45 protein-coding genes, 1 tRNA gene and 1 other RNA gene (2 of these 47 cut by a window edge) are annotated in these 57671 nt (G+C 73.4%); 37 read left to right on the forward strand and 10 right to left on the reverse strand.

Annotated features, from left to right (window positions below):
* A protein-coding gene (locus tag ACFYOV_RS14450) for an FHA domain-containing protein (RefSeq protein WP_389087908.1) crosses the window boundary here: on the reverse strand, positions 1-2609 show its 5' portion. 1048 nt of this gene lie to the left of the window's left edge; only the first 2609 of its 3657 coding nucleotides appear in the window; it begins with the start codon at positions 2607-2609; its stop codon lies beyond the left edge, outside the window.
* Between the two features lie 491 nt (positions 2610-3100).
* Between ACFYOV_RS14450 and ACFYOV_RS14455 the strand changes: the two genes are divergently transcribed.
* From ACFYOV_RS14455 to ACFYOV_RS14470, 4 genes are all read left to right on the forward strand, one after another.
* Positions 3101-4792 (forward strand): serine/threonine-protein kinase, encoded by a 1692-nt coding sequence (locus ACFYOV_RS14455; RefSeq protein WP_389087207.1) that lies wholly within the window; start codon positions 3101-3103, stop codon positions 4790-4792.
* A 129-nt stretch (positions 4793-4921) separates the two neighbouring features.
* Positions 4922-6160 carry a serine/threonine-protein kinase gene (locus ACFYOV_RS14460; protein WP_389087211.1) on the forward strand — a complete coding sequence of 413 codons (1239 nt, stop codon included), beginning with the start codon at positions 4922-4924 and terminating at the stop codon, positions 6158-6160.
* Positions 6161-6238: 78 nt separating this feature from the next.
* Complete coding sequence (gene prfB / locus ACFYOV_RS14465) at positions 6239-7345, forward strand: peptide chain release factor 2 (RefSeq protein ID WP_389087213.1); 1107 nt, start codon at positions 6239-6241, stop codon at positions 7343-7345.
* 307 nt (positions 7346-7652) lie between these two features.
* A complete protein-coding gene (locus tag ACFYOV_RS14470; RefSeq protein ID WP_389087216.1) occupies positions 7653-8303 on the forward strand; it encodes a hypothetical protein in 651 nt (216 codons plus the stop codon).
* A gap of 124 nt (positions 8304-8427) precedes the next feature.
* Here ACFYOV_RS14470 and ACFYOV_RS14475 read toward each other — a convergent pair whose 3' ends face one another.
* Positions 8428-8619 (reverse strand): hypothetical protein, encoded by a 192-nt coding sequence (locus tag ACFYOV_RS14475; RefSeq protein ID WP_389087218.1) that lies wholly within the window; start codon positions 8617-8619, stop codon positions 8428-8430.
* A 274-nt stretch (positions 8620-8893) separates the two neighbouring features.
* Here ACFYOV_RS14475 and ftsE point away from each other — a divergent pair, with 274 nt between their 5' ends.
* From ftsE to ssrA, 5 genes are all read left to right on the forward strand, one after another.
* A complete protein-coding gene (gene ftsE / locus ACFYOV_RS14480; protein WP_389087221.1) occupies positions 8894-9583 on the forward strand; it encodes a cell division ATP-binding protein FtsE in 690 nt (229 codons plus the stop codon).
* 29 nt (positions 9584-9612) lie between these two features.
* Positions 9613-10530: a permease-like cell division protein FtsX gene (ftsX, locus tag ACFYOV_RS14485; RefSeq protein WP_389087223.1), complete on the forward strand. Its 918-nt coding sequence runs from the start codon at positions 9613-9615 to the stop codon at positions 10528-10530.
* Between the two features lie 67 nt (positions 10531-10597).
* Positions 10598-11758 (forward strand): S41 family peptidase, encoded by a 1161-nt coding sequence (locus tag ACFYOV_RS14490; protein WP_389087226.1) that lies wholly within the window; start codon positions 10598-10600, stop codon positions 11756-11758.
* Positions 11759-11828: 70 nt separating this feature from the next.
* On the forward strand, positions 11829-12308 hold the full coding sequence (smpB, locus tag ACFYOV_RS14495; protein WP_389087228.1) for an SsrA-binding protein SmpB: 480 nt from the start codon (positions 11829-11831) through the stop codon (positions 12306-12308).
* Positions 12309-12483: 175 nt separating this feature from the next.
* Positions 12484-12887: a transfer-messenger RNA gene (ssrA, locus tag ACFYOV_RS14500) on the forward strand.
* A gap of 115 nt (positions 12888-13002) precedes the next feature.
* On the opposite strand, the gene ACFYOV_RS14505 is transcribed toward ssrA, so the two are convergent.
* The 3 genes from ACFYOV_RS14505 to ACFYOV_RS14515 all read right to left on the reverse strand — a co-directional run bounded on the left by ACFYOV_RS14505 (position 13003) and on the right by ACFYOV_RS14515 (position 15037).
* Entirely contained in the window at positions 13003-13386 is a 384-nt protein-coding gene (locus ACFYOV_RS14505) for a hypothetical protein (protein WP_389087231.1), read from the reverse strand.
* Positions 13377-13598 (reverse strand): LacI family DNA-binding transcriptional regulator, encoded by a 222-nt coding sequence (locus ACFYOV_RS14510; RefSeq protein ID WP_389087232.1) that lies wholly within the window; start codon positions 13596-13598, stop codon positions 13377-13379. Before ACFYOV_RS14510 ends, ACFYOV_RS14505 begins: the two co-directional genes overlap by 10 nt.
* 131 nt (positions 13599-13729) lie before the next feature.
* Positions 13730-15037 (reverse strand): MFS transporter, encoded by a 1308-nt coding sequence (locus ACFYOV_RS14515; protein WP_389087235.1) that lies wholly within the window; start codon positions 15035-15037, stop codon positions 13730-13732.
* 83 nt (positions 15038-15120) lie between these two features.
* On the opposite strand from ACFYOV_RS14515, the gene ACFYOV_RS14520 reads away from it, so the two are divergent.
* From ACFYOV_RS14520 to ACFYOV_RS14575, 12 genes are all read left to right on the forward strand, one after another.
* Positions 15121-16089 (forward strand): LysR family transcriptional regulator, encoded by a 969-nt coding sequence (locus ACFYOV_RS14520; protein WP_389087237.1) that lies wholly within the window; start codon positions 15121-15123, stop codon positions 16087-16089.
* A gap of 261 nt (positions 16090-16350) precedes the next feature.
* Complete coding sequence (locus tag ACFYOV_RS14525; protein ID WP_389087240.1) at positions 16351-18045, forward strand: hypothetical protein; 1695 nt, start codon at positions 16351-16353, stop codon at positions 18043-18045.
* Positions 18045-20222: a polysaccharide deacetylase family protein gene (locus tag ACFYOV_RS14530; RefSeq protein ID WP_389087242.1), complete on the forward strand. Its 2178-nt coding sequence runs from the start codon at positions 18045-18047 to the stop codon at positions 20220-20222. Before ACFYOV_RS14525 ends, ACFYOV_RS14530 begins: the two co-directional genes overlap by 1 nt.
* A gap of 614 nt (positions 20223-20836) precedes the next feature.
* Entirely contained in the window at positions 20837-22732 is a 1896-nt protein-coding gene (locus ACFYOV_RS14535; protein WP_389087245.1) for an ABC transporter ATP-binding protein, read from the forward strand.
* A gap of 245 nt (positions 22733-22977) precedes the next feature.
* Complete coding sequence (locus ACFYOV_RS14540; RefSeq protein WP_389087248.1) at positions 22978-24363, forward strand: nitrate/nitrite transporter; 1386 nt, start codon at positions 22978-22980, stop codon at positions 24361-24363.
* A 121-nt stretch (positions 24364-24484) separates the two neighbouring features.
* On the forward strand, positions 24485-25636 hold the full coding sequence (locus tag ACFYOV_RS14545) for a uroporphyrinogen-III synthase (RefSeq protein WP_389087250.1): 1152 nt from the start codon (positions 24485-24487) through the stop codon (positions 25634-25636).
* A gap of 354 nt (positions 25637-25990) precedes the next feature.
* Positions 25991-26584, forward strand: a complete 594-nt coding sequence (locus tag ACFYOV_RS14550; RefSeq protein ID WP_389087253.1) for a CGNR zinc finger domain-containing protein — start codon at positions 25991-25993, stop codon at positions 26582-26584.
* Positions 26585-26933: 349 nt separating this feature from the next.
* Positions 26934-27455, forward strand: a complete 522-nt coding sequence (locus ACFYOV_RS14555; protein WP_010039908.1) for a sigma-70 family RNA polymerase sigma factor — start codon at positions 26934-26936, stop codon at positions 27453-27455.
* A gap of 74 nt (positions 27456-27529) precedes the next feature.
* Positions 27530-28291 carry a zf-HC2 domain-containing protein gene (locus ACFYOV_RS14560; protein ID WP_389087257.1) on the forward strand — a complete coding sequence of 254 codons (762 nt, stop codon included), beginning with the start codon at positions 27530-27532 and terminating at the stop codon, positions 28289-28291.
* 82 nt (positions 28292-28373) lie between these two features.
* Positions 28374-30671 (forward strand): HelD family protein, encoded by a 2298-nt coding sequence (locus ACFYOV_RS14565; RefSeq protein WP_389087259.1) that lies wholly within the window; start codon positions 28374-28376, stop codon positions 30669-30671.
* A gap of 419 nt (positions 30672-31090) precedes the next feature.
* The gene (locus ACFYOV_RS14570; protein WP_389087262.1) at positions 31091-32512 is read left to right on the forward strand and encodes an NAD-dependent malic enzyme; all 1422 of its coding nucleotides are present in this window, start codon (positions 31091-31093) and stop codon (positions 32510-32512) included.
* Positions 32513-33696: 1184 nt separating this feature from the next.
* Positions 33697-33978 (forward strand): HU family DNA-binding protein, encoded by a 282-nt coding sequence (locus ACFYOV_RS14575; protein WP_003990598.1) that lies wholly within the window; start codon positions 33697-33699, stop codon positions 33976-33978.
* 96 nt (positions 33979-34074) lie between these two features.
* On the opposite strand, the gene murA is transcribed toward ACFYOV_RS14575, so the two are convergent.
* On the reverse strand, positions 34075-35421 hold the full coding sequence (murA, locus tag ACFYOV_RS14580) for a UDP-N-acetylglucosamine 1-carboxyvinyltransferase (RefSeq protein ID WP_389087264.1): 1347 nt from the start codon (positions 35419-35421) through the stop codon (positions 34075-34077).
* Positions 35422-35674: 253 nt separating this feature from the next.
* Between murA and ACFYOV_RS14585 the strand changes: the two genes are divergently transcribed.
* The 10 genes from ACFYOV_RS14585 to ACFYOV_RS14630 all read left to right on the forward strand — a co-directional run bounded on the left by ACFYOV_RS14585 (position 35675) and on the right by ACFYOV_RS14630 (position 48829).
* Complete coding sequence (locus ACFYOV_RS14585; RefSeq protein ID WP_389087267.1) at positions 35675-36247, forward strand: YqgE/AlgH family protein; 573 nt, start codon at positions 35675-35677, stop codon at positions 36245-36247.
* Positions 36248-36277: 30 nt separating this feature from the next.
* The gene (locus ACFYOV_RS14590) at positions 36278-36559 is read left to right on the forward strand and encodes a DUF3039 domain-containing protein (RefSeq protein ID WP_389087269.1); all 282 of its coding nucleotides are present in this window, start codon (positions 36278-36280) and stop codon (positions 36557-36559) included.
* Positions 36560-36760: 201 nt separating this feature from the next.
* Positions 36761-38053 (forward strand): extracellular solute-binding protein, encoded by a 1293-nt coding sequence (locus ACFYOV_RS14595; protein ID WP_389087272.1) that lies wholly within the window; start codon positions 36761-36763, stop codon positions 38051-38053.
* Positions 38050-39039: a carbohydrate ABC transporter permease gene (locus ACFYOV_RS14600; RefSeq protein WP_389087275.1), complete on the forward strand. Its 990-nt coding sequence runs from the start codon at positions 38050-38052 to the stop codon at positions 39037-39039. Before ACFYOV_RS14595 ends, ACFYOV_RS14600 begins: the two co-directional genes overlap by 4 nt.
* Before the next feature lie 29 nt (positions 39040-39068).
* Positions 39069-39914, forward strand: coding sequence for a carbohydrate ABC transporter permease (locus ACFYOV_RS14605; protein ID WP_389087278.1), 846 nt, complete (start codon positions 39069-39071; stop codon positions 39912-39914).
* A 60-nt stretch (positions 39915-39974) separates the two neighbouring features.
* A complete protein-coding gene (locus ACFYOV_RS14610; RefSeq protein WP_389087280.1) occupies positions 39975-41663 on the forward strand; it encodes a beta-N-acetylhexosaminidase in 1689 nt (562 codons plus the stop codon).
* 286 nt (positions 41664-41949) lie between these two features.
* Positions 41950-42843 carry an FAD binding domain-containing protein gene (locus ACFYOV_RS14615; protein WP_389087283.1) on the forward strand — a complete coding sequence of 298 codons (894 nt, stop codon included), beginning with the start codon at positions 41950-41952 and terminating at the stop codon, positions 42841-42843.
* A complete protein-coding gene (locus ACFYOV_RS14620; protein WP_389087286.1) occupies positions 42840-45380 on the forward strand; it encodes a 2Fe-2S iron-sulfur cluster-binding protein in 2541 nt (846 codons plus the stop codon). Before ACFYOV_RS14615 ends, ACFYOV_RS14620 begins: the two co-directional genes overlap by 4 nt.
* Positions 45377-47692, forward strand: coding sequence for a xanthine dehydrogenase family protein molybdopterin-binding subunit (locus ACFYOV_RS14625; protein WP_389087288.1), 2316 nt, complete (start codon positions 45377-45379; stop codon positions 47690-47692). The genes ACFYOV_RS14620 and ACFYOV_RS14625 overlap by 4 nt, the downstream gene beginning before the upstream one ends.
* A 207-nt stretch (positions 47693-47899) precedes the next feature.
* On the forward strand, positions 47900-48829 hold the full coding sequence (locus ACFYOV_RS14630; protein ID WP_389087290.1) for an SUKH-4 family immunity protein: 930 nt from the start codon (positions 47900-47902) through the stop codon (positions 48827-48829).
* A 19-nt stretch (positions 48830-48848) separates the two neighbouring features.
* On the opposite strand, the gene ACFYOV_RS14635 is transcribed toward ACFYOV_RS14630, so the two are convergent.
* A tRNA-Cys gene (locus tag ACFYOV_RS14635) sits at positions 48849-48920 on the reverse strand.
* 217 nt (positions 48921-49137) lie between these two features.
* Here ACFYOV_RS14635 and ACFYOV_RS14640 point away from each other — a divergent pair.
* The 6 genes from ACFYOV_RS14640 to ACFYOV_RS14665 all read left to right on the forward strand — a co-directional run bounded on the left by ACFYOV_RS14640 (position 49138) and on the right by ACFYOV_RS14665 (position 55072).
* A complete protein-coding gene (locus ACFYOV_RS14640; RefSeq protein WP_389087293.1) occupies positions 49138-50589 on the forward strand; it encodes an MFS transporter in 1452 nt (483 codons plus the stop codon).
* A 55-nt stretch (positions 50590-50644) separates the two neighbouring features.
* Positions 50645-50845, forward strand: a complete 201-nt coding sequence (locus ACFYOV_RS14645; protein ID WP_389087295.1) for a hypothetical protein — start codon at positions 50645-50647, stop codon at positions 50843-50845.
* Positions 50842-51219 carry a type II toxin-antitoxin system death-on-curing family toxin gene (locus ACFYOV_RS14650; protein WP_389087298.1) on the forward strand — a complete coding sequence of 126 codons (378 nt, stop codon included), beginning with the start codon at positions 50842-50844 and terminating at the stop codon, positions 51217-51219. Before ACFYOV_RS14645 ends, ACFYOV_RS14650 begins: the two co-directional genes overlap by 4 nt.
* Positions 51220-51328: 109 nt before the next feature.
* Positions 51329-53134 carry a DEAD/DEAH box helicase gene (locus tag ACFYOV_RS14655; protein ID WP_389087300.1) on the forward strand — a complete coding sequence of 602 codons (1806 nt, stop codon included), beginning with the start codon at positions 51329-51331 and terminating at the stop codon, positions 53132-53134.
* Between the two features lie 365 nt (positions 53135-53499).
* On the forward strand, positions 53500-54141 hold the full coding sequence (locus ACFYOV_RS14660) for an IclR family transcriptional regulator (RefSeq protein ID WP_389087303.1): 642 nt from the start codon (positions 53500-53502) through the stop codon (positions 54139-54141).
* A 139-nt stretch (positions 54142-54280) separates the two neighbouring features.
* The gene (locus ACFYOV_RS14665) at positions 54281-55072 is read left to right on the forward strand and encodes a S16 family serine protease (RefSeq protein ID WP_389087305.1); all 792 of its coding nucleotides are present in this window, start codon (positions 54281-54283) and stop codon (positions 55070-55072) included.
* Between the two features lie 114 nt (positions 55073-55186).
* Here the strand turns inward: ACFYOV_RS14665 and ACFYOV_RS14670 are convergent, their stop codons facing one another.
* The 3 genes in view from ACFYOV_RS14670 to ACFYOV_RS14680 are tightly spaced (each overlapping or abutting the next) and all read right to left on the reverse strand, a layout consistent with a single transcriptional unit that may run on beyond the window.
* The gene (locus tag ACFYOV_RS14670; protein ID WP_389087308.1) at positions 55187-56155 is read right to left on the reverse strand and encodes a glycine betaine ABC transporter substrate-binding protein; all 969 of its coding nucleotides are present in this window, start codon (positions 56153-56155) and stop codon (positions 55187-55189) included.
* A complete protein-coding gene (locus ACFYOV_RS14675) occupies positions 56152-57015 on the reverse strand; it encodes an ABC transporter permease (RefSeq protein WP_389087310.1) in 864 nt (287 codons plus the stop codon). Before ACFYOV_RS14675 ends, ACFYOV_RS14670 begins: the two co-directional genes overlap by 4 nt.
* Positions 57012-57671, reverse strand: the 3' portion of a protein-coding gene (locus ACFYOV_RS14680) for a betaine/proline/choline family ABC transporter ATP-binding protein (RefSeq protein ID WP_389087312.1). Its footprint extends 609 nt past the window's final position; only the last 660 of its 1269 coding nucleotides appear in the window; its start codon lies off the right edge, out of view; it ends in the stop codon at positions 57012-57014. Before ACFYOV_RS14680 ends, ACFYOV_RS14675 begins: the two co-directional genes overlap by 4 nt.

Raw genomic sequence — 57671 nt, forward strand, 5'->3', positions numbered from 1 at the left:
CCCAGCGCCTCCGTGTCGTCGGCCGCGTCCGCCCAGCGGGCCATCAGCGAGGCCGGGGTGGCGCGGGCCAGGCCCAGCTCGTCCAGCAGCCGCGCCGACTGCGGCAGCGGTGCCGACACGCGCGCGTGCCGCTCACCGGCGGGGCCGTCGGTGCGCAGCGGCGCCAGGGCGCGGGCGAACCGCTCGGCCCAGGCGCGGGAGACGGCGTCGACGGTGGCGACCGTGCCGTGGCCCACGGGGCCGGGAGCGGTCCCGGAGCCCGCCGGGGCGACGCGCACCAGCCGCAGGGCGGTCGCCACGTCCCCGCTGAGCAGGGCGACGGCACCGCACGCGCGGAACGGCGGCGCCACGGCGCAGGCCGCCTCGTAGGTCTCGGTCACGGGGGACGCGGGGGAGGCGGCGGCCGTCTCGGCGAGACACACCACGTGGATCCCGGCCCGCGGCCCCTCCACGGCCAGCCGCGCCACGGCCTCCCGCAGATCGGTGCCCCCGGGATCGCCGTCCACGACGACGACGGCGTACGGACCCGTGAACCCGTCCGCCCCATCGGGTCCGTCGTCGTCCGCGCGGGCCCAGGAGGGGCGGCGGGCGGGTGACCCGGGGTCGGGGGCCCGCCGGGGGACGGACCCGGACGGCGCCCGACCGGCGGCGTCCCCGGGGACCGGGCCGCCCACCTCGCGCGGGGCGGCACCGGCCGTGCCGCCCGCGGCCCGGCCGGTCGGCTGCCGGGTGACGAGGCCGTTCGCCCGGCCCAGTACGGTGCCGGTCGCCTGCTGCGGGAAGCCGCCGGCCGGGGACGTCCGCGGGTGCCGAGTCCCGTGCTCGTGGTCGTCCAGGCGGCGCAGGAGTTCGTCGACGCGGGCCGTGGCCTGTTCGCGGTCGTGGGCCAGGAGGAGACGGCAGTCCTGCCCGTGCCCCGGGCGCACATGCGGCAGCCAGCCGAGCCATGACCATTCGGCGGAACGCTCCTCCAGCGGGCGGGAACGGTCCGCGGCGATCAGGACGATCTCCAGGGAGTCGGGGGAGTGCAGCGCGGCGAGCTGGGCGAGCACCGCGCGGGTCAGCCCGGCGAGCCGCTCGCGCGGACCGGCCAGGCCCAGCGCGCCGACCTCGCGCAGCCCCGACGTCACCGGTACGGCGGGCAGCAGACCCGAGCCGTCCGGCGCCGCCCGGTCTGCCGTGCCGAGCCGCACCGCCAGCGCCTCCGGGTGCCCCGGTCCGCGCTCCCACAGCCGGGGGCCCGGGCCCAGTGCCGTCAGCAGCAGCGCGGCGGGGTCCGGCCAGGTCTCGGGCAGGCCCGGCGCGAGCACCGGCGGTTCGGGTGCGGCACCGGCCGCCGGTTCGCCGGTGCCGTCCGGTCGGACCGCCTCCGGCTCCTGACGTCCGCCCGCCAGCCGCCGCGCCCAGGCGGTGAGCCCGCCCCGCCTGCGTCCGCCGGGCGGCTGCGGGAGGTCGGTCCCCCGCAGCGGGGTGCCCCTGCGGGTGGTGGCCGAGGTGCCCTCGGCCGGTTCAGCAAGGAAGGCCGGGAAGTGTGCCGTGCCCTCGGTGTGGGGCAGCCCGTCCGGCGGGGCCTCCGCGGCACCCGCCGGGAGCGGGGCGTCCCCGGTGTGCGCCGGGTGCGGGTCCGCGCCGGCCGGCCCCGGCCGCGAGACACGGCGTCCCCCGGGCATGCGCGGCTCGTCCGCCCGGGCGGACGAGCGCGCCGAGGGTCCGTCCGCGCCCGGTGGTACGCCGTCCGGCCCGCGGGTTCCGACACCGGGTGCCCCGCCCTGCCTCGGCACCGTCGGGGGTTCGCCCGGTCCGGCTCCGTTCGGTGACGTGCCACGGGTGGCCCAGCCCGCCGAACCGTGCCCGTGGTGGGTGGCGCCGTCCGGAACCGCGTCCGGCGTCGCCGTGGCGCGCGGGTGCGCCGGACCGTCGGTGTCCTCCCCGCGCTGCGGCGCGGGCACACGGACGTGACCCTCGCCGTCCGGGGTCGTCCGCGCCCGCGCCCCCGGACCCTCTGCGGGGGTGAGCCGGAGCGCCGACTCCCCGATCCGCAGGAGCGCCCCCGGTGCGAAACGGACCGGGCCGGGGCCGACCGGACGGCCGTCCAGGGTCGTGCCGTTGGTGGAGCCGAGGTCGGCGACCGCGACGCGGCCGTCGGGTCCGACCGTGACCGCGCAGTGGATCCGGGAGACGTCCGGGTCGTCGAGCGGCACGTCCGCGTCGGCGGAGCGGCCGATGCGGATCTCGCCGCCGTGCAGCAGGTGGACCCCGCCCGCGTCGGGACCGGCGACCACGTGCAGCCGGGTCGGGGCCTCGTCCAGCTCGGGATGCGGCTCGGGCTCGCCCGGGGCGCCCACGTACAGCACGGAGCCGTCGATCAGGGGCGGCTCGCCGAGGGTGCAGCGCTGGGCGTCCAGCCGCTGGTCACCGGCGTACAGCACCGGGGTGCCGGAGGTGCCGGACGCGCCGTCGGCGCCGGAGACCGCCGAGGCCAGTGCGGAGGCGACCGCGGCCAGGGCGGTGCCGGCGGGCGCCGTGACCAGCACGTCGCAGCTCGCGGCCCGGTCCCGCGCGGGGGAGGACGGGCCCAGCGGGTCCACGACGGTCAGCCGGATCTGCATCGCCGTCAGCTGTCCCTTCTGCGCGGGCGCCCGCGACACGGGGGGACGAAGCCGTCCCGCGGTCCCCCACCGCGGACTTCCCCCACCGCCACACGCGCACGTACGGCCAGTTCTGCACGCATCCTCGCACCTGCCACCGACAGCGCGCCCGCCGCCCGCCATCGAATGATCTTGATTGGTCGGCTCTGCCCATAAAAATGCCTGACCAGGGCCCTGTGAATGATCGTTTCGGGTCGACTTGAGATCGGTCACGTCCGCCGTGCGGCAACCAAACGGAACGAGTCGAGCGTCTTTCCTTCGAACACGGACGGGAACCGGTACGTAAGACCCACGGAAAGACGACGCCGAGGCAGCGAAGTGAAGACGGCCGTCATCAGCTGTACGTCGGCAGGCCGGTGTCCCGCGCGGCGGCACTACAGTGGGTCGGAACACTCCGCAGCACGGTGGACCACGGTGTACGCCAGCCAAGCAAGCAGCAGGGAGCGCATGACGTGCGGCCGGTAGGCAGCAAGTACCTGCTCGAGGAGCCGCTCGGACGCGGCGCCACGGGCACCGTCTGGCGAGCCCGCCAGCGGGAGACCGCGGGCGCCGAGGCGGCCGTGCCCGGACAGCCCGGCGAAACCGTCGCGATCAAGGTCCTCAAGGAGGAGCTCGCGAACGACGCCGACGTGGTGATGCGCTTCCTCAGGGAGCGCTCCGTCCTGCTCCGGCTGACCCACCCGAACATCGTCCGGGTCCGCGACCTGGTCGTCGAGGGCGATCTGCTGGCCCTGGTCATGGACCTCGTCGAGGGCCCCGACCTGCACCGCCACCTGCGCGAGAACGGCCCCTTCACCCCGGTGGCCGCCTCGCTGCTGACCGCGCAGATCGCCGACGCGCTCGCCGTCAGCCACACCGACGGCGTGGTGCACCGCGACCTGAAGCCGGCCAACGTCCTGCTGAAGCAGACCGGCGGCGAGCTGCACCCGATGCTGACCGACTTCGGCATCGCCCGGCTCGCCGACTCCCCGGGCCTGACCCGCACCCACGAGTTCGTCGGCACGCCCGCGTACGTCGCGCCCGAGTCCGCCGAGGGCCGCCCGCAGACCTCGGCCGTCGACATCTACGGCGCCGGCATCCTGCTGTACGAGCTGGTCACCGGCCGCCCGCCGTTCTCCGGCGGTTCCGCCCTGGAGGTGCTGCACCAGCACCTCAGCGCCGAACCGCGCCGCCCCTCCACGGTCCCCGACCCGCTGTGGACGGTCATCGAACGCTGCCTGCGCAAGAACCCGGACGAGCGGCCCAGCGCCGAGAACCTCGGCCGCGGCCTGCGCGTCGTCGCCGACGGCATCGGCGTGCACGCGAACTCCGCACAGATCGCCGCCGCCGAGAGCGTCGGCGCGCTCCTGGCGCCCGACCCGGCGCCCGCGCCGGTGCCCGGCGCGCCCGGTGACGCCGACCCGACGCAGGTGCTGCCGCACGGCGCGGGCGCCTACGACCCCAACGGCGCGACCAGTGTGCTGCCGCAGACCGGTGGTCCGGCCGGTGCCGCCGACCCCACCGCCGTCCTGCCGCACCGCGGCGTGGCCGATCCGACGGCCGTCATGCCGCCGGTGCCGCCCGGGCAGCAGGGCGGCCCGGGGCAGCCCGGCCCCGAGGAGCCGCACCCCTGGCAGAACCAGCTCCGCGCGGCACGCGACCGCAACGAGCAGACCCAGGTCCAGTACCTCGACCCGAGCCAGGACCCGCTGCGCCGCCGCCCCCAGCGGCAGGTCGCCCGTCCGCAGCAGCAGCCGCAGCGCCCGCAGCAGCCCCGTCGGCAGCCCCCGCCCGGCCCCGGCTACGGCCAGCCGCAGCAGCACCAGCCGCAGCCCTACGCGCCTCCGCATCCCCAGCGCCCGCAGCCGCAGCCGCAGCGCTACGCCCCGCCGCCGCAGCCCGAGCCCCGGCGCCCGGCCCGCGAGCCCCGGCAGCGCAGCGCCAACCCGATGCGGATCCCCGGGCTGGGCTGCCTCAAGGGGTGTCTGTTCACGATCGTCATCCTGTTCGTCGCCGGCTGGCTGATCTGGGAGCTGAGCCCGCTCCAGGAATGGATCGGCACGGGCAAGGGCTACTGGGAGCAGCTGACCGACTGGTTCGGCACGGCGACGGACTGGCTGGAGCAGTTGGGCGGGGGCTCCGGCGGCGGCTCGGGCACCGGCTGACGGCCGAGCTCCGGAAGCCGCCGGGTTTGCTGATTTGTCGACATCCAGCGGGTGATTTCCGTATCCGCTGTGAAGGCCGGCTCCCCGGACGCGTAGTTTTGGCGACAACACGCGTCGGTAGGAGCAGTCTTGGCACGGAAGATCGGCAGCCGGTACACCGCCCACCAGATCCTCGGTCGGGGCAGCGCCGGCACGGTGTGGCTGGGGGAGGGGCCCGAGGGCCCCGTGGCCATCAAGCTCCTGCGCGAGGACCTGTCGTCCGACCAGGAACTCGTCGGGCGCTTCGTGCAGGAGCGGACGGCGCTGCTCGGCCTGGAGCACCCGCACATCGTCTCCGTGCGCGACCTGGTGGTGGACGGCAACGACCTCGCGCTCGTCATGGACCTGGTCCGCGGCACGGACCTGCGGACCCGTCTGGACCGGGAGCGGCGGCTCGCGCCCGAGGCCGCGGTGGCGATCGTGGCCGACGTCGCGGACGCCCTGGCCGCCGCGCACGCGGCGGGGGTCGTGCACCGGGACGTCAAGCCGGAGAACGTGCTGCTGGACATGCAGGGCCCGCTCGGGCCGGGCGGCTCGCACCGGGCGCTGCTGACGGACTTCGGGGTGGCGAAGCTCATCGACACCCCGCGGCGGACCCGTGCCACGAAGATCATCGGGACGCCGGACTACCTGGCGCCGGAGATCGTGGAGGGCCTGCCGCCGCGCGCGTCGGTGGACATCTACGCGCTGGCCACCGTCCTGTACGAGCTGCTCGCCGGTTTCACGCCGTTCGGCGGTGGACACCCCGGCGCGGTCCTGCGCCGTCACGTCACGGAGACGGTGGTGCCGCTCCCCGGCATCCCGGACGAGCTGTGGCTGCTGCTCGTGCAGTGCCTGGCCAAGGCCCCGGCGTCGCGGCTGCGGGCCTCGGAGCTGGGGGCGCGGCTGCGGGAACTGCTGCCGATGCTGGCGGGCATGCCCCCGCTGGACGTCGACGAGCCGGACACCGAGCCGGTGGAGGAGGCGCGGGAGGACGCGGCGATCCCGGCCGCCGGGCAGCCGGTGCGGCGCCGCGGCGCGGTCCCGCTGGTGCCGGGCGCGAAGCCGGCCGACTCCAACCGCGACACGCACACCTCGATGCGGGTCCCGGGCCCCGACGAGCTGGCCGGCGGTGCCCGGGGCACCGCCCGCGCCCCCCGGGCGGCGGGCGCCCCCCGGCCCGGCTCCGCCCGCAACCGTGCCCTCGCCCGCCGGCGCCGCCTGACCCTGGCCGCGGCGGCGGTGGCCCTGGCCGCGGCCCTGGGCATCGGCGTCTGGCTGGCCGCCACGGACGACGAGACGTCCCCCACCCCCGACACCACCCACCACTCCGCCCCGGCCTCCCCCTGACGCCACGGTCACCGCCCCCACCGGCCCGCCCGCACGCACCCGGCGTGGCTCGCCCGGTGGAGCCGTTACGCTGGAGGCGTGGCAGTCGTCGATGTATCCGAAGAGCTCAAGTCCCTCTCCTCGACCATGGAGTCGATCGAGGCCGTTCTGGACCTCGACAGGATGAGGGCAGACATCGCCGTGCTCGAGGAGCAGGCGGCCGCGCCGTCCCTCTGGGACAACCCGGACGAGGCGCAGAAGATCACCAGCAAGCTCTCCCACCTCCAGGCCGAGGTCAGGAAGGCCGAGGGGCTGCGCGGCCGGATCGACGATCTCGCCGTGCTGTTCGAGATGGCCGAGGAGGAGGACGACCCGGACACCCGCGCGGAGGCCGAGTCCGAGCTCACCGCCGTCCGCAAGGCGCTGGACGAGATGGAGGTCCGTACCCTGCTCAGCGGCGAGTACGACTCCCGCGAGGCGCTCGTCAACATCCGCGCCGAGGCCGGCGGCGTCGACGCCGCCGACTTCGCCGAGAAGCTCCAGCGCATGTACCTGCGCTGGGCCGAGCAGCGCGGCTACAAGACCGAGCTGATCGAGACGTCGTACGCCGAAGAGGCCGGCATCAAGTCGACCACCTTCTCCGTGCAGGCGCCCTACGCCTACGGCACCCTCTCCGTCGAGCAGGGCACGCACCGCCTGGTGCGCATCTCGCCCTTCGACAACCAGGGACGCCGCCAGACCTCCTTCGCCGGCGTCGAGGTGCTCCCCGTCGTCGAGCAGTCCGACCACGTCGACATCGACGAGAGCGATCTGCGCATCGACGTCTACCGGTCCTCCGGCCCCGGCGGCCAGGGCGTGAACACCACCGACTCCGCGGTGCGCATCACGCACCTCCCCACCGGCATCGTGGTCTCCTGCCAGAACGAGCGCTCCCAGATCCAGAACAAGGCCACGGCGATGAACGTGCTGCAGGCCAAGCTGCTGGAGCGCCGCCGCCAGGAGGAGCAGGCCAAGATGGACGCGCTCAAGGGCGACGGCGGCAACTCCTGGGGCAACCAGATGCGGTCGTACGTGCTGCACCCCTACCAGATGGTCAAGGACCTGCGCACGGAGCACGAGGTGGGCAACCCCGAGGCCGTGTTCAACGGCGAGATCGACGGCTTCCTCGAGGCCGGGATTCGCTGGCGCAAGCAGCAGGAGAAGTAACCCCCCGCGCAGACAGCGCTTTGTCGACAAGGCAACTGCCGCCCCGGAGGCGGCAGTTGCCTTTTCCGTACCCGGTTGTCTGGGTTCTACATCACACTCACACCCTTCAACCGGCGGCAAAGCGCGCGTAGTTGGACATCGCGGAAGCAACGGCCTTGACGCTGCCTTGAAAAATGGGAAGGGTGAAGCGTGGCATGCGTATCTCTGGGGCGCATGTGAACCGGGGGCTCGTCACCGCAACTGCCTCCGTTGATCACGGCCCCGGGCGCCGCCTCACTGACGATGAGCTACTGGGGGTAGCAACCACATGACCAAGAAGACGCGGATCCGTGTCGCACGGATCGCGGCCGGCGCCGTGATCGCGGCCGGCGCCTCGCTCACCGCGGCCGGCGCGGCCTCCGCCCTGGACATCGGTGTGAATGCCGGGGTCAACGAGGACGGCGCCGACCTCGGCCTCGGCGTGGGCCTCGACGAAGAGGACGACCCGACGGACCCGCCGACCACGCCGGACGACCCGCCCACCACGCCGGACGACCCGCCGACCAGCATCCCCGAGGACCCGAGCTCCCCGCCGGTCACGGACGTGCCCACCGACCCCACGGAGGAGCCGACCGAGCCGGAGGAGCCCGCCGAGCCGGAGAAGCCGACCAGTGACCCGTCCGACCCGGGCGACGACAACGGCGAGGGCAACGGGAACGGCGGCGGCAACGGCGGTGGCGGCAACGCCGCCGACCCCGACGGTGGCGCCTCCACCCAGGAGCAGGGCTCCTCGGCCCTGACCGACACCGGCGAGGAGGCCCCGGCCACCTCCGCCCAGGGCAGCGGCGACGAGCTCGCCGAGACCGGTGCCGCCGAGACCACCTTCCTGGTGATCGGTGCCGCCACGATGATCGCCGGCGGTATCGGCTTCCGCGTGCTGCCGCGCCTCATGACCGGCCGGGGCGGCGCCGCCGCCTGACGGTGAGCGCCCGCGTACGGACCGCACGGTTCGTGATGTGAGGGATGCCACTCACGGCGAAGGGCCCGGAGCGCCATGGCGCTCCGGGCCCTCGCTGCGTCCGTGCGGTGTCCGGGCCGGCGGGTCAGGCCGTCTGGTGGGCGAGCAGGGCCACCGCCGCGACCAGCATCACGAGCAGCGCGATCAGCGTCGTCGGGTTCAGGCCCGCGAAGAAGTTCTCCTGCTGCATCCGCTCGCGGTTCGCACGGCACACCGGGCACCGGCCCTCGCTCACGGGCGCGGCGCAGTTCGCGCACACCAGCCGGTCGTACGTCATGCGCTCGCCCTCCTTGCACCGGTTCCCTCTGCAGAACGCCCGCGGCCCCGCGAACGTTCCCCCTCCACTGTGCCAGGTTCGGCGGAAATCGGCGCGGCCCCCCGTATCCTGCCCCCGGCGGCGGGGCCCGACGCGCCCGGAGCGGGGCGGCGGGCCGCTCGTACATCACTCACAATTCGCGCAAGTGCCGCGCAACCCCTGCCGGTGACTGCAGTCGCCCTTCCGCTTCGCGTATGGTCACGCACATCTACCCCCGGCGACCCGTGGTGCATCCGTGATCCGATTCGACAATGTCTCCAAGGTCTACCCCAAGCAGAACCGCCCCGCCCTCAGGGATGTCTCCCTGGAGGTCGAGAAGGGCGAGTTCGTCTTCCTCGTGGGGTCCTCCGGCTCCGGAAAGTCCACCTTCCTGCGGCTGATCCTCCGCGAGGAGCGGGCCAGCCACGGTCAGGTGCACGTCCTGGGCAAGGACCTCGCGCGCGTCTCCAACTGGAAGGTGCCGCAGATCCGGCGCCAGCTGGGGACGGTCTTCCAGGACTTCCGGCTGCTGCCGAACAAGACGGTCGCCGAGAACGTCGCCTTCGCGCAGGAGGTCATCGGCAAGTCGCGCGGCGAGATCCGCAAGTCCGTGCCGCAGGTGCTCGACCTCGTCGGGCTCGGCGGCAAGGAGGAGCGGATGCCGGGCGAGCTCTCCGGCGGCGAGCAGCAGCGCGTGGCCATCGCGCGGGCCTTCGTCAACCGGCCCAAGCTGCTCATCTGCGACGAACCCACCGGCAACCTCGACCCGCAGACCTCCGTCGGCATCATGAAGCTGCTCGACCGCATCAACCGGACGGGCACCACCGTGGTGATGGCGACGCACGACCAGAACATCGTGGACCAGATGCGCAAGCGCGTCATCGAGCTGGAGAAGGGCCGCCTCGTCCGCGACCAGGCACGCGGCGTCTACGGCTACCAGCACTGACGCTCCACGGAAAGGCATAACCAGACGCCATGCGCGCCCAGTTCGTCCTGTCGGAGATCGGCGTCGGTCTCCGCCGCAACCTGACGATGACCTTCGCCGTCGTTGTCTCCGTCGCCCTGTCGCTCGCCCTGTTCGGCGGGTCGCTCCTGATGAGCGACCAGGTCAGCACCATGAAGGGCTACTGGTACGACAAGGTCAACGTCTCCGTCTTCCTGTGCAACAAGAGCGACGCCGAGTCGGACCCCAACTGCGCCAAGGGCGCGGTGACCGCGGACCAGAAGAGCCAGATCAAGGCCGACCTGGAGAAGATGTCGGTCGTCGACACGGTCAGCTACGAGTCGCAGGACCAGGCGTACAAGCACTACAAGGAGCAGTTCGGCGACTCCCCGCTGGCCAGCTCCCTCACGCCGGACCAGATGCAGGAGTCGTACCGCATCAAGCTGAAGGACCCGGAGAAGTACCAGGTCATCGCGACCGCCTTCGACGGGCGCGACGGCGTGCAGTCCGTGCAGGACCAGAAGGGCATCCTGGACAACCTCTTCGGCCTGCTCTACGGCATGAACTGGGCCGCCCGCGCGGTGATGGCCCTGATGCTGGTCGTCGCCCTGATGCTGATCGTCAACACGGTGCGCGTGTCGGCGTTCAGCCGGCGGCGCGAGACCGGGATCATGCGCCTGGTCGGCGCCTCGGGCTTCTACATCCAGGCGCCGTTCATCATGGAGGCCGCGGTCGCCGGTCTCATCGGCGGCACCCTCGCGTGCGCGTTCCTGCTCGTCGGGCGGTACTTCATCATCGACCACGGTCTGGCCCTGTCCGAGAAGCTGAACCTGATCAACTTCATCGGCTGGGACGCCGTCCTGACGAAGCTGCCGCTCATCCTCGCGACAAGTGTGCTGATGCCGGCGTTGGCGGCGTTCTTCGCGTTGCGCAAGTACCTGAAGGTGTGACTCTTGCCAAGAGGGGCGTGCGGCCAAGGGACCGTGCGCCCCTTTGTGTTGTCCTAGACTCACCGGCATGTCAGGTCGTGACCTGTTCTGTCAGCCCCGTCGCTACCGCCGCGGGGCCGCCCTGACCTTGGTGTTCGCGAGTGTGCTCGTCGCCGGTGCCGCCACCGGCGGCCTTCCCGCGGACGACCGGAAGTCCGCGGCGAAGGGCGCCCGTTCGGCCGAGCCCGCCGGTCACCACGCGGACGTCGCCAGGGCGGCCGAGGAGGCCGTGACCGACGGAACCTCGCCCATGGAGGCCGCCCAGCGCGCCGTCAGCCGCAGCGGCGACCGGTGGGCCGCCGTCTACTCACCGGGCGAGTACGAGGAGTTCGAGGACTCCCTCGAGGGCCACTACACGGGCGTCGGGCTGTGGGCCCGCGAGCGCCGCGGCCGGATCGAGGTCACCAGGGTCGGCCGGGGCACGCCGGCCGCCCGGGCGGGCATCCGCGCGGGGGACCGGCTGCGCAGCGTCGACGGCGCGTCGGTGGACGGGCGCCCCGTGACCGAGGTCGTGTCCCTGTTGCGCGGCGACGGCGCCGACCGGGCGGCCGGCAGCACCGTCCGCCTCGGACTGGAGCGCGGCCCGCGCGCGTGGACCGAGACGCTGCGCCGGGCCAGGCTCTCCCAGGACCCGGTCACCGTCCGCGAGATCGCCCGCGGTGTCACCGTCGTCGCGGTGGACGCCTTCACCAAGGGCTCCGGTGAGGAGGTCCGCGCCGCCGTGCGCAGGGCCCCGGCCGACACCGGCATCGTCCTCGACCTGCGCGGCAACGCCGGCGGTCTGGTCACCGAGGCCGTCACCGCCGCCTCCGCCTTCCTCGACGGCGGTCTGGTCGCCACGTACGACGTCGAGGGCGAGCAGCGCGCCCTGCACGCCGAGCCCGGGGGCGACACCGCACGGCCCCTGGTCGCGCTCGTCGACGGGGGCACGATGAGCGCGGCCGAGTTGGTCACGGGCGCCCTCCAGGACCGCGGACGGGCCGTCGTCGTGGGCTCGCGCACCTTCGGCAAGGGCTCCGTGCAGATGCCGACCCAGCTGCCCGACGGATCCGTCGCCGAGCTCACCGTGGGCCACTACCGCACGCCCTCCGGGCGCGCCGTCGACGGCCGGGGCATCACCCCCGACCTCGAGGCCGACGAGGGGGCGCTGGAGCGTGCCGGGACGGTCCTGAGCGGACTGGGCCGGTAGCGCCGGGCCGCCCCCGGTCGATAATGCGCTTCCCGCCGACCCCCTCCGTAGTGCGAAAATGGGCGGCACTATGGCTAAGGAAAAAGGGCGCAAGCTGATCGCGCAGAACAAGAAGGCGCGGCACGACTACCTCATCATCGACACCTACGAGGCCGGCCTGGTCCTCACCGGGACCGAGGTGAAGTCGCTGCGGCAGGGCCGGGCGTCCCTGGTCGACGGCTTCGTCCAGCTCGACGGTCACGAGGCGTGGCTGCACAACGTGCACGTCCCGGAGTACAGCCAGGGCACCTGGACCAACCACAGCGCCCGGCGCAAGCGCAAGCTGCTGCTGCACCGCGCGGAGATCGACAAGCTGGAGTCCAAGTCCCAGGAGACGGGGCACACCATCGTGCCGCTCTCCCTCTACTTCAAGGACGGGCGCGCGAAGATCGAGATCGCGCTGGCCAAGGGCAAGAAGGAGTACGACAAGCGCCAGACGCTGCGCGAGAAGCAGGACCGGCGTGAGGCCGAGCGGGCGGTGTCGGCGGTCCGGCGCAAGCAGCGGGCCTGATCCGGAGCGACCCGGGAAACGGCCCGCGCGGCCGGGGAATGCGCCGGCGCCGGGTGATGTCGAACCCGGTACCACGGCGGGGTGACCGCCGGGAATACGGTGGCATCGTCGGGCGTTGGTCACGTACGATGGGCCCAGCACCCCACAGCGGGTGCGCACCTTGAGAAATCAACATGGGGATGATCGGTTTCGACAGCGGCTGTCGAAGCAGGGGAAGCGTGTCGAGGAAGCGGCCATGATCTCGTAAACCACAGGCCGAAAAAAATAATCGCCAATTCCAAGCGATCCATCTCCCAGGGCGAGCTCGCCCTCGCTGCCTGATCTTCAGGTAGCGAGCAGCGGCTCCCCCACTTAAGGGAGTGTCAGCCCGGGGGTGTTCCCGACCCGGATCCTGGCATCATCTAGGGGACTAAACCTCGATCCCGGTCACGGGGTGAAGAGGGAAACCACACAGTGACTGAGCCCGTCGGAGACTTGTCGGCGTGATCTCCGGGGCCGAGAAAAGCACAGCCGACTGCACACGGAGAAGCCCTGGTTCCGCACCGTTGGACGCGGGTTCGATTCCCGCCATCTCCACAAGCCCCATGTGGGCACAGGCCCCGTCGCCTCGAGCGACGGGGCCTGTGTCATGCGGCCACACGGCGGTGGGGTGCAGTGTGGGCGGCGGCCCCATATCGAGGGGTCGTTCGCGCTTCTACCTTCCGTTTCCATGCAGCAGACCAGAGCCGCACTGCGCCGCACCGTCCCGGTCGCCCTCCTGGGCGCTCTCCTCTCCGTCCTGCTCCTCCCGGCCCGCGCCTCCGCCGCCTCCCTCGAGGAGGTCACCGGCTTCGGGCCCCTCCGGCTCGGCGGGCACCCGGATGAGGACGCACGGCACCGGTAGCCGGCGCAGCAAGGGCAGCCGGGGGTCGTGGAGCTGCACGTCCGTCACCACCAGCGCGTCGGTCGACCCCGCCCCGGCGACCCGTGCGATCCCCTCCCCGTCCTCCGGCTGCGTGAGCAGCAGCACGTCGTGGCCGTGGGCGCGGGCCGCCGTGACGACCGAGACCGCGAACCGGGTCATCACCGTCAGGTCCACGCCGGTCCGCAGCGGAGCCGCCCTGGCCAGCACCCCGGGCCTCGGGCCGCCCCGGGCGGCCCGCCGGGCGGCGGGGGCCGGTAGCCACGTTCGAGGGCGGCCGCCCGGACGCGCCGCCGGGTCTCGTCGGAGATCGGCCGCTTGCCGCTCAGCGCGTACGAGACCGTACTGGGCGAGACTCCGGCGCGCCGGGCCACGTCAGTGATCCCCACCGTCGGTGGTCCCTCGCTGACACGGTCCGGGGAGTGCGGCCTCCGGGTGGTCGGGCCGGACGGGCCCTCACGGTGATCATGAGCATGTCGAAGCGGTTCGACGGGTGAAGGTAGGGGGAGGTGCCGCGGCGTCAATGGGGTGCGCCGGAATCGGTGGAGCGGTTCGACGCACCGGACACGACGAGCGAGACGACCAGCGCCGCGACGGCCGCCGCCACCGGGACGCCGTACCCGGCCGGCGCCGACACGTGCTCCACCGTCCAGCCGCCGGCCGCACTGCCGCAGGCGATTCCGCCCAGCAGGCCGGTCACCGCCAGCGTCATGCCCTCGTTCAGCCGGCCCTCGGGCGTGCTGCGCTGCACCAGCGTCATGGTGGTGACCATCGTCGGCGCGGTCGCCATCCCGGCGAGCAGCAGCGCGCCCGCCAGCAGCAGGAGCGAACCGGTCAGGGCGGCGGCGAGCAGCGGCAGGGTCATCAGCCCCGCCATCGCCGCCAGGCACCACGGCAGCAGGGACCGCGCGGACCCGGCCGGGCGTACCGCCCCGTACAGCAGCCCCGCCGCACAGGAACCGGCCGCCTGGAGCGCGAGCACCGCACCCGCCGCCGTGCGGTGGCCCTGTGCGTCCGCGAACGCGATCGTGACCACCTCCATCGCGCCGAAGACCGCGCCCGTGGCCAGGCAGACCACCAGCAGCGGGCGCATCCCGGGCGCGGTGAGGGGGGCGCGCCCGGACGGACGCCGCAGCACCGGCGGCTCGGTGGAGCGCTGGGCGGTGAACAGCAGCACGCCCGTCAGCAGCAGCACGGCGCCCACGAGCGTGCCCGCCTCCGGGAAGAGCGCCCCGCACAGCACGGCCGCGAGCACCGGTCCGAGCATGAAGCACAGCTCGTCGGCGGCCTGTTCGAAGGAGTTCGCCGTGTGCAGCGCCTTCGCGTCCCCGTCCAGCAGGTGGGCCCAGCGCGCCCGGGACATGCCGCCGGTGTTGGGGGTCGTGGCGGTGGCGGCGTAGGAGGCGAACAGGGTCCAGTCGGGGGCGCCGTGGCGCACGCACAGCAGCAGCGCCAGCGAGCCGAGCACGGCGATCGCCGTGGCGGGCAGGGCGACGCGGGCCTGCCCGTGGCGGTCGACCAGCCGGGCGATCCACGGGGCGACCACGGCGGTCGCCGCCAGGCCGGTCGCGGTGACGGCGCCGGCGAGGGCGTACGACCCCCGGGTCCCGGCGATCATCACGACCGCGCTCACGCTGAACATGCCCATCGGCAGCCGTGCGACGAGGTTCCCGGCCGTGAAGGCGCGGGTGCCGGGCAGCGCGAACAGGCGGCCGTACGGCCCCTCGGCGCGGGCACCGCCGCGGCGGCGCGGGCCGAAGTCGGCGGCGACGAGGGTGTCGGCGGTGACCGTGAGCAGGGGAGTGTCCCGGTGGGTGGGCTGAGGCATGCCGACACAGTCGCCCGACCTCCCGGCGCCGGTCCAACACCTTCCCCGTGCTCATTCACGCACCCGTGTTGTAAGTTCGCCGGATGCCCGCCCCCGCCCACCTCGACCCGCGTCTCCTGCGGGCCTTCGTCACCGTCGCCGAGGAACTGCACTTCACCCGCGCCGCGACCCGCCTCTACGTCGCCCAGCAGGCGCTCAGCCGGGACGTACGGCGGCTCGAGCGCGAACTGGGCAGCGAACTGTTCGTGCGCACCACCCGTCAGGTGACGCTCACCGCGGACGGAGGGCGGCTGCTGCCGTACGCGCGCCGGGTCCTCCAGGCGCAGGACGACCTGCTCGCCGCCGCGGGGCAGGCCGGACCGCTGCTGGTGGACCTCAACTCGCCGGGCCTCGCGACGCCGCGCCGGGTGCTGCACCGTGCCCGGGAGCTCGCCCCGGACCACGAACTGATGGCCCGTTACGAGAGCGGACTGACCTGGGCCGCGAGCGAGGTGCTCGCCGGGCGGCTGGACGCCTCGTTCGGCCGGTTCGCGGGGCTCGCGCCGGCGCTGCGGGCGGGACTGGAGCAGCAGCCCGTGCGGTACGAGCCGATGGCGGTCCTCCTGCCCGAGGGCCACCGGCTGGCCGCACTGGACGCGGTGCCGCTGGAGGCGCTGGCCGGGGAGACGGTGTACGCCGGGGACGGGAACCCGCGCACGCCCGAGTGGACCGATCTCGCCCGGCTGCTGTTCGCGGGGCGGGACATCGCCCTCGCGCCGCCCGCCCCGCTCGCCGTCGGGGACGAGGAGTTCCAGCGGATCATGGCGAGGACGCGCAACCCGATCCTCGCCGTGGTGGACTTCCCGGCCCTGCCCTCGACGGTGCTGCGGCCCCTCGTCGACCCCGTCCCGCTGTCGCCCGTGTCGTTGGTGTGGAGGAAGGGGATGGTTCACCCCGCTCTGGACCGACTCCGGCGGGCGGTGGCGGAGTTGGCCGCGGAGGAGGGGTGGCTGCGCAGGCCGCGGGACGGGTGGATTCCGGACAGCGATTCTGTCGTCATGGCGTCCGCGTGATGTCTCACGACTGCTACGAATGAGCGGGACGCGAACACGGAACCTCCGCGTGCGCTACATTCGACGCCCGAGCACAGTGTGATAAACGGGGCGCGGGGACTGGGTGGGGGCTCGGTCCGGCGGCGAGTGCTCGGTCGCGTGCGCACCCGTTTATTGGTCCGTGGGGGGAAGTGCGTACGCGTGGAAAAGTGGCGAGAAGACGCCCAACCGGAAGGGCCCGAGGTCGCATCGGCGACCGAGGAGCGCCAGGAGAACCCGAGGGTGAGCGACCGCGGGGCCGTAGGGACCGTCCCCGGGCGCGGTGGCTCCGGGCCCGACGATGACGTTGCAGGGACCGGTGTCGGGGGCGCGCTCGACGACCTCGAGGCCCGCTGGGCCCGTCTCGGCGTGTTCTCCAGCGGGGACGACAGGACCCAGGTGCTGCGCGGCGCCCCCCGCTTCGCGGACCGTCCCGACCTCACCGCCCGGAGCGCCACCGACCGGCGCGAGGCGCCGCAGGAGCCGGCCGACGCCGTGCCCGCGACGCGCCCGCTGAACGCTGCGCACACCACGAGCGTGTTGAACAAGGTGAGCACGGCGGACGACAGGAACAAGGCGGAGACGACGGACGCGGCGGCCCCCGCGCCCCGCGAGGGCGACCGGCGGGCCGCGGACCGGACGACGGCCCTGCGCATCGACCCACGCGACGCGGCACGCCCCTCCGGGGCTGTCGCCGAGGGGCGCCGGAGCACCGCCGGGCCGGCCGACGGCACCGGCGCGGAGGACGGCGCGTCGCGTGCGTCCGAGGCTGCCGCCCGCCGCGGGAGCGGCTCGGAGGCCGTCGGCAGGAGCGGTGCCCGGGACGGTGCCGCGCGTTCCTCCGGGAGCGCCGCCGGGGAACGTCCGGGCGGGGAGAAGGCCGCCGAGCGGACGACCGCCCTGCGCGTCGACGCCCTCCGCAGGACCGCCGAGCCCTCGGAGAAGACCGCCGCGCCCGCCGTGCCCGGGCCCCGCGGTGCCGACGCACCCACCGCCAAGGTGACCTGGCCCACCTCCCCCGCGGCCGGCCCGCGTCCCCCCGCGGAGACCGCCGTCATGCCCTCGGCCCCCGGATCCGCCGTCGCGCCGTCCGGCCCCGGTTCCGCCGTCGCGCCGTCCGGCGTCACGGCCTCCGGCCCCGGAACCGCCGCCGCCGCGGCCCCCGTGCGCGACCCCTGGCAGGAGGAGGACGGGCCCCTGGAGGCGAACCACGATCCGCACGAGGTCACGGTCCAGCTCGACGCCGTGCAGTTCGGCGACGGCGTGCTGCGGCCGGTCGGGCGACCCGGTGCGGGCGGTGAGAGCGCCGACGCGCCCGTGTTCGTCGACGAGTCCGGTCGCCGCAGCAGGCGCTTCCGCCGCATCGGCCTGACCGTCGCCCTCGCCTGCGCCGCGTACGCCGTCGTCATGGTCGTCACCCTGCTGTCCGGCAACTCCGACGCCCCCTGGCTGCCCGTCCCGGGTCAGCAGCAGCCCGCCGGGAAGGTCGACACCTCGACCGAGCCCGAGGAGCCGGCCGCGTCCGCCGGTTCCGGCGCCAGCCTGGAGCCGGGCACCGAGCCGACCGACGGCAGCTCCGGACTCCCGTCGCCCGGCGCCAGCCTGCCCGCCGCAGGGGCCACCGGCGCCCCGGACCGGCCGGGCCGCACCACGGACCCCACCCCCACTCCGACCGGCACCACCCAGAAGCCGGCCGCGGGTGACGACGACCCCACCCCGGCGGCACCGCCCCCCACCCCGGACGCGCCGCCCCCCGTCTCGACGCCGGCGCTGGAACCCGACCCCGAGCCGACCGAGCCCACCGGAGGCGGTGACGTCACCGGCGCCGATGTCGCCGGCGCCCCCGCCGATCCGCCCGCAGTCGCCGCAGAGAGCCCTGCCGCGCAGCCGGACCCGTCCGACACCCTCGCCGCACCCTCCACGGAGCACGTCCTCTGATGGCAATCCGCACCCGCCGTCCCGGGCCCGCGACCGGAGCCCGTGGCGGCCTCCGGCGTCGCCGCCTGCCCCTGCGCCTGCTGCTGCCGGTGCTCGTCCTCGCCGCCCTGATGGCGATGCTGATCCTGCGCGGCTTCGTGCACAGCGAGATCCTCGCCGATCACCGCGTCCAGCCCTCCACCACCGCCGACAAGGTGCCCGAGAAGATCCTCAAGGGCGGCCCGGTCATCGACACCCGGGGCGATCGCACCGAGACCCTGCGCGTGCCCGACCGCCGTCTCGTGCTCACCTTCGACGACGGCCCCGACCCGGAGTGGACCCCCCGGGTCCTGGACGTGCTGAAGAAGCACGACGCGCACGCCGTGTTCTTCGTCACCGGCACCATGGCCTCCCGCCACCCCGACCTCGTCGAACGCATCGTCGAGGAGGGCCACGAGATCGGCCTGCACACCTTCAACCACCCCGACCTCTCCCTCCAGTCCGACAAGCGCATCGACTGGGAGCTGTCGCAGACCCAGCTCGCCATCACGGGCGCCGCGGGCATCCGCACCTCCCTGTTCCGGCCGCCGTACTCCTCACAGGCCGGCGCGATGGACAACAACTCCTGGGAAGTGGCGCAGTACATCGGCGACCGCGGCTACATCACGGTCATCAACACCGCCGACAGCGAGGACTGGCGCCAGCCCGGCGTCGACGAGATCATCCGCCGCTCCACGCCCCGGGACGGCAAGGGCGGCGTCATCCTGATGCACGACTCCGGCGGCGACCGCCGGCAGACCGTGCAGGCGCTGGACCGGATGCTGCCCGACCTGAAGGACAAGGGCTACTCGTTCCACAACCTCACCGGGGCCCTCGACGCGCCCAGCGCGCACAGCCCGGTCAGCGGACCCGACCTGTGGAAGGGCAAGGCCTGGGTCTTCCTGGTCCAGGCCTCGGAGAAGATCACCGGCTTCCTGGTGGTGGGCCTCGCGATCGTCGGCTTCCTGGTCATCGCCCGCTTCGTGTCGATGCTCGTGCTGTCCGCCGTGCACGCCCGCAGGGTGCGCCGCCGCGGCTTCGCCTGGGGCCCGCCGGTCACCGAACCGGTGTCGGTGCTGGTCCCGGCGTACAACGAGGCCAAGTGCATCGAGAACACGGTCCGCTCCCTCATGGCGAGCGACCATCCGATCGAGGTCATCGTCATCGACGACGGCTCCAGCGACGGCACCGCACGGATCGTGGAGTCCCTGGGCCTGCCGAACGTCCGGGTGGTCCGCCAGCTCAACGCGGGCAAGCCGGCCGCGCTCAACCGCGGTGTGGCCAACGCCCGTTACGACATCATCGTGATGATGGACGGCGACACCGTCTTCGAGCCGACCACCGTCCGCGAGCTCGTGCAGCCCTTCGGCGACCCGCGCGTCGGTGCGGTCGCGGGCAACGCCAAGGTCGGCAACAAGGACAAGCTGATCGGCTCCTGGCAGCACATCGAGTACGTGATGGGCTTCAACCTCGACCGCCGCATGTACGACATCCTCCAGTGCATGCCCACCATCCCGGGCGCCGTCGGGGCCTTCCGCCGCTCGGCGCTGGAGCGGGTCGGCGGCATGAGCGACGACACGCTCGCCGAGGACACCGACATCACCATGGCCATCCACCGCGACGGCTGGCGGGTGGTCTACGCGGAGAACGCCCGCGCGTGGACCGAGGCCCCGGAGTCCGTGCAGCAGCTGTGGTCCCAGCGCTACCGCTGGTCCTACGGCACCATGCAGGCCATCTGGAAGCACCGCCGCGCCCTGGTGGAGCGGGGCCCCTCGGGCCGCTTCGGCCGGGTCGGGCTGCCCCTGGTGTCGCTCTTCATGGTCCTGGCCCCGCTGCTGGCCCCGCTGATCGATGTGTTCCTGGTCTACGGCCTGATCTTCGGCCCGACCGGCATGACGATCGTGGCCTGGTTCGGCGTCCTCGCCATCCAGGCGGCCTGCGCGGCCTACGCCTTCGTCCTCGACCGCGAGAAACTGACCCCCCTGCTCTCGCTGCCGCTCCAGCAGATCCTGTACCGGCAGCTCATGTACGTGGTGCTGCTCCAGTCCTGGATCACGGCGCTCACCGGCGGCCGGCTGCGCTGGCAGAAGCTGCGGCGCAAGGGCGGCGTCTCGGCCCCGCCGGGTGCCTCGGCGCAGCCGCCCCAGCCGGTGGGGTGAGCCCCGCCCGGACCTCCCGCGGGCCGGCCGCTCCCGGATCGGGGCGCCCTGCCCGCGGCACCCTCCGACGGACCGGACGATCCGCTCGACGGGATCCGGCTCGCCCTCCGCCCGACCAGGGGCAGGGCTCGGAGCGGGACGGCCGGGCGGTGCGGGCCGGTGGCACCGGCGAAGTCTCCACCTGGCGTGGCAGCCGGCACCACGGCTGCGGACGGACGGCTTGTCGACGACCTGTCCGCCGGCCGGCTTCTCGTCGGGAGTGTCCGCCGGGCAGGCGATGATCGTCGGTGGCAGGGTGCGGTCGCCGTCCCCGGCCCGGTTCACACCCAGTCGCCCGGCCGGTTCCTGGCCGGCGGACCGACCGGGACCGACCCACCCCACGGACAGCCCCGCCCCCGCTTTGGGAAACCCGCCAGCCACACCTGCACCAAGCATCGGCGTTTCGGCCAACCCCCGTCCCGCGGGAAGCCAGGCAGCACCGCTGCCGCAGGGTCGGCGCCCCCGAATACCGGGCTTCGGCAGCGACCGGAATCGAGCGTGTTCGATTCGCTCCCCACCTCGTTGAGCCGGGCACCGCCGGACCATCCAGGCACGGCGCCAACCCCCAAGGAGGGATGCAGGTGCCCCTGACCGACGCCTCTGCCGAAAGCTCCGGAACACCTCCTCCACCGCCCCCGGCCACCATCGTCTACGAGGGGAAGTTCGGGAAGAATCCGCTGGAAGAAGCCGACTTCCGCAAGATGTGCGCCCGTCTTCCCTCGGTGCTCGGCGACACCACACGGATGGCGTGGGACGTCGACCGGCGCGGGGTCGTGCTGCTCTTCGCCTGCCAGGTCCTCACCGGGACCGCGGCCGCCGTCGTCCTCGGATGCACCGCGACGGCCATGACCCACCTCCTCGGCGCCGGCACGGTGGCCGAACGCCTGCACGCCGCCCTCCCCGCCCTCTCGGTGGTCACGGCCGCGGCGGCCATCGGCCGGATCAGCAGCGCCCTCGCCTCCTACGCCGACGGCCGGATCACGCCCCGCCTGGTCACCGAGGCCGACGTCGCCCTGGTCTCCGCGGTCTGCCACGTGGAAGCGGCCGCGTACGGCACGGACGGCTTCGCCGACCGGCAGGAGGCCGCCGAGGTCGGCGTCACCCGCACCACCCTGATGGTCAGGGACGCCCAGCGGTTCATGTCCGCGCTGATCCGCATGATCGCCGCCGCCGGTGTGATCACCGCACTGCACTGGATGCTGCTCCCGCTGCTGTTCCTGGCCGTGCTCCCCGCCGGTGCCGGGGCCGTGCTGTCCGCCCGCATCGACTACGAGACCCACTACGCCAACGTCGGCGACCGCAACGTGCGCGGCATGATGCGCTGGTGGGCCACCTACTCCCGGCACGGCGACGAGGTCCGCGCCAACGGCATGACCGGCTACCTCACCTACTGGTACCGCGCCCTGTCCGAACGCATCGACCGGCGCACCCTGACCGCGGCACCGCGCATGCTCCGCGTCGTCCTGACGACCTCCGCCGTGGGCGGTCTGTTCCTCCTGCTCACCTGGGCGGCCCTCGCCTGGCTCGCCTCCACCGGCCGGGTCGGCCTGCCGGTCGCCGCCACCGCCGTGGTCGGCGTCCAGACCGCGCTCGCCGCCCTGTCGCAGGTCGTCCTCCACGGCGCCGCCCTGTTCCACACCTCCCTCTACCTCGCCGACATGCGGTCCTTCCTCGACACCGCGGCGGAACAGGCCCCGGACCGGGGAGACCTGACCATCCCGGAGCAGGTGGACGAGATCCGTCTCGACGAGGTCGCCTACCAGTACCCCGGCAAGGAGGAGCCCGCCGTGGCCGGCGTCTCCCTCACCCTGCGCCGCGGCGAGATCCTGGCCGTCGTCGGCGAGAACGGCTCCGGCAAGTCCACCCTCACCAAGCTCATCACCGGCATCCTGCTCGCCGACAAGGGCCGCGTCCTGTGGGACGGCACCGACCTCGCCGACGCCGACCCCGAGTCGGTGTGGAAGCGCACCGCACTGGTCCCGCAGAACTTCGCCTGCTGGCCCCTGCGCGCCCGGGAGAACATCACCCTCGGCCAGCCCCGCACCTTCGACGACGGCCCCGTGTGGGGCGCCGTCGACGCCGTCGGCATGCGCGAGGCCATCGAGAAACTGCCCCGGCAGCTCGACACCCTCTTGGCACGCGAGCTGTTCGGCGGCGCCGAGCTGTCCGGCGGCCAGTGGCAGCGCCTGGCCTGCGCCCGCGCCCTCTACCGGCGCACACCCCTGTTGATCCTGGACGAGCCGACCTCGCAGATGGACCCCCGCGGCGAGCACCAGATCTTCCTGGAGATCAGACGGATCGCCGCGGAGCGGGTGACCATCGTCGTCACCCACCAGTTGGAGAACACCCGTCTCGCCGACCGGATCGTGGTCATGCGGCACGGCCGGATCACCGAACAGGGCCGGTACGACGACCTCGTCGACGCCGGCGGTCTCTTCGCGGAGCTCGTGGCTCTGGCCAAGGACCGCTGAGGACCGCCGACCGCCGGGCGCCCCCGGGGCCCCCGCGGCCGGACTGCCCCGGCAGCCCCGGCAGCGCCGACACCTCACGGGACGCCCCACGGCCGTGCCGGACACCTCTCACCCCGGGCCCGTGCGGGGTGAGAGCAACGTTCCCTACCGGTCACTCCCTGCCACAGACCGGAAACGCTCCCTCCCTACCTTCGGGATCAGCCCCTCGCGGCACAGCCCGCGCCCCGGAGAACAGTGGAGGCGTCATGACAGCCCCAACCCCGGCCCCCGCACCCCCGAGCAGGGGCGGCCGCTGGATCCAGCACTGGGATCCCGAGGACGAGACCTTCTGGAACACCACCGGAGAGAAGATCGCCCGCCGCAATCTCCTCTTCTCCGTGCTGTCCGAGCACATCGGCTTCTCGATCTGGACGATGTGGTCCGTCCTGGTCCTCTTCATGGGCCCGGAGTACGGACTCACCCCGGCCGACAAGTTCCTGCTGACGTCCATGGTGACGCTGGTCGGCGCCGTGGTCCGGGTCCCGTACACCTTCGCCGTCGCGGTGTTCGGGGGACGCAACTGGACCATCGTCTCGGCCGGGCTGCTGCTGGTTCCCACGGTCGCCGCGTTCACGGTGATGGAGCCGGGGACGTCGTTCTCCACCTTCCTGCTGGTCGGCCTGCTCGCGGGCATCGGCGGCGGCAACTTCGCCTCCTCCATGACCAACATCAACGCCTTCTTCCCGCTCAGGAAGAAGGGCTGGGCCCTCGGGCTCAACGCCGGCGGCGGCAACATCGGCGTCCCGGTGATCCAGCTCGCCGCCCTCGCGATCATCGGCGCGAGCGGCGGGCCGCGCGTGCTGCTCGGCATCTACATCCCGCTGATCGTCGTCGCCGCCGTGCTGGCCGCGCTGTTCATGGACAACCTCGCCTCGGTGAAGAACGACACCGGCGCCGCCAAGGACGCCGCCCGGGACGCGCACACCTGGATCATGTCCTTCCTCTACATCGGCACCTTCGGCTCGTTCATCGGCTACAGCTTCGCCTTCGGGCAGGTGCTCCAGAACCAGTTCGGCCGCACCCCGCTCCAGGCCGCGTACGTCACCTTCATCGGCCCGCTGCTCGGCTCCCTGATCCGCCCCGTGGGCGGCTGGCTCGCCGACCGGTACGGCGGTTCGAGGATCACCCTGTGGAACTTCGTCGCCATGGGGGCCGCGACCTCGGTGCTGATCGTCGCCTCCATGCAGAAGTCGCTGGTGCTGTTCACCGTCGCCTTCGTGGTGCTGTTCGTGCTGACCGGCCTCGGCAACGGCTCGACCTACAAGATGATCCCCGGCATCTTCCAGGCCAAGGCGCTGGCACAGGGGCTCAGCGGTGAGGAGGCCGCCGCGTACGGGCGCCGGCTCTCCGGGGCCTCCATGGGGCTGATCGGTGCGGTCGGCGCGCTCGGCGGGGTGGGGATCAACCTGGCCTTCCGCCAGTCCTTCCTCTCCTACGGCTCCGGCACCGGCGCGTTCGTCGCCTTCCTCGCCTGCTACGCGGTCTGCTTCGCGGTCACCTGGGCCGTATACCTTCGCCGCCCGGCGGCCGGCCCGGCCGCCACGAGCACGGTCACGGAGGAGAAGCCGCAGCTCAGCTACGCCGAGGTATGACGTAACACCCTGGACATCAAGCCGAACCGAGCCTGTCACGGATCATTGACAGGCTCGGTCGGCGTTGCAGGTGGAGCCGTACCTCAATGCAGTACGCCGACTCGAGTGCGGGACGAGAGCCATGTACGACGAACGACAGCGACCTGACCACGGGCCACTCGCGGGCTTCACCGTGGGGGTGACCGCGGCGCGCCGTGCCGAAGAGCTGGGCGTGCTGCTGCAACGGCGGGGCGCCGCCGTGCTGCACGCCCCTGCCCTGCGGATCGTGCCGCTCGCCGACGACAGTGAACTGCTGGCCGCCACCAAGGACATCATCGGGCAGGTGCCGGACATTGCCGTCGCCACGACCGCGATCGGCTTCCGGGGCTGGGTGGAGGCCGCCGACGGCTGGGGGCTCGGCGAGGACCTGCTGGCGCGGCTGCGGGGGGTGCGGATCCTGGCGCGCGGCCCCAAGGTGAAGGGCGCGATCCGGGCGGCCGGGCTGTCCGAGGAGTGGTCGCCGTCGTCGGAGTCGATGGCCGAGGTGCTGGACCGGTTGCTGGCCGAGGGCGTCGACGGGCTGCGCATCGCCGTCCAGCTGCACGGCGAACCGCTGCCCGGGTTCGTGGAGTCCCTGCGGGCCGCGGGCGCGGAGGTGGTGGGCGTGCCGGTCTACCGGTGGCTGCCGCCGGAGGACATCGGCCCCGTCGACCGGCTGCTGGACGCGACCGTCTCGCGCACGGTGGACGCGCTGACCTTCACCAGTGCGCCGGCCGCCGCCTCGCTGCTGTCCCGGGCGGAGGAGCGCGGACTGCTCGACGACGTGCTCACCGCCCTCGGCCACGACGTCCTGCCCGCCTGCGTCGGCCCCGTCACCGCGCTGCCGTTGCAGGCCCGTGGCATCGACACGGTCCAGCCGGAGCGCTTCCGGCTCGGCCCGCTCGTCCAGTTGCTCTGCCAGGAACTCCCCGCCCGCGCCCGCTCGTTGCCCGTCGCCGGGCACCGCGTCGAGATCCGCGGCCACGCGGTGCTGGTGGACGGCGAGCTCAAGCCCGTGCCCCCGGCCGGGATGTCCCTGCTGCGCGCCCTGGCCCGGCGGCCCGGCTGGGTCGTCTCCCGCGCGGACCTGCTGCGCGCGCTGCCGGGCGCGGGCCGCGACGAACACGCGGTGGAGACCGCCATGGCCCGCCTCCGCGCCTCCCTCGGCGCCCCGAAGCTGATCCAGACGGTGGTCAAACGCGGCTACCGCCTCGCCCTGGACCCCCATGCGGAAACGAAGTACGCGGACGAATGAGCCGGGCCACCCCGTGGGGACCGCGGGTGGCGGTGCAGCAGGCACGCGGGCCCGGGGCCGCGTGGACGGGCGGTGCGCGGCCCGGGGCCGGATGGGGGACCGGACGCGCGGAGCCGGAACGGACGGAGGGTGAGGCGCGCGGCACCGGAGGGGGAGGCGCGCGGCACCGAGAGGCGGGCGCCGGAAGGAACCGTGCGGGCAGGGTGGCCGACGGGCGGCGAGTCGTCCGTACTCGGCGCGCGGAGGGGGTTCCGGGTGCCGGGGCGGGCGGGCACTGTGGGGGAGAACGGTTTCCGGAATCCGACTCTCACCGGCCCCCCGCACCCCGGGGTGACCCTAGGCGGTGACAGGCACATGGCACTGGGTACGGCCACGGCGCCCTACGACCTGCGGTTCGACACCGGGCGCCTCTGTCTGGATCTCCTCGCCACCACGCACCCCGAGGAACGGCTCGGCTCCGTCCCGGTGTTGTGCGCCTGGATCACGGGTTCCGGACTCGTCCCGGTGGGCACGCCGCTCACCGGGGCGGACGCCGGCTGGCCGGCCGCCTTCCGCGAACTGCGAGGCCTGCTGGCCCCGTTGCTGCGCGGCCGGAGCGGTCCCGGCGTGCGCGCGTACGACCTCGCGCTCGCCCGCGTCAACGACCTCGCCCGCGCGGCGCCCCCGGCCCCCCGCGCGGTCCCCGGCGAGGACGGCACCCTGGTGCGGCGGCTGGACGGGCCGCCCGGACGCGCCGCGCTGCTCGCGGTGATCGCCCGGGACGCGGTGGACCTGCTCACCGACCCCGTCGCCCGCGCGAGCCTGCGCCAGTGCGAGGGCGACAACTGCCCGATCGTGTACGTGGACACCTCTCGGGGGCGCCGCAGGCGCTGGTGCTCCAGCGAGGTCTGCGGCAACCGCGAACGCGTCGCCCGCCACCGCCGTCGCGCCGCCCTCGCCCGGGCCTGAGCCGAGCCTCCCTCAACTCCGGTGCCCCCTTTGCGGCTTCTGTGTGCGGCGTGCGTCGAAGGGCCGAAGTGACGTCGCTTACACTCCCTTTGCCGTCCCGGCGCCCGGGCCCGCCCGGGCGCGATTTCTCGCGTGTCGGAAATGTAAAGAACGTGCGGGGGGAATGTGACTTCATGTCCCGGTCCGCACGTCGGACCGCAGAAAACTGTCATCTCGCTTTGAACGCGCAACGCCCCTCGTCCGTACCGGTTGTCGAGCGACCGACTGGGGGATCCCCCGGACATCGGAGGTGGGCGTGCGCAAGGATTCCGTCGTGGCCAATGAACGTGCATCGAGGGCCCGACATCGCATGTCCCAACCCTCGGAACCCGACGAGGAGCTGATGCGTGCGCTGTACCGCGAGCACGCCGGCCCCCTGCTGGCCTACGTCCTGCGACTGGTCGCCGGTGACCGGCAGCGCGCCGAGGACGTCGTGCAGGAGACGCTCATCCGTGCCTGGAAGAACGCCGGTCAGCTCAATCGGGCGACCGGTTCGGTACGCCCCTGGCTGGTGACGGTCGCCCGGCGCATCGTCATCGACGGCCACCGCAGCCGGCAGGCCCGGCCGCAGGAGGTCGATCCGTCGCCGCTGGAGGTCATCCCCGCGGAGGACGAGATCGACAAGGCGCTGTGGCTGATGACGCTGTCGGACGCGCTCGACGACCTGACCCCTGCCCACCGGGAGGTACTCGTCGAGACGTACTTCAAGGGGCGTACCGTCAATGAGGCGGCCGAGACGCTCGGAATACCCAGCGGAACAGTCCGCTCAAGGGTGTTCTACGCCCTGCGTTCGATGAAGCTGGCACTGGAGGAGCGGGGGGTGACGGCGTGATGAGTGTGTACGGGGGCAATCAGGGATTCGGTACAGGCGGGACGGGTATGTCTGGACCCATGCAGGGATCACCGGTGCCGAACGAACACGAGACCGTCGGCGCCTATGCCCTCGGGATCCTCGACGACGCCGAAGCAACCGCTTTCGAGGCGCACCTCGCGACCTGCGAGTGGTGCGCCCAGCAGCTCGACGAACTCGCCGGGATGGAACCGATGCTGGCCGCGCTCGCGGACCTGCCGGGTGCCGGGACACCCTCGATCGGCGAGTCGCTGTCCGCCAAGCCCTCCCCGCGCGTGGTGGAGAAGCTGGTCGACGAGGTCGCCGAGCGCCGCGCCAGAAAGCGCCGTCGCAACTTCTACATGGTGGCCGCGGCGGGCGCGCTGATCGTGAGCGGCCCGTTCGTGGCCGTCGCCACGAGCGGCGGGGGCGACGGCGGCAAGAGCGGGGGCGGGACCGAGCAGACGCTCTCGGCGAACCCCGCCAAGGACGCCTTCGACCGGATCTCCGACAAGATCACGGCCACCGACCCGGGCACCAAGGTCTCCGCGACCGTGGCGCTCCAGAAGAAGGACTGGGGCACCGGCACCGTCGTACAGCTCCAGAACGTCAAGGGTCCCGAGAAGTGCTCGCTGATCGCCGTCGGCAAGAACGGCGAGCGGGAGACCGTCACCTCCTGGTCCGTCCCGGAGTGGGGCTACGGCCTGCCGAACGCCAAGACCGAACAGGCCAAGCAACCGCTGTACGTCCAGGGCGGCGCCGCGTTCGAGCCGAACGAGATCGACCACTTCGAGGTCATGACCTTCGACGGCAAGCTTCTCGTGGAGGTCGACGCGTAGGACCCGCCCGGCCCGCCCGTAGCCTCACGGGGCCCCCTTCGCGTACGGTTGACGGCTGCCCAGCACGTCAGAAGGGGGCCCGGTGGCCGCTCAGGCTCAACAGGAAACCGCGGTCGGCTCGGTTCACGACTCCGTTCGCGACCGCGAGATCCGTGTCGAACAGGAACACCTGGACCGGGTGTACCGGCGCCTCGAGGAGAAGATCCACGAGGCCGAGTTCCTCATGCGCGACGCGGCCCGGCGCGGCCAGGTCGGCACGCCCGGCGCGCTCGCGGAGCGGGACGCCCAGGTGTTCCGCGCGGGCGTCCACCTGAACCGGCTGAACAACGAGTACGAGGACTTCCTCTTCGGCCGGATCGATCTGCTGCTCGGCAAGGACGGCAAGAAGGGACCCGACGGCGCCTACACCGCCGTCGAGCCCGCCGAGGGCGCCGTCCGCCCCGACAACACCGCCGACATCGCCGAGACCCTGCACATCGGCCGCATCGGCGTCCTCGACGAGGACTACGCCCCGCTGGTGATCGACTGGCGGGCCCCGGCCGCCGCGCCCTTCTACCGCTCCACCCCGGTCGACCCGGGACGGGTGGTGCGCCGCCGGGTCATCCGCTCCAAGGGCCGCCGCGTCCTCGGCGTCGAGGACGACCTGATGCGCCCCGAGCTGAAGGCGGCCCTGGACGGCGAGGAGCTGCCCGTCATCGGCGACGGCGCCCTGATGGCCGCGCTCGGCCGGGCCCGTACGCACACCATGCGCGACATCGTGGCGTCCATCCAGGCCGAGCAGGACATGGTGATCCGCGCCCCCGCCGCCTCCGTGACCTACGTCGAGGGCGGCCCCGGCACCGGCAAGACCGCCGTCGCCCTGCACCGCGCGGCGTACCTGCTCTACAGGGACCGGCGCCGGTACGCGGGCGGCATCCTGATCGTCTCGCCCACGCCCCTTCTGGTCGCCTACACCGAGGGCGTGCTGCCCTCCCTCGGCGAGGAGGGCCAGGTCGCCGTCCGCGCCATCGGCTCGCTGGTCGAGGGCGCCGAGGCCACGCTCTACGACGCGCCGTCGGTGGCCCGCGCCAAGGGCTCGTACCGCATGCTCAAGGTGCTGCGGAAGGCCGCGCGCGGAGCGCTGGAGCTGAACGATTCACCGGACCGGCTGCGGGTCGTCGCCTTCGGCCGGCGCCTGGAGCTGGAGGCCGGGGAGCTGGCGGAGGTCCGGCGCACCGCCCTCGGGGGCACCGCCCCGGTCAACCTGTTGCGCCCACGCGCCCGCAAGCTGCTGCTGGACGCCCTGTGGGAGCGCTCCGGCGGGGCCGGCCGGCACACCGACCCGGAGCTGGCCGCCGAGCTGCGCTCCTCCTTCGACGAGGACATCACCTCCGAGGACGACTTCATCGCCTTCCTCGACGCCTGGTGGCCCGAGCTGACTCCGGTCGCCGTCCTGGACGCCATGGCCGACGAGAAGCGCCTCGGCCGCTGGGCCCGGCGCATCCTCAACCCGGGCGAGGTCCGCAAGATCGCCCGCTCGCTGCGGCGGGAGGGCCGCACGGTGCACGACATCGCCCTGCTGGACGAGCTCCAGGCCGTCCTGGGCGCCCCGGCCCGCCCCCGGAAGAAGCGCGAGATCGACCCGCTCGACCAGCTCACCGGCCTCGAGGAGCTGATGCCGGTGCGTGAGGAGTCGCAGCGTGAGCGGGCCGAGCGACTGGCGCGGGAGCGCGTCGAGTACGCCCACGTCATCGTCGACGAGGCGCAGGACCTCACGCCGATGCAGTGGCGCATGGTGGGCCGCCGCGGCCGGCACGCCACCTGGACGATCGTCGGCGACCCGGCCCAGTCCTCCTGGTCCGACCCCGACGAGGCCGCCCAGGCCCGCGACGAGGCCCTCGGCACCCGCCCGCGCCGCCGCTTCGAGCTCACCGTGAACTACCGCAACCCCGCCGAGATCGCCCAGCTGGCGTCGAAGGTGCTGGCCCTGGCCATGCCCGGCTCCCAGGCACCGAGGGCGGTGCGCTCCACCGGCGTCGAGCCGCGCTTCGCCGTCGTCGGGGCATCGCTGGGGGAGACCGTGCGGGCCGAGACGGCGCGGCTGCTGGAGCGGGTGGACGGCACGGTCGGCGTGGTGGTCGCCATGCAGCGCCGCGAGGAGGCCCGCCGCTGGCTCGACGGACTGGGCGACCGGGCCGTTGCCCTCGGCAGTCTGGAGGCCAAGGGCCTGGAGTACGACGCCACCGTCGTCGTCTCCCCGGCCGAGATCGCCGACGAGTCGCCGGCCGGTCTGCGGGTCCTGTACGTCGCGCTGACCCGGGCGACCCAGCAGCTCACGGTGGTCTCCGGGGAGCGGGACGAGCCGGACGCGGCCGGGGCGCCGGACCTGCTGCGGGACTGAACCCGGAAAGTGCCGGCGGCACGGGAATGGTCCTGCGGGATCGGTTTGTTAGCCTGGGTGTGACACCGGCCCGATCCAAGCCCCCGGGCCCAACCTTCGTCGCTACGAGCGACCACTTGCCGCGAGGCGAGCATGGCGGGTCGGTGTCACTGAGCGCCGGAGAGGCCCACGTCACCATCGCGTGACGTGGGCCTCTCCGTTGTCCGGCCCCTTGGCCGGCACCACCCGGGGGATCCGCCCACCCGATCCCTCTCGTATGGTGGAAGCTGTTTTCCGAAAGAGTGCTCGCCTTCCGGCCTACCCCGACGGCGCGCGAACAAAACGTTCGCAATTCGGGGCGGCTACCGCGTACTCGCTGGTAGGTGCGACGATCGGACGGCACAACTGAAGCGACACGGTGAAAGCAGAGGAAGTCGGCCATGGCAACGGCGCCCAGCGTCTCCTACTCGATGACGGTCCGGCTGGAGGTGCCCGCGAGCGGAACAGCGGTCTCCCAGCTCACCACGGCCGTCGAGTCCCACGGAGGCTCGGTGACCGGCCTCGACGTCACCGCGTCCGGCCACGAGAAGCTCCGCATCGACGTCACCATCGCGGCCACCTCCACCGCGCACGCCGACGAGATCGTCGAGCAGCTGCGCGGCATCGAGGGCGTGACCCTGGGCAAGGTCTCGGACCGTACGTTCCTCATGCACCTCGGCGGCAAGATCGAGATGCAGTCCAAGCACCCCATCCGCAACCGCGACGACCTCTCCATGGTGTACACGCCGGGTGTCGCCCGCGTCTGCATGGCGATCGCCGAGAACCCGGAGGACGCCCGCCGCCTGACCATCAAGCGCAACTCCGTCGCGGTCGTGACGGACGGCTCGGCCGTGCTCGGCCTGGGCAACATCGGGCCCAAGGCCGCGCTTCCGGTCATGGAGGGCAAGGCGGCCCTCTTCAAGCGCTTCGCCGGCATCGACGCGTGGCCGATCTGCCTGGACACCCAGGACACCGACGCCATCGTCGAGATCGTCAAGGCGATCGCCCCCGGCTTCGCCGGCATCAACCTCGAGGACATCTCCGCGCCCCGCTGCTTCGAGATCGAGGCCCGGCTGCGCGAGGCCCTCGACATCCCCGTCTTCCACGACGACCAGCACGGCACCGCGATCGTGGTGCTGGCGGCGCTGACGAACGCGCTGCGCGTGGTGGGCAAGGCGATCGAGGAGGTCCGCGTCGTCATGTCCGGCGCCGGCGCGGCCGGTACGGCCATCCTCAAGCTCCTGCTCGCCGCGGGGGTGAAGAACGCGGTGGTGGCCGACATCCACGGTGTCGTGCACGCGGGCCGCGAGGACCTGGTGGACGCGGCGCCCGACTCCGCGCTGCGCTGGATCGCCGACAACACCAACCCGGAGGCGCTGACCGGCACGCTCAAGGAGGCCGTGCGCGGGGCGGACGTCTTCATCGGCGTCTCCGCGCCCAACGTCCTGGACGCGCAGGACGTGGCCGGCATGGCGGAGGGCGCGATCGTCTTCGCACTCGCCAACCCGGATCCCGAGGTGGACCCGGCGATCGCCCGCCAGACCGCGGCGGTCGTCGCGACCGGCCGCTCGGACTTCCCGAACCAGATCAACAACGTGCTGGTCTTCCCGGGCGTCTTCCGCGGTCTGCTGGACGCCCAGTCCCGCACCGTCAACACGGAGATGATGCTGGCCGCCGCACAGGCCCTGGCCGGCGTGGTCACCGAGGACGAGCTCAACCCGAACTACATCGTCCCGAGCGTCTTCAACGACAAGGTCGCGGGCGCGGTGGCGGGCGCGGTGAGGGCCGCCGCCAAGGCGGTCGGCGTGGCCGGCCACGCGTAGCCGGGGGCAACGCCTGACGCGCCGGGACCGGACACAGCCCACCCCTTTCCCCGGCCGCACGGAGACCACCTCCTGTCTGCGGCCGACGCGTCCCCGCGTCCAGGACCGCGGAGGGGCCGTCCCCGTCCGTGGGGTGGCCGCGCCCTGGCCGGGCATGGCGTGGTCGAGGAACGGCCGCGTTTCCGGCTGCGGCCGCCTCCGGACCGGGGAGGGGCCGTCTCCCGGCTGCGGTCCGGCGCGTCGTGGAGGCCGGGGGAGCGGAGGGGGTCCGGGTCGTATGCGGGCCGCGCTGCGTCCGCGGCGTGACTGCGCCCTGGCCGAGGCATGCCCGCTGTCCCGCTTCGCGCGGGCGGGGCAGGGGCGCGTCTCCCGGTCGCGGCAGACCCGCTCCGGGTGGCGGAACGGTCACCCCCGGCCCGGGCCCCGTCTCCGGGCCCCCGACCGCCGGCCGCCGGGGAACGGCTGCGCCTGGTTGCGTGCGTCTTCGGGGAAGAGGCGACGTTTTCCAGGTCGTATGCGGGCCGCGCTGCGTTCGCCCCTTTCTGGTCGCGGAGGGGCTGCCTCCGGCTGCGGGCCGGTGCTCATGGGCTTGCCGGAACGGCCGTGTTCGGTCACGAGCCCGGGTGCGTCCTGGACGCGGAGGCGGCGCCGTCTCCGCCGCCCTCCGGCCGCCGTGGTGCGGCCGGGGAGCGGCGGGTGCCGGGCCCGGCCGGAGAGCGGCGGCTTCGTAGCGCGGGCGGGTCGCCCCGGGGCGTGGAGCGGCCCGGTTCGCGCCCTGCGCGGGGGCGTGAACCGGCCGGGGCGGGCTGTGAGGATCGCCACGGGTGGCATGGAATCGGCGCGTCGGGGAACCTCGGACTCCTGGCCGCCCTCTAGGGTGGCGGCCGGGCTCGCGCCCTGATGTCCTTGGCGGTCCGCTGCCGGAAGCGGACGGAGCGTCACCCGATCGAGACGGTGGCGGTCCTCGTGTGACTCCCACGGGTGTTCTCACGACTCCTGCGGGTGCCGGATTGGCTTTCCCGCCGCAGGTAGAGGCAGGATGCCTCCCTGGGCGCGAGGGTCCGACGACGGACCCGGGTCCGGGGACTCACCGAAGGCCCTGGCAGCATCGGCTTGGCCGTGCCCATCATGCGGCCCCGCCGCGTGGCACGCCGCAACGGCAAGAAGAACACGGGAGTAACAACATGAACCGCAGTGAGCTGGTGGCCGCGCTGGCCGACCGCGCCGAGGTGACCCGCAAGGACGCCGACGCCGTGCTGGCCGCGTTCGCCGATGTCGTCGGCGACATCGTCTCCAAGGGCGACGAGAAGGTGACCATCCCCGGCTTCCTGACCTTCGAGCGCACCCACCGTGCCGCTCGCACCGCTCGCAACCCGCAGACCGGCGAGCCGATCCAGATCCCGGCCGGCTACAGCGTGAAGGTCTCCGCGGGCTCCAAGCTCAAGGAAGCCGCCAAGGGCAAGTGATCCTGCCGTCGGTACGCCCCGCGTGGGCGTACGGCGCACAGTGACGCCGAAGGGGCGGCCACCCGTGAGGGTGGCCGCCCCTTCGCCGCGCACGGGTCAGGCGAGCGCCTTGCCCGGAAGCTCGACCTTCGCGCCGAGCTCCATCAGCTTCTCCATGAAGTTCTCGTAGCCGCGGTTGATCAGCCCGATGCCGTGGACGCGGGACGTGCCCTGCGCCGCGAGGGCCGCGATGAGGTACGAGAAGCCGCCGCGCAGGTCGGGGATGACCAGGTCGGAACCCTGGAGCTTGGTGGGCCCGGACACGACCGCCGAGTGCAGGAAGTTGCGCTGGCCGAAGCGGCAGTCGGAGCCGCCCAGGCACTCGCGGTACAGCTGGATGTGCGCGCCCATCTGGTTGAGCGCGGAGGTGAAGCCGAGGCGGGACTCGTAGACCGTCTCGTGGATGATCGACAGTCCGGTCGCCTGGGTCAGCGCGACCACCAGGGGCTGCTGCCAGTCGGTCTGGAAACCGGGGTGGACGTCCGTCTCCAGCGCGATGGACTTCAGCCGTCCGCCGGGGTGCCAGAAGCGGATGCCCTCGTCGTCGATCTCGAAGGCGCCGCCCACCTTCCGGTACGTGTTCAGGAACGTCATCATCGAACGCTGCTGCGCGCCGTGGATGTAGATGTTGCCCTCGGTCGCCAGCGCCGCGGACGCCCACGAGGCGGCCTCCAGGCGGTCCGGCAGGGCGCGGTGGGTGTAGCCGCCGAGTTTGTCCACTCCGGTGATGCGGATGGTCCGGTCGGTGTCCATCGCGATGATCGCGCCCATCTTCTGCAGGACGCAGATCAGGTCCTCGATCTCCGGCTCCACCGCCGCGTTCGACAGCTCGGTGACACCCTCGGCGAGGACCGCCGTGAGCAGCACCTGCTCGGTCGTGCCCACCGACGGGTACGGCAGCCGGATCTTGGTGCCGCGCAGCCGCTGCGGGGCCTCCAGGTACTGGCCGTCCGCCCGCTTCTCGATCGTCGCGCCGAACTGCCGCAGCACGTCGAAGTGGAAGTCGATGGGCCGGCCGCCGATGTCGCAGCCGCCCAGACCCGGGATGAAGGCGTGCCCGAGCCGGTGCAGCAGCGGGCCGCAGAACAGGATCGGGATCCGGGAGGACCCGGCGTGGGCATCGATGTCGGCGACGTTGGCGCTCTCCACGTGCGTGGGGTCGAGCACCAGCTCGCCGGGCTCGTCACCCGGGCGGACCGTCACCCCGTGCAACTGCAGCAGACCCCGTACGACACGGACGTCGCGGATGTCCGGAACATTGCGCAGACGGCTCGGAGCACTGCCCAGCAGCGCGGCGACCATGGCCTTCGGCACGAGGTTCTTCGCACCGCGGACACGGATCTCGCCCTCCAGCGGGGTTCCGCCGTGGACAAGCAGGACGTCTTCAGCGCCTTTGACGGTCATGAATCTCGCGTTCCGTGGAGTCGGGCAGGGGGCCAGGAGGGACAGGGTAATCGCCCTCCGGGCTCCTTCCGTATGCCCGTGCGGGAGCCGGTCACCTCATGGTCGGGTCACATCACCAACCGTGGAAAGACGGGCACGAGGGGTCACTGCGACGGGGGTGCGCCGGGGGCGCCGGCCGCCTCCCTGAGCTGCCTTCACTCCCGTACCGCCGTTGCCTCCCCACACGAAGGGAAGATGCGGGATCATGTCTGGCATGACCGAGGTGTCCTCGCTCACAGGGCGGCTGCTCGTGGCCACGCCCGCCCTGGCGGACCCGAACTTCGACCGTGCGGTGGTGCTCCTTCTCGACCACGACGAGGAGGGCTCGCTCGGTGTCGTCCTCAACCGTCCGACCCCGGTGGACGTGGGCGACATCCTGGAGGGCTGGGCGGACCTCGCCGGCGAACCCGGCGTCGTCTTCCAGGGCGGTCCGGTGTCGCTGGACTCGGCCCTCGGGGTCGCCGTCGTCCCGGGCGGGTCCGCCGGGGAGGCGGAGCCGCTGGGCTGGCGCCGGGTGCACGGCGCGATCGGACTGGTCGACCTGGAGGCCCCGCCGGAGCTGCTCGCCTCCGCAGTCGGCTCCCTGCGGATCTTCGCCGGATACGCCGGCTGGGGCCCCGGTCAGCTGGAGGACGAGCTGGTCGACGGCGCGTGGTACGTGGTGGAGTCGGAGCCGGGTGACGTCTCCTCCCCGGCCCCGGAGCGACTCTGGCGCGAGGTGCTGCGCCGCCAGCGCAACGAGCTGGCGATGGTGGCCACGTACCCGGACGACCCTTCGCTCAACTGAAGCGTGTGACCTTCAGTACCCTTGGCTGTTATGAGCACTCTCGAGCCCGAGCGCGGGACTGGTACGGGGACCCTCGTCGAGCCCACGCCGCAGACTTCCCACGGCGACGGCGACCACGAGCGCTTCGCCCACTACGTCCAGAAGGACAAGATCATGGCGAGCGCCCTCGACGGCACCCCCGTCGTGGCGCTGTGCGGCAAGGTGTGGGTGCCGGGCCGCGACCCGAAGAAGTACCCCGTGTGTCCCATGTGCAAGGAGATCTACGAGTCCATGGGCGCCGGCGGTGACGACAAGAGCAAGGGCGACAAGTAGGGCCCGACCGCTCCGAAGCCCCCTGGGTGCGTGACGCGCGCCCGGGGGGCTTTGTGCTGCCCGCGCGGTGGGCGGGGTGCGTCCGCCGGTCACGGAGTGGTGGAGACCTCTTGTGGGGTGGTTCGTCGAGTCCCTAGCCTCCGTTGTGCACAGCGGAACAGGCATTGCACGTGTTGCAACGCACTCGGAGGAGCACTCCCTATGAAGCTGTCCGTCCGCCTGGTCGCCCTCGCGGCCGTCCTCGTCACCGCCGCCTGCGCTCCCCAGACCTCCGGCACCTCCTCCCCCGGCCAGGACGAGAAGTCCGGCACCCTGCGGGTCTGGCTCTTCCAGGAGGTGAACAACGAGCCCAAGGAACGGCTCGTCGACTCCGTCGTGGCCGAGTTCGAGAAGACCCACGAGGACACCGACGTCACCGTCGAGTACATCCCCGTCGAGACCCGCGCCCAGCGCATCAGGGCCGCGTTCAACGACCCCCGGTCCGCTCCCGACCTCGTCGAGTACGGCAACACCGACACCGCCGGCTACGTGAAGGACGGCGGACTCGCCGACGTCTCGGAGGAGTTCGCGGCCTGGGACGAGGCCGAGGACACCGACCCGACCGCCCGGCAGTCGGTCACCGTCGACGGCAGGGTCTACGGCGTGCCCTACTTCGTCGGCGTCCGCGCCCTCTACTACCGTACGGACGTCTTCGAGGAACTCGGCCTGGAGGTGCCGCGGACCCAGGCCGAGCTGATCTCCACCGCCAAGCGGATCCGCGCCGCCAGGCCCGAGCTGTACGGCATCGCCGTCGGCGGCGCCTACACCTACGGCGCGATGCCCTTCCTCTGGGCCCACGGCGGCGAACTCGCCACCGGCAAGGGCGGATCGTACGCATCGGCCATCGACCGCGCCGAGGCGCACCGGGGCATCGAGGCGTACACCTCGCTGTTCGGCGACGACAACTGCCCGGCCGCCAAGTGCGCCGGGATGGGCGGCAACGACACCGTCACCGCCTTCGCCTCGGGCAAGGCGGCGATGGCCATCGGCGGCGACTTCAGCCGCGCGGCTGTCGAGGCGGGCGAGGTGAGGGGCGCGTACGCGGTCGTCCCCCTGCCCGGCGTCGAACGCGGCTCCATCGCCCCCGCGTTCGCGGGCGGGAACAACCTCGGCGTCCTGAAGTCCACCTCGCACCGCACCCTCGCCGTCGACCTGATGAAGCGGCTCGCGTCCAAGGAGACGCAGGGCCGGCTCTTCGACGCCATGGGCTTCCTGCCCACCTTCTCCGACGTGCGCCGGGAGGTGGCCGCCCAGGAGCCCTTCGTGAAGCCCTTTGTCGAGACCCTCGCCGCGGGCACGAGGTTCGTGCCCGCCTCGCCCGCCTGGGCGCGGATCGACTCCTCGCAGGTGCTGCCGACGATGTTCCAGGAGATCGTCAGCGGCAGGAAGGAGGTGGACGCCGCCGCCGAGGACGCGGCGCGGAAGATGAACGAGGCGTTCGGCTCCGCGGGATGACCGCCCCCGTGAGCTCGAAGGACGCGGACCACCGACGGCTGCGGCTGGTCGGCGACAGGCCGCGCCCACGAGGCGGCAGCCGCGCGTCCCGCACCGCCCCGCGCCCCTCGGGGACGCGCTCCGGTGCCCCCTGGCTGTATCTTGCGCCCGCGCTCGTCGTCCTCGGCGGACTGCTCGCCTACCCGATCCAGCAACTCGGCCTGATCTCGCTGTTCCACTACACCCAGGCACAGGTCAGCGGTGGGGAGCCGACCACCTTCCGGGGGCTCGGCACCTACGCGGAGCTGTTCGCCGACGAGCGGTTCTGGCAGGTGCTGCTGGCCACCGTGCTGTTCGCGGCGGCCTGCGTGGTGTGCACCCTGGCCGTGGGCTGCGCGCTGGCCGTGCTGCTCACGCGGGTGCGGGCCCTGCCGCGGCTGGCGCTGACGCTGGCCGCGCTGGGCGCGTGGGCCACCCCGGCCGTCACCGGCTCCACGGTGTGGCTGTTCCTCTTCGACGCCGACTTCGGCCCGGTCAACCGGGTGCTGGGGCTCGGCGACCACGCGTGGACCTACGGGCGGTTCAGCGCCTTCTTCCTGGTGCTGCTCGAAGTGGTGTGGTGCTCCTTCCCGTTCGTGATGGTGACGGTCCACGCCGGCATCCGGGCCGTACCGGCCGAGGTGCTGGAGGCCGCCGCACTGGACGGTGCCTCGCACTGGCGCGTGTGGCGCTCGGTGCTGGCCCCGATCCTCCGGCCCATCCTGGTCGTCGTCACCATCCAGTCGGTCATCTGGGACTTCAAGGTCTTCACCCAGATCTACGTCATGACGAACGGCGGCGGCATCGCCGGCCAGAACCTGGTCCTCAACGTCTACGCCTACCAGCAGGCGTTCGCGTCCTCGCAGTACGGCCTGGGCGCCGCCATCGGCGTGGTGATGCTGCTGATCCTGCTCGCCGTGACGCTGCTGTACCTGAGGCTGCTGCGCCGCCAGGGGGAGGAACTGTGACGCTCGTGAGCCGGAACCGGTCGCCTCGGGTGAAACCTGTGCGCCGATTCGTGCGGCGCCCGGGGCGTCTCGCGGCCGAGACGGCGGCGCTGCTGGTCGCGGCGATGGTGGCCTTCCCGCTGTACTGGATGGTGCTGGGTGCCTTAAAACCGGCCGGGGAGGTCGAATCGTCCGAGCCGCGGCCCTGGACGTCGGCGCCCACCCTGGATTCCTTCCGGCGGGTCTTCGGGCAGCAGGAATTCGGCCGCTACTTCGTCAACAGCGTCGTCGTCGCGGTCGCCGTCGTGATCGCCTCGGCACTGATCGCCTTTCTCGCCGCGACCGCCGTGACGCGTTTCCGGTTCCGTATGCGGACCACCCTGCTGGTCATGTTCCTGGTGGCGCAGATGGTGCCCGTGGAGGCGCTGACGATTCCCTTGTTCTTCCTCATGCGGGACCTCGGTCTGCTGAACAGCCTGTGGTCGCTGATCCTGCCGCACATCGCGTTCTCGCTGCCGTTCGCGATCTGGATGCTCCGGGGGTTCGTGAAAGCCGTTCCGGAGGCGCTGGAGGAGGCGGCCCTCATCGACGGCGCGAGCCGGGCGCGATTCCTGTGGCAGATCCTTTTCCCGCTCGTTCTGCCGGGGCTGGTGGCCACGAGCGTGTTTTCCTTCATCTCCACCTGGAACGACTTCCTGTTCGCCAAGTCGTTCATCATCAGCGACATCTCGCAGTCGACACTTCCGATGGCCCTGCTGGTCTTCTACAAGCCCGACGAACCGGACTGGGGAGGAGTGATGGCCGCCTCCACGGTGATGACGATTCCGGTGCTGGTGTTCTTCGTCCTGGTGCAGCGCCGACTGGTGGCGGGACTGGGCGGAGCGGTGAAGGACTGACGCGCCCGCAGAGGGCCGGCCGCCGGACATGACGGACCCCACAGCGAAGGACCCGATGCCATGAGTGAGCACCCCCCGTTCCCCGATCCCGGAGTGTCCCTGATCCCGGCCCCCGCGCGGCTGTCGGTGACGTCCCCCGGTACCGGTGCGGGCTTCGTCCTCGACGCCCGCACCGCGCTCGAGGACCACCCCGGGACCGGGCGCGTCGCGCGGTGGCTGCGCGCGCAGGTCGGCGCGGCCACCGGGTTCCCGCTGCTGCCGCCGACCGGCGGCGAAAACCGCCTCCGGCTGCGGATCGACCCCTCGCTCGCCACGGGGACCGGCGGCCCGGAGGCGTACCGCCTCCGTGTCGGCGACGGCCTCGTCGGGATCGACGGGGCGAGCGAGGCCGGGGTCTTCCGGGGCGCGCAGACTTTCCGCCAACTGCTCGGCCCGGACGCCTTCCGCCGGGCCCCCGTACGCGGCAGGGAGGCCTGGGGCATTCCCGCGGTCACCGTCGAGGACGCCCCGCGCTTCCGCTGGCGCGGCCTCATGCTCGACGTCGCCCGGCACTTCATGCCCAAGGAGGGCGTGCTGCGGTATCTCGACCTCATGGCCGCGCACAAACTCAACGTCCTGCACTGGCACCTGACGGACGACCAGGGCTGGCGGATCGAGATCGAGCGCCACCCGCGCCTGACGGAGGTCGGTTCCTGGCGGTCCAGGACGAAATTCGGGCACCGCGCCTCACCCCTGTGGGACGACAGACCGCACGGCGGCCACTACACCCGGGACGACATCCGCGAGATCGTCGCCTACGCCGCCGACCGCCACATCAGCGTCGTCCCGGAAATCGACGTGCCCGGCCACGCGCAGGCGGCCATCGCCTCGTACCCGGAACTCGGCAACGCCGACGTCGTCGACACCACTTCCCTGACCGTCTGGGACACCTGGGGCATCAATCCGAACGTCCTCGCCCCCACCGACGCCACCCTGCGCTTCTACGAAGGGGTCCTCGAGGAAGTACTGGAACTGTTCCCCGCCGACGCCGGGACGTTCTCGTCGTTCGTGCACATCGGCGGTGACGAATGCCCCAAGAACCAGTGGCGCGCTTCGGCCACCGCGCAGCAACGGCTGGGCGAACTCGGCCTCGAGGACGAGGACGCGCTCCAGGCCTGGTTCATCGGCCACTTCGACACCTGGCTGTCCGCGCGGGGGCGCCGGCTGATCGGCTGGGACGAGATCCTGGAGGGCGGCCTGGCGCCGGGCGCCGCCGTGTCCTCCTGGCGCGGTTACGCCGGCGGGGTCGCCGCCGCCCGCGCGGGACACGACGTGGTGATGTGCCCCGAGCAGCAGGTGTACCTGGACCACCGGCAGGACGCGGGCCCCGACGAGCCGGTGCCGATCGGGTACGTGCGCACCCTGGAGGACGTCTACCGCTTCGAGCCCGTGCCGCCCGAACTGACCGTCGAGGAGGCCGCGCGGGTTCTGGGCACCCAGGCCAACGTCTGGACGGAGGTGATGGAGGACCAGGCCCGGGTGGACTACCAGGTCTTTCCCCGGCTCGCCGCCCTCGCCGAGGTCGCCTGGAGCAGCCTGCCGCGCCCCGCCGAACGGGACTTCGCCGGCTTCGAGCGGCGGATGGAGGCCCACTACCGGCGGCTCGACGCCCTCGGCGTCGCCTACCGGCCGCCCACCGGCCCGCGGCCCTGGCAGAAGCGCCCCGGGGTCCTGGGGCGCCCGATCGACGGCGCACCCCCGTTCCGGTAACCACGCGCCCGCCGCGGCGCGGGACCGGCAACCCGCACGCCCGCCCCGCCCCGAACAGGTCACGGAAAAAGCGCACAAGGGTCACCGAAGAGTGCCAATCCGAGCGCACCGGCGAAGCCGTGCCAAAACGGCCCATGTCCGGGGTGAGGTGGGCGAACACCTCCTACCGGACCCCTGTCTTCGGCGCTTGCGAAGATGTGCCAGAGTTGCCACGTCCGCCCTGTCAGCACGTACCGTACGGCAGCACAGGTGGGACCAGGTGGGGCAGCGGGAAGGGGCAGCCGGTTTGACCACGCACGCACCGCAGGCGGCGCAGGCCGTAACGCTGCCCACGACACTGGACGAGGCCGTGGCGGCACTCGCCGCCACGCCCGCCGCCGTACCCGTCGCGGGTGGCACCGACCTGATGGCCGCCGTCAACTCCGGGCAGCTCCGGCCCGCCGCGCTGGTCGGCCTGGGCCGGATCAGCGAGATCCGCGGCTGGCAGTACCTGGACGGTCACGCGCTGCTCGGCGCGGGCCTCACCCACGCCCGCATGGGCCGCCCCGACTTCGCCGCCCTCATCCCCGCGCTCGCCGCCTCCGCGCGGGCCGCCGGACCGCCGCACATCCGCAACGCGGGCACCCTGGGCGGCAACATCGCCTCCGCCGCGCCCACCGGGGACGCGCTCCCGGTGCTGGCCGCCCTGGAGGCGACCCTGATCATCGCCGGCCCGGGCGGGGCGCGCCGGGAGCTCCCGGTCTCGCACCTGCTCGCCGGAATGGACATGCTGCGCGCCGGTGAGCTCATCGGCCACGTGCGCGTGCCACTGCTGCACGCCCCGCAGGTGTTCCTGAAGGCCACCGGCCGCACCGGTCCGGGGCGCGCGGTCGCCTCCGTCGCCCTGGTCCTCGACCCCGCCCGCCGGGGGGTCCGCTGCGCGGTGGGCGCCATCGCGCCGATGCCGCTGCGGCCCCTGGAGGCCGAGCAGTGGGTCGCCCGGCTCATCGACTGGGACAACAACCGCGCGCTCGTGCCCGAGGCGCTGAGCGCGTTCGGGGAGTACGTCGCCGCGGCCTGCATCCCCGACGCCGCCCCCGCCGAGGACGGCTCGGTCCCACCGCTTCCGCCCGCGGTACTGCATCTGCGGCGCACCGTCGCCGCGCTGGCCCGACGAGCACTGGGGAGGGCGCTGTCGTGACCGACGACCAGCACGGAGAGGGCACGCCCCCGGGCGGCGGCCGCTGGGACCCGCTGCCGCAGGGCGACTACGACGACGGCGCCACGGCCTTCGTGCAGCTCCCCGAGGGGGGCGTGGACGCCCTGCTGGCCTCCGCGGACAGCCCCCTCGCCGCTCCGGGCCACGGCTACGTGCCGCCGCCGATCACGGTCACCCCGGCCACCACCGCGGGCACCGACCCGGCGGCCACCGGCACCTGGGGCGTCCCGGGCGCGCCGGCCGACGGCGCCCAGTGGCACGACCCGCAGGGCGGGCCGGACCCCGACGCGGGGGTGACCGCGGCGCAGGACCGGTTCACGTACAACCCCGGGGCCACCGGCCAGTGGAACTTCGAGGAGGCCACCGCCGCGGACCACGCCGCGGGCGCCGCGCCCGGCCACGACGTGACCGGACAGTGGTCCATCCCCGTCGCCGGGGGCGACCTCCCGGACGAATCGGGCGAGTTCACCACGTCCTCCTTGGTCGAGCAGTGGGGCGGCACGCCTCCGGCCACCCTGCCCGGCGGCGCTCCCGCCCCCTGGGCCACCACCCAGTCCATCGGCCGGCCGTGGGGCCCGGGCGTCCCGGGAGTGCCCGAGGACGAGCAGGCCGGCGGCCCCGAGAGCCCGACGCAGGAGCACGCGGCCCCGCATCCCCAGGACGACCCGGGCACGCTCGGCGAGCACCCGGGGCCGGCCCACGGGACGCCGGGGCAGGGCCGCCACGCAGGGCAGCAGGACGCCGGAGCGCACCCGCACGCCGGGTCGTTGTCGCCGGAGGCGGCGTCCGCGTACACGGGGCCGGGCCAGGGCGGTCCCGTGCCGCCGCACGACGCGGGCGCGCACGTCGACGCCGAAGCCGGGCAGGCCGACGCCGCGCGGCAGTCCGCGGGGGCGTACGCGCACCCGCACGCCGGGCCGGGAGCGCCCGCCGGCGAGCACCCTGGGGCCGGGCTGCCCGGGCAGCCGCACGAGCCGTCGGCGGCCCGCCCTGCGTCCGGGGAGCCGGGCGGGGCTCGTCAGCAGGCGTCCGGGCGGCACGGCGCCCGTCCCGCGCACGGGCCCGCGGCCGACCAGGAGGCGGTGCCGTCCCGCGCCGGGCACGAGCCCGGGCCGTCCCCGGTGGACCACGCGGTGCCGTCCCCCGCCGACCATGAGCCGGAGCGGTCGGCACCCGGGCGGGAGACCGGGGAGCCGGACCGGGAACACGCTCCGGACCGGGCCGGTGCCGGGCCGTCGTCCGGGCAGCCGGGGTCGTCCGGGGACGACGGCGTGCCGCGGGCGTTCGGCGCACCCGGGCACGAGCCCGACGGCGCCGCGCACGCCGGGCCGGGGTCCCGCGCCGGGGACGGGCCGTTCGGCGGCGAGGCGTACCCGCATGCCGCCCCCCAGCCGCAGTGGCGGTCCGACGCGCAGGCGTACCCGGAGTCCGGCGCGCAGGCGTACCCCGGGTCCGGCGCGGAGCCCGGCGAGGCCGCGCACGCCGGGCCGCACGACGATCCGGGCCCCGGCCACCAGGACGCAGCGCGGCACGCTCCCGGACCCGCCCGGGGCAACGGGGCCGTCGAGGAAGCCCAAGCGGCTGCCGAGGCCGCCGACGCCCAGGGCGGCGCCGAGTCCCCCGCCGACGCCCCTCGCACTGCCCCCGGCCCGGCCTCCGCAGCGGAATTCGCGGGCGACGCCACCACACGCGCGGGCGACGGCACCGCACCCTCCGACGACTCGGACGCACCCCGTGCCGCGGACGCCCACGGCACCCGCGGAACCCTGGACACCGAAGGCCCCCCCGGACCTTCGCCCACGTCCGACGCATCCGCCCCGACGGACGCGTCCCCCGCGCCGGACGGCTCCGCGCCCCCGCAGGACGTGCCCCCGGCCGCCCCCCACGACGACCACCCCCTCGCCTCCTACGTGCTGCGCGTCAACGGCGCCGACCGGCCCGTCACCGACGCCTGGATCGGCGAGTCCCTGCTCTACGTGCTGCGCGAGCGCCTCGGTCTCGCCGGCGCCAAGGACGGCTGCTCGCAGGGCGAGTGCGGCGCCTGCAACGTGCAGGTCGACGGTCGGCTCGTCGCCTCCTGCCTGGTCCCGGCCGTCACCGCGGCCGGCAGCGAGGTCCGCACCGTCGAGGGCCTCGCCCGGGACGGGCAGCCCTCGGACGTGCAGCGGGCGCTCGCCCGGTGCGGCGCGGTGCAGTGCGGCTTCTGCGTCCCGGGCATGGCGATGACCGTGCACGACCTCCTGGAGGGCAATCCGGCCCCCACCGAGCTGGAGACCCGCCAGGCCCTGTGCGGCAACCTGTGCCGCTGCTCCGGCTACCGGGGCGTGGTGGAGGCCGTCAAGGAGGTCGTCGCCGAACGCGAGGCGCTCTCCGCCACCCCCGAACCCGACCAGGACACCGGCGACACCGCCCGCATCCCGCACCAGGCGGCCCCGGGCGACGGCGGCGTCCATCCCGAGGGCTTCCCGCCCCCCGGACAGCACGACCAGCCCTACGGCCAGGACGGAGGCCAGGCGTGAGCAACGAAGCAGCCACCGCGCAGGCCGCACAGGCCACCGAGGCCGCTCCCGAGCCGGAACCCGTACCGCACGGCATCGGGGTCTCCCTGCCCGCCGCCGACGCGCGGGCCAAGACGGAGGGCACCTTCCCGTACGCCGCCGACCTGTGGGCCGAGGGCCTGCTCTGGGCGGCCGTGCTGCGTTCACCCCACCCGCACGCGCGCATCGTCTCCCTCGACACCACGCACGCGCGGGAGATGCCCGGGGTCCGCGCGGTGATCACCCACGAGGACGTTCCCGGCACCCCGCTGCACGGCCGCGGCAAGGCCGACCGCCCGGTCTTCGCCTCCGAGGTCGTGCGCCACCACGGCGAGCCCATCGCCGCCGTCGCCGCCGACCACCCGGACACCGCGCGGATGGCCGCCGCCGCCGTCATCGTCGAGTACGAGCTGCTCGACCCGGTGACCGACCCGGAGCAGTCCTTCGAGGCGGAGCCGCTGCACCCCGACGGCAACCTGATCCGGCACATCCCGCTGCGCCACGGCGACCCGGAGGCGGTCGGCGAGACCGTCGTCGAGGGCCTGTACCGCATCGGCCGCCAGGACCCCGCCCCCATCGGCGCCGAGGCCGGTCTGGCCGTGCCCCGTCCCGACGGCGGCGTGGAGCTGTACCTGGCCTCCACCGACCCGCACTCCGACCGCGACACGGCCGCCGCCTGCTACGGCCTGTCACCCGAACAGGTGAAGATCGTCGTCACCGGTGTGCCCGGCGCCACCGCCGACCGCGAGGACCAGAGCTTCCAGCTCCCGCTCGGCCTGCTCGCCCTGAAGACCGGCTGTCCGGTCAAACTCACCGCCACGCGCGAGGAGTCCTTCCTCGGCCACGCCCACCGGCACCCCACGCTCCTGCGCTACCGCCACCACGCCGACGCCGAGGGCAGGCTGGTGAAGGTCGAGGCGCAGATCCTGCTCGACGCGGGCGCCTACGCCGACACCTCCTCCGACGCCCTGGCCGCCGCCGTCGCCTTCGCCTGCGGCCCGTACGTCGTCCCGAACGCCTTCATCGAGGGCTGGGCCGTCCGCACCAACAACCCGCCCTCCGGCCACGTGCGCGGCGAGGGCGCGATGCAGGTGTGCGCCGCCCACGAGGCGCAGATGGACAAGCTCGCCAAGAAGCTCGGCGTCGACCCGGCGGAGCTGCGGCTGCGCAATGTGATGGCGACGGGCGACGTCCTGCCGACGGGCCAGACGGTGACCTGCCCGGCTCCGGTCGCGGAGCTCCTGGAGGCCGTCCGCGACCACCCCCTGCCTCCCCTGCCCAAGGACACCCCGGAGGACGAGTGGCTGCTGCCCGGCGGCCCCGAGGGCGCGGGCGAACCGGGCGCCGTGCGCCGGGGCGTGGGCTACGGCCTGGGCATGGTGCACATGCTCGGCGCTGAGGGCGCGGACGAGGTCTCCACCGCGACGGTGAAGGTCCAGGACGGTGTGGCCACGGTGCTGTGCGCGGCGGTGGAGACCGGCCAGGGCTTCTCGACCCTCGCCCGGCAGATCGTCCAGGAGACGCTCGGCGTCGACGAGGTGCACGTGGCACCCGTGGACACCGACCAGCCCCCGGCGGGCGCGGGCTGCCGCGGCCGGCACACCTGGGTGTCGGGCGGCGCCGTGGAGCGCGCGGCGAAGATGGTCCGCACCCAGCTCCTCCAGCCGCTCGCGCACAAGTTCGGCATGTCGACCGAGCTGCTCCAGATCACCGACGGCAAGATCACCTCGTACGACGGCGTGCTCTCGACGACCGTCGGCGAGGCGCTGGACGGCAAGGAGCTGTGGGCCACCGCCCAGTGCCGCCCGCATCCGACCGAGCCGCTGGACGACACCGGCCAGGGCGACGCCTTCGTCGGCATGGCGTTCTGCGCGATCCGCGCGGTGGTCGACGTCGACATCGAGCTCGGTTCGGTACGGGTCGTCGAGCTGGCGGTCGCCCAGGACGTGGGCCGGGTGCTGAACCCGGCGCAGCTGGCCGCGCGGATCGAGGCGGGCGTGACCCAGGGCGTGGGCGTGGCGCTCACCGAGAACCTGCGCACCCCGCGCGGTCTGATCCGCCACCCCGACCTGACCGGGTACGCCCTCCCGACGGCGCTGGACGCGCCCGACATCCGCATCGTGAAGCTGGTCGAGGAGCGGGACGTGGTCGCGCCCTTCGGCGCCAAGGCGGTCAGCGCGGTGCCGGTGGTGACCTCCCCGGCGGCCATCGCCTCCGCCGTCCGCGCCGCCACGGGCCGCCCGGTGAACCGCCTGCCGATCCGCCCCCAGGCCGCGGTGGTGACCGGCGCCTGACGTGGCCACCGGCCGCACGGTGCAGGCGCGCCCCCCGGGCAACGCACGGACGCCGTACGACGTCTGTGAGGACGGGAGCCTTACGGGGGGCCACCCGTCCCGGACCAAGGGCCTCTTGGTCCACGGGCGTTGTCAGTGCCGGCGCGTAGTGTTCGAGCGGTGGGGGCCGCGAAGCAGCGCGACCGGCACACAGGACGCGGGGGAAGCATGAACACGACCGACACCGTTGCCGCCGCAGCGGTCGCACCGACCGGGCACGGCCTGGATCCGTACGTCACGTACGCGTTCCCCGGCCGTCCCGACCTGATGGACCGCCGTCCGCTGGCGCCGACCCTGCCCACCCTGCTGCGGTTCGCCTCGGCGACGGAGGAACTGGCGGGTCTGCGCGCCCAGTTCGCGGCGCACGCCGGCCGCTGCGGCACCGGCACGGCGGCGCGGGCGTCCCGCCGGCTGCCGGCGGCGCTGGAGGAGACCACGGCCGACGGCGAGCCGGTGGCGTCCCGGCGGCTGCTCGCCCTGATCCGCCCCCTGGCCCCGGTGACCGGCCGGGGCACTGCCTCCGGCCTGTCCCTGGACCTCCCGCTCCGGTTCCTCGACCAGGAGTTCGGCCGGCGCGCGGTGGTCCGCTTCGACGAGATCGACTTCCCGGCGGCCCTCACCCACGAGCCCACCCGCCGCTTCCTGTGCGAGACGGGCCTGCCGGAGGACGCCTTCCTCTTCCACCTCGACACGGACGCCCCCCTGCGGACCCTGGCGGAGGACCGCCCCGACGCGTTCCGTGCCGACCTCCCCGCCCACGCCGACCGCCTGCTGCTCCTGGGGCGCGTGACCGGGGACACCGACGTCGTCGTCGACGGGACGACGGGCGCGATCCTCACCTGGAGCGAGGGTGACCGCGTCCTCCACCCGCTGAACACGGACGTCTCCACGCTCGCCGCGACCCTCTGCCTCCTCCACGGCGAGCACACCCTCGACGGGACCCCCGGCCACCCGGCCCTGACCAGCGAGGCCCACGACCGGCTGGCCATGACGATGATCGGCGCCCTGACCGCGACGGACCCGGAGCCCCCGGTGACGGACGCGGACTGGCACTCCTTGACCCGCCTCCTCGAGAACGAGTCGGGCGGGGTGCGCTGAGCACACCCCACCCTCACGGAGGCCGTGGCGGGAATCGAACCCGCGTAACCCGCTTTGCAGGCGGGTCCCTCAACCACTCGGGCACACGGCCGTGTCGGGGCGGAGGATCCCTGGCGGGCCTGCCGTTCCGGACCGGTGAGTCGACCGTAGGGGGCGGGCGGGGGCGGGCTCAAGGATTCGGGGAGCGGCGCAACGGGACTGCCATACGGCGTTCACAGAGGCAGGGGACGGGCGGTCCTACGGCCAACGGACCAGGGCCCGACCCCCGACAGGGGTCAAACGGGGCTGTGGACCTTACTCTTGCGGGCATGACCGCCCCTGACCCGCGCGACACCGATGTCGCGGACCTGACCGACGTCCCCCCGGGCGCCGACCACGCCGAGACCGTCCTGAGCCGCCCCCACCGGGCCCTGAGCATCGGCATCGTGTCCGTCGTGCTGCTGATCGCCTTCGAGGCGACGGCGGTCGGCACGGCGATGCCGGTGGCGGCGCGGGAGCTGGACGGGGTGTCGCTGTACGCGTTCGCGTTCTCCGGGTTCTTCACGACCAGCCTGTTCGGGATGGTGCTCTCCGGGCAGTGGTCGGACCTGCGGGGGCCGCTCGGGCCGCTCACCACGGGCATCGCCTCCTTCGCGGCCGGGCTGCTGCTCGCCGGGACGGCCGGGGCGATGTGGCCGTTCATCCTCGGCCGGGCCGTGCAGGGCCTCGGCGGCGGGCTGGTGATCGTCGCCCTGTACGTCGTCGTCGGACGCGCCTATCCGGAGCGGCTGCGACCCGCCATCATGGCGGCGTTCGCGGCGAGCTGGGTGGTCCCCTCGATCGTGGGGCCGCTCGCCTCCGGCGCGGTCACCGAGCACATCGGCTGGCGGTGGGTGTTCCTCGGCATCCCGGTGCTCGTGGTGTTTCCGCTGGCCCTCGCGCTGCCCCAGATACGGCGCCGGGCGGCCGGTCCGGTGGGTGGCGGCCCGGACGCTCCCGCCTCCCTCGACCGCCGCCGGATCCGCCTCGCCCTCGGCATCTCCCTCGGGGCCGGGCTGCTCCAGTACGCCGCCCAGGATTTGCGCTGGGTCTCGCTGCTGCCGGGCGCGGCGGGCGTGGCGCTGCTCGTGCCGGCGGCGCTCGGGCTGCTCCCGCGCGGCACCTTCCGGGCGGCGCGGGGCCTGCCCTCGGTCGTCCTGCTGCGCGGGGTCGCCGCGGGGTCGTTCATCGCCGCGGAGTCCTTCGTCCCCCTGATGCTGGTCACCCAGCGCGGACTGAGCCCCACGCTCGCCGGGTTCTCGCTCGCGGCGGGCGGCGGCACCTGGGCGCTGGGCTCCTGGGTGCAGTCCCGGCCGGGGCTGGAGCCGTACCGGGCGCGGCTGACCACCCTCGGGATGCTGCTGGTGGCGGCGGCCATCGCCGCCGCACCCAGTGTGCTGATCGACGCCGTGCCCGCCTGGAGCGTGGCCGTCGCCTGGGCCTTCGGCTGCTTCGGCATGGGACTGGTGATCTCCTCCACGAGTGTGCTGCTGCTCCAGCTCTCCGCCCCCGAGGAGGCCGGCACCAACTCCGCCGCCCTCCAGATCTCCGACGGCCTGTCCAACGTCCTGCTCCTGGCCGCCGGAGGCGCCGCCTTCGCCGCGCTGGGCGGCGGCACGGTCACCCACCCGGCCACCGAGGCCGCGGGCTCCCACCCGGCCGCCTTTGCGGCGGTGTTCCTGCCCATGGCGGCGGTGGCCCTGGCGGGAGCCTGGGTGACGACCCGGCTGCGGGAGCGGTGAGCCCCGGCGACCGAAATCCGGTCGTCCGCACCGGCCCGCGGCCGTAGGTCGCCGCATGTCCGAGTTCCTCCTGCATCTCGATCCCGCCCTCGCGCGGCGCCTCCACGACCTCGCGGACGCCCAGGACCGCACGCCCGAGGACGTGGCCCGCGAAGCCGTACGCCGCCATGTGGGCGAGGAGGCCGGAGCGGTCCGCGCCGTGGCCGGGCGTCTCGCGCGCGAGCACGCCGAACTGCTGAGGAGGCTCGGCGAATGACCCGGTACCCGACCGTCGACGAGGTCACCGCCGTCGCCGGGATCGCCTTCGGCGGACGTCCCCCCGAGGCGCGGTCCCCGGAGCCGCTGGCGTCGGCCGTGCACCGCCCGCGCGCACGCATGTTCGGCACGGCCGCCTACGAGGACACCTACGAGCAGGCCGCCGCGCTGCTGCACGGCGTCGCGACGAACCACCCCCTGGTCGACGGCGACAAGCGCACCGCCTGGCTCGCCGCCGTGACCTTCCTCGCCCTGAACGGCGTCGATCTCGCCGGTGCGGACCAGGACACGGCGTACACGCTGGTCGTCGACGTGGCCTCCGGCGTCGAGGGCAGGTGGGGCGATCGCGGAGCGGCTGAGGCGGCTGTGACGTAAGTCCCACCCCGGTGCGACCCGGGCCCGTTCGCGCGTGGGCCGTGCCGGGGCGCCGGTAGGGTGGCCCGGTTGTCCCACGCAGCCGAGCCCCGACCCCGCCACGGAGACCGTGACTACCACCGCCAGCTCCAGCACCGCCTCCCACTCGCACCACCTCTCGCCCGCCTTCCCCGGCCGCGCCCCCTGGGGCACCGCCAGCAAGCTGCGCGCCTGGCAGCAGGGGGCGATGGAGAGGTACATCCAGGAGCAGCCGCGGGACTTCCTGGCGGTCGCCACCCCCGGCGCCGGCAAGACCACCTTCGCGCTGACGCTGGCCTCCTGGCTGCTGCACCACCACGTCGTGCAGCAGGTCACCGTGGTGGCGCCGACCGAGCACCTGAAGAAGCAGTGGGCCGAGGCCGCGGCGCGGATAGGGATCAGGCTCGATCCCGAGTACAGCGCGGGGCCGCTCAGCAAGGAGTACCACGGCGTCGCCGTCACCTACGCCGGCGTCGGGGTGCGCCCCATGCTGCACCGCAACCGCGTCGAGCAGCGGAAGACCCTCGTCATCCTCGACGAGATCCACCACGCCGGTGACTCCAAGTCCTGGGGCGAGGCGTGCCTCGAGGCGTTCGAGCCGGCCACCCGCAGGCTCGCCCTGACCGGTACGCCGTTCCGGTCCGACACCAACCCCATCCCCTTCGTGGCGTACGAGGAGGGCGACGACGGCATCCGGCGGTCCGCCGCCGACTACACCTACGGGTACGGCTCCGCCCTCGCGGACGGGGTGGTGCGGCCCGTCATCTTCCTCTCCTACAGCGGCAACATGCGCTGGCGCACCAAGGCGGGCGACGAGATCGAGGCCCGCCTCGGCGAGCCGATGACCAAGGACGCCGTCAGCCAGGCCTGGCGCACCGCCCTCGATCCGCGCGGCGACTGGATGCCCTCCGTGCTGCGCGCCGCCGACCAGCGGCTGACCGAGGTCAGGAAGGCCATCCCGGACGCCGGCGCCCTCGTCATCGCCTCCGACCAGGACTCCGCGCGGGCCTACGCCAAGCTCATCCGCGACATCACCGGCCACAAGGCCACCCTCGTGCTCTCCGACGACACCGGCGCCTCGAAGCGGATCGACGAATTCAGCTCCGGTGACGACCGCTGGATGGTCGCCGTGCGGATGGTGTCCGAGGGCGTCGACGTGCCCCGCCTCGCGGTCGGGGTGTACGCCACGACCATCTCCACGCCGCTGTTCTTCGCCCAGGCCGTCGGCCGCTTCGTGCGGTCCCGGCGGCGCGGCGAGACCGCGTCCGTGTTCCTGCCGACCATCCCGGACCTGCTCGGCTTCGCGGGCGAGATGGAGCGCGAGCGCGACCACGTCCTCGACAAGCCCACGAAGGAGGGCGAGGAGGACCCGTACGCCGAGTCCGAGAAGGAGATGGAGGAGGCGAACCGGGAGCAGGACGAGGACACCGGCGAGCAGGACATGCTGCCCTTCGAGGCGCTGGAGTCCGACGCCGTCTTCGACCGGGTCACCTACAACGGCGCCGAGTTCGGCATGCAGGCCCACCCCGGCAGCGAGGAGGAGCAGGACTACCTGGGCATCCCCGGGCTCCTCGAACCCGACCAGGTCCAGCTGCTGCTCCAGAAGCGCCAGGCCCGGCAGATCGCGCACAGCCGCAAGAAGCCGGACGCCGAGGCCGATCTGCTGGAACTGCCCGCCGAGCGGCGCCCGGTGGTCTCCCACAAGGAGATGATGGAACTGCGCCGCAAGCTCAACACCATGGTCGGCGCGTACGTCCACCAGAGCGGCAAGCCGCACGGCGTCATCCACACCGAGCTGCGCCGCGTCTGCGGCGGCCCGCCCGCCGCCGAGGCCACCGCGGGGCAGCTGCGCCAGCGGATCGCCAAGGTGCAGGAATGGGCCACGCGGATGCGGTGACGCGACTCACCGCACGGGCGTGAGGGCGGTCACCGCGGGGCCCTCCGCCGCTGGCCGGAGCCGGTCGCCGCCCGGCTGCGACGCCGGGAGCCGGGGGGCGTATCCGGACAAACGGAGCCGATTTCCTGTGATGCGTGCCCGGATTCTGGACGGAGCCTTCCGCTGACCGAACCGGCTCGCTACTGTCCCGCTACGCACACGCCCCGTGGCAGCGCCGCCGCGGAGCGCAGCCGTGAAGCGACTGTGCCCGGACCTGACCGGGCCGCCGGCCGATCGGCGGCCTCTGAAGCGCGTCACTGACGGGACATCGGTGACGCACCTGCGCGAGGGGGCCGCCGACCTCACCACTAAGGAGTGTGGGCGTCGTGACCGCGGAGACCTCTCAGACGCTCGACAGGGGACTGCGGGTCCTCAAGCTGCTGGCCGATACGGACCACGGACTGACCGTCACCGAGCTTTCCCACAAACTGGGTGTGAACCGGACCGTCGTGTACCGGCTGCTCGCCACGCTGGAACAGCACGCGCTGGTACGCCGCGACCTGGGCGGGCGGGCCCGCGTGGGCCTCGGGGTGCTGCGACTGGGCCGGCAGGTCCATCCGCTGGTGCGCGAGGCGGCGATGCCGGCGCTGCGGTCGCTGGCGGAGGACATCGGGGCGACGGCCCATCTGACACTGGTGGACGGGGCGGAGGCGCTGGCCGTGGCGGTGGTGGAGCCGTCGTGGACGGACTACCACGTGGCGTACCGGGCCGGGTTCCGCCACCCCCTGGACCGGGGCGCCGCGGGCAAGGCCATACTCTCGGCCCGCCGCCAGCGGGCGCCCGAACCGGGCTACACCCTCACCCAGGGCGAGCTGGAGGCCGGCGCCTGCGGCGCGGCGGCCCCGCTGCTCGGCGTCACGGGCGTCGAGGGCAGCGTCGGCGTCGTCATGCTGGCGGACGTCGTCCCGGAACGCGTCGGCCCGAGGGTCGTGGAGGCGGCCCGCGAGGTAGCGGAGGCCCTGCGCTAGCCGGTACGGGCGGTGACAGACCGGCGGCCCCCGTGACCGGCCGCTTCCCCTGACCGCCCGCCGGTGGCCCGCCCCGGGACCGCCCGCCCCCGGTGACCGCCCGGCCGGCCCGATGCGGTCGTCGCGTTAGATTGATCCCGTGCTCTCTCGCCTCACGCGCCCCCGGGCCCTCGCCGTCTGTGCCGCTCCCGTCGTCGCCCTGCTGGCCACGGCGGTGTTCGCGCCGCTGCCGTTCTCGGTGGCGCAGCCGGGCATGACGGCGGACGTGCTCGGTGAGAACAAGGGGACGAAGGTCATCACGATCTCCGGTGCGCCGACCCGGCAGGCGCGGGGCCAGTTGAGGATGACGACCATCGAGGCGACCTCTCCGGACACCCGGGTGAGCCTCCCGGACGTGCTCGACGGCTGGTTCCGCACCGACCAGGCGATCATGCCCCGTGACGCGGTCTACCCGAGCGGGGACAACACCCGGGAGATCGAGCGGTACAACCAGGAGCAGATGAAGAAGTCCCAGGACGCGGCGACCGAGGCCGCGCTGGGCTACCTGGGCCTGGAGGACAAGGACATCGAGGTCGCCCTGAAGCTCGCCGACGTCGGCGGCCCCAGTGCCGGCCTGCTGTTCTCCCTGGGCATCGTCGACAAGCTGGACGGCGACGGCAGCGGCGGCGACCTCACCGGCGGCCGGATCGTCGCCGGTACGGGCACGATCGGCGCGGACGGCACGGTCGGCGCCGTGGGAGGCGTGCCGCTGAAGACGCAGGCCGCCCGCCGGGACGGCGCCACCGTGTTCCTCGTCCCCAAGGCCGAGTGCGCCGACGCGCAGTCCGAGCTGCCCCAGGGCCTGCGGCTGATCCCGGTCACCACCCTCGAGGGCGCGGTCGACGCGCTGGTCTCCCTGCAGAAGGGCACGGGCAAGGTCCCCAGCTGTTAGGGCCTGTCGTTCGGATTGCTTCCGCAGACACGGGGTCCAGGATGCCGCCGGTTTCCTGCGACCTGATCCGAACGACAGGGCCTGGGTGTACCGACCCGCAGTGATCAGCCCCGCTCAGCCCTCCTCGACGAACCCCTCGTCCACCATCCAGTCCAGCGCGACCTGGTGGGGGTCCTCGCCGTCCACGTCGACCTTCGCGTTGAGGGTCTGTGCCACGTCGTTGTCCAGCTTCGCCGTGATCGGGGCGAGAACCTCGGCGATGGCCGGCCACTCCTTCAGCGTGTCCGTGTTGACGGTCGGGGCCGCGTTGTAGTTGGGGAAGAACGTCCGGTCGTCCTCCATCACCACCAGGTTCATCGACTTGATGCGGCCGTCGGTCGTGAAGACCTCCCCGTAAGTACAGGCGCCCTTGGCCGCCTGGGTGTAGATGATCCCGGTGTCCATCTGCGTGACGTTCCGTGCCGGCAGGTCCATGCCGTAGGTCTCCGCCATGCCGGGCAGCCCGTCCGCGCGGTTGGCGAACTCGCCCTCCACGCACAGCGTCACCGCCCCCGGGTCGGACTTCGCCAGCGCGGCCACGTCCGACAGGGTCCTCGTGCCGTACTTCCCGGCGTTCGCCCGGTTCGTCGCGAGGGCGTAGGTGTTGTTCAGGGACGACGGCTCGAGCCACGTCACCCCGTTCTTCCGGTCGGCGTCCCGCACCGCCTCCCACTGCTCGCGCGGATCGGGGATCGGCTTGCTGTTGCCCTGGTACGTGATCCACGCCGTGCCCGTGTACTCGAACCCGGCGTCCGCCTCCCCGTTGACGACCGCCTCCCGGGAGCCGACGGAGCCCTGGATGCCGGTGCGGTCGATCACCTCCGCGCCGGCCGCCTGGAAGGCGATGCCCATGATCGCGCCGAGGATCAGCTGCTCGGTGAACTCCTTGGACGTCACGGTGAGTTCGGCTCCCGCCAGGGGCCTGCCCCGGCCGATGGTGCCGGGCTCCACGTCGTCGACCATGGGGGAGCCGCTGGTCAGCCCGCAGCCGGCGGCCCCCGCCAGGAGCGTCCCGGCGAGCAGCAGACCCGTGCGCCGTCTCATGTGCCCGCCTCCAGGCCCCGGGGCCGCAGCAGCAGTTCGGCCAACGACGCCACCCAGTCCACCAGCAGGGCCAGCGCGACGGTGAGGATCGAGCCCAGCATCAGCACCGGCATCCGCTGACTGGTGATCCCGGTGGTGATCAGCGTGCCCAGGCCGCCGCCCCCGCCGAACGTCGCCAGCGTCGCCGTGCCGACGTTCAGGACGAGCGCCGTGCGCACGCCCGCGAGGATGAGCGGCACGGCCAGCGGCAGCTCCACCCGCGCCAGCACGCCCAGCGGGGACATGCCGATGCCCCGCGCCGCCTCCAGCAGCGTCGGGTCGTTGGCCTTCAGGCCCGCGATGGTGTTGGACAGCACCGGCAGCACCGCGTAGGCGATGATGCCGATCAGGGCGGCCCGGCGGCCGATCCCCAGCCAGATCACCAGCAGCGCGAGCAGACCGATCGCCGGGGTCGCCTGGCCCGTGTTGGCGAGCGCCATCGCCGCCGGGGTGGCCCTGCGCAGCGGCCCCCGGGTCAGCAGGACGCCCAGCGGGATCGCGATGATCAGCACGAAGAACGTCGAGATCGCGGTGAGCTCGATGTGCTGCCACAGCGCCTCGGTCACCTGACCGTCGGACAGCGCGTTGCGGGAGAGCGGGTCGAGGTCGGCCTGCTCGAACCACAGCCAGGTCGCCAGCAGCCCGGCGACCAGCACTGCCGGCAGGAACGTCAGCTTCTGCCAGGTCACGCGGGGTGCCCTCACCACCGGCGGGGGAGCGGTGCCGGTGTCGTCCGGTGTGCCGTCCCCGCCCTCGTCGCGGAAGGCGAGGCCCTTCACCTCGTGCTCGCCCTCCGGGCGCCGGCCGGAAGAGGTGCTCACGCCTTCGGCTCCCCTCTCACGCCCTCCTGCTCGGCGTGTGTCTGCGCGGCCCGCAGCTCCTCCAGGTCGTGCTGGGCCTCCAGCGCCTCCAGCCGGTCGGCCTCCAGCAGCTCGTGCACGGAGTTCATCAGCGTCTCCATGTCGACGACGCCCTCGTACACGCCGCGCCGCCCGGTCACCGCGACCCGGCCCGCGTTGTCGGTGAGCACCGCCTCCAGGGCGTCCCGCAGGGTCGCGTCCCGGGTCACCGTGTCGTGCACCAGGGTGCCCGCGCGGGCCAGCGAGCCCTTGGCCCGCAGCATGTCGCCGCGCCGCAGCCACTTGTAGGGGCGGCCCCGCTTGTCGAGCAGGAGGACCTCGCTGGTGCCGCTGGAGCGCAGCCGGTTGACGATGTGCTGGAGGGGGTCGTCGACGGTCACCGTCGGACAGCCGGTGATCTCGACGTCCCGCACCCGGGTCAGGTTCAGCCGCTTCAGCGCCGCGCCCGCGCCCACGAAACCGGACACGAAGTCGTCCGCCGGGTTGGTGAGGATGGCCTCCGGGGTGTCGAACTGGGCGATGTGGGAGCGTTCGCGCAGCACCGCGATCCGGTCGCCCAGCTTGATCGCCTCGTCGAAGTCGTGGGTGACGAAGACGATCGTCTTGTGCAGCTCGTG

Source organism: Streptomyces sp. NPDC005931 (assembly GCF_042871235.1).
Classification (GTDB): Bacteria; Actinomycetota; Actinomycetes; order Streptomycetales; family Streptomycetaceae; genus Streptomyces.

Excerpts from the sequence above, each read along its gene's own strand:
- ACFYOV_RS14590 (WP_389087269.1), top strand. The coding sequence starts at position 36,278 with ATGAGCACTCTCGAGCCCGAGCGCGGGACTGGTACGGGGACCCTCGTC.
- ACFYOV_RS14650 (WP_389087298.1), top strand. The coding sequence starts at position 50,842 with ATGACCCGGTACCCGACCGTCGACGAGGTCACCGCCGTCGCCGGGATC.
- ACFYOV_RS14645 (WP_389087295.1), top strand. The coding sequence starts at position 50,645 with ATGTCCGAGTTCCTCCTGCATCTCGATCCCGCCCTCGCGCGGCGCCTC.
- smpB (WP_389087228.1), top strand. The coding sequence starts at position 11,829 with ATGGCTAAGGAAAAAGGGCGCAAGCTGATCGCGCAGAACAAGAAGGCG.
- murA (WP_389087264.1), bottom strand. The coding sequence starts at position 35,421 with ATGACCGTCAAAGGCGCTGAAGACGTCCTGCTTGTCCACGGCGGAACC.
- ACFYOV_RS14600 (WP_389087275.1), top strand. The coding sequence starts at position 38,050 with ATGACCGCCCCCGTGAGCTCGAAGGACGCGGACCACCGACGGCTGCGG.
- ACFYOV_RS14545 (WP_389087250.1), top strand. The coding sequence starts at position 24,485 with ATGTACGACGAACGACAGCGACCTGACCACGGGCCACTCGCGGGCTTC.
- ACFYOV_RS14475 (WP_389087218.1), bottom strand. The coding sequence starts at position 8,619 with ATGACGTACGACCGGCTGGTGTGCGCGAACTGCGCCGCGCCCGTGAGC.
- ACFYOV_RS14555 (WP_010039908.1), top strand. The coding sequence starts at position 26,934 with ATGTCCCAACCCTCGGAACCCGACGAGGAGCTGATGCGTGCGCTGTAC.
- ACFYOV_RS14595 (WP_389087272.1), top strand. The coding sequence starts at position 36,761 with ATGAAGCTGTCCGTCCGCCTGGTCGCCCTCGCGGCCGTCCTCGTCACC.
- ACFYOV_RS14470 (WP_389087216.1), top strand. The coding sequence starts at position 7,653 with ATGACCAAGAAGACGCGGATCCGTGTCGCACGGATCGCGGCCGGCGCC.
- ACFYOV_RS14550 (WP_389087253.1), top strand. The coding sequence starts at position 25,991 with ATGGCACTGGGTACGGCCACGGCGCCCTACGACCTGCGGTTCGACACC.
- ACFYOV_RS14630 (WP_389087290.1), top strand. The coding sequence starts at position 47,900 with ATGAACACGACCGACACCGTTGCCGCCGCAGCGGTCGCACCGACCGGG.
- ACFYOV_RS14575 (WP_003990598.1), top strand. The coding sequence starts at position 33,697 with ATGAACCGCAGTGAGCTGGTGGCCGCGCTGGCCGACCGCGCCGAGGTG.
- ACFYOV_RS14490 (WP_389087226.1), top strand. The coding sequence starts at position 10,598 with ATGTCAGGTCGTGACCTGTTCTGTCAGCCCCGTCGCTACCGCCGCGGG.
- ACFYOV_RS14585 (WP_389087267.1), top strand. The coding sequence starts at position 35,675 with ATGACCGAGGTGTCCTCGCTCACAGGGCGGCTGCTCGTGGCCACGCCC.
- ACFYOV_RS14540 (WP_389087248.1), top strand. The coding sequence starts at position 22,978 with ATGACAGCCCCAACCCCGGCCCCCGCACCCCCGAGCAGGGGCGGCCGC.
- ftsX (WP_389087223.1), top strand. The coding sequence starts at position 9,613 with ATGCGCGCCCAGTTCGTCCTGTCGGAGATCGGCGTCGGTCTCCGCCGC.
- ACFYOV_RS14535 (WP_389087245.1), top strand. The coding sequence starts at position 20,837 with ATGCAGGTGCCCCTGACCGACGCCTCTGCCGAAAGCTCCGGAACACCT.
- ACFYOV_RS14570 (WP_389087262.1), top strand. The coding sequence starts at position 31,091 with ATGGCAACGGCGCCCAGCGTCTCCTACTCGATGACGGTCCGGCTGGAG.
- ACFYOV_RS14670 (WP_389087308.1), bottom strand. The coding sequence starts at position 56,155 with ATGAGACGGCGCACGGGTCTGCTGCTCGCCGGGACGCTCCTGGCGGGG.
- ACFYOV_RS14515 (WP_389087235.1), bottom strand. The coding sequence starts at position 15,037 with ATGCCTCAGCCCACCCACCGGGACACTCCCCTGCTCACGGTCACCGCC.
- ACFYOV_RS14610 (WP_389087280.1), top strand. The coding sequence starts at position 39,975 with ATGAGTGAGCACCCCCCGTTCCCCGATCCCGGAGTGTCCCTGATCCCG.
- ACFYOV_RS14520 (WP_389087237.1), top strand. The coding sequence starts at position 15,121 with ATGCCCGCCCCCGCCCACCTCGACCCGCGTCTCCTGCGGGCCTTCGTC.
- ACFYOV_RS14640 (WP_389087293.1), top strand. The coding sequence starts at position 49,138 with ATGACCGCCCCTGACCCGCGCGACACCGATGTCGCGGACCTGACCGAC.
- ACFYOV_RS14530 (WP_389087242.1), top strand. The coding sequence starts at position 18,045 with ATGGCAATCCGCACCCGCCGTCCCGGGCCCGCGACCGGAGCCCGTGGC.